Raw genomic sequence first — 55,390 nt, forward strand, 5'->3', positions numbered from 1 at the left:
GTTTGCGGCGAGCCGACCTGCTCGATGCGTCCGTCACGCAGCACGACGATCTTGTCAGCCAGCGTCATGGCTTCCACCTGATCGTGCGTGACGTAGATCATGGTCGTCTTCAATGCGTCGTGCAGGCGGGCGAACTCCAGGCGCATCTTCACGCGCAGTGCGGCATCGAGGTTGGAGAGCGGCTCGTCAAACAGGAAGACCTTCGGCTCGCGGGTGATGGCTCGGCCGATGGCCACGCGCTGGCGTTGGCCGCCCGAGAGCTGGCGCGGCTTGCGATCGAGCAACGCATCGATGTGCAGGACTGCGGCAGCGCGGCGTACGGCGGTGTCGATGGCTTCGCGCTTCATGCCCGAGAGCTTCAGACCGAAGGCCATGTTGTCGTACACGCTCATGTGCGGATACAGCGCGTACGACTGGAACACCATCGCAATGCCGCGCTTGGCAGGCACCACGTCGTTCACGCGCGTGTCGCCGATCAGCAGATCGCCCGCGTCGATGCCCTCCAGGCCCGCGATCGTGCGCAGCAATGTCGACTTGCCGCAGCCCGAAGGGCCGACGAAGACGACGAATTCGCCATCGGCAATGTCGAGGTTGATGTCATGCAGGACGGTGTTCTGCTCGTAACGCTTCTGCAGATTGCGCAGGGTCAGGCTGGCCATGGCGAGGTCTCCGTGGGCGTGTTCTGTGTGCGGATCAGGCGGGCGTGGCAAGGGTCGACGTCAGCGCGTCGGCCAGTGCCCGCATGTCGGTAAAGACGTGGCGTGCGCCGGCGGCCAGCAGGCGCTGCGTGGCAACTGCCGGTACATGTGCGACGCCGGCAAAGCCGAATACGGTCAGGCCGGCGGCTCGGGCGGCGCGCACGCCGGTGTCGCTGTCTTCAATGACCAGGCATTGCGTGGGGCTGGCGCCCAGGCCCGCACAGGCGGCGAGGTACACATCCGGTGCCGGCTTGGGCCGCGCTGTTTCGTAGGCGCTATAGATGTGCGGGCCAAATACGTCGAGCAGGCCTGCTCTGCGCAGGCTTGCTTCAATGCGCGGGCGGCTGCTGTTGCTGGCGACGGCCTTGGGCTGCGGCAGCGCGGCCAGCAGGTTGGCAATGCCGGGCACGGGCTGCGATTGCGTGGCGCAGTCGTGCTCGACATCGGCCAGCACGCCGGCCAGTTGCGCATCGGATAGATGAAATCCGATGGTGCTCTGCAGCTCATTCAGCAGCGCCATCGTATTCATGCCCAGGCGCGGCTCAAGCATCTCTTCCAGCGCGGCGGACGAAAGATGCGGCACGTGCGGACCGAGCGTGCGGATCAGCGCGCGCAGCGCCACCGATTCGCTGTCGATCAGCACGCCGTCGCAATCGCAGATCAGCACGCGGTCGCGCCGCAATTCGGGCAACTTCGTCGTCGCTCCCGTCATTTGACGGCTCCGAACGTCAGCCCTCGTACGAGCTGCTTCTGCGACACCCAGCCCACGAGCAAGATCGGGGCGACCGCCAGCAACGAGGCTGCCGAGAGCTTCGCCCAAAATAGGCCTTCGGGGCTCGAATACGACGCGATGAACACCGTCAGCGGGGCCGCGCCGGAGCTCGACAAGTTGATGCTCCAGAAGGCCTCGTTCCACGAGAGAATCACGAGCAGCAGCGCGGTCGATGCAAGCCCGGGCAATGCCATCGGCATCAGGAGATAGACGATCTCCTGCCAGGTCGCCGCGCCGTCGATGCGGCCCGCTTCGAGGATATCGCGCGGAATCTCGTTGAAGTACGTGAACGCCATCCATACGGCGATCGGCAGATTCATCAATGCGTAGACGATGACGAGCCCCGTGACCGTATCGAGCAAGCCGGCGTTTTTCCAGAGCAGGTATATCGGCACGAGCACGCCCACCGAGGGCATCATCTTCGTCGACAACATCCACAGCAAAAGCTTTTGCGTGCGGCGGGTCGGAAAGAAGGCCATCGTGTAGGCGGCGGGCACGGCGAGCAGAAGGCACAGCACCGTCACGCCGGCCGAAATCAAAATCGAATTGCGCGCGAACAGGAAGTAGTCGCTACGAGCGAACACCTCGCGGAAACTGTCGAGGGTCGGCGAGAAGATCAGCGACATCGAGTAGGCATCGCGCTCGGTCTTGAATGCCGTGATTGTCATCCAAAAGATGGGGAAGAACAGCGCAAGCGCGATGAGCCAAGCAAGCGCGCCGGGCAGCACGCGCTTGACGGCGTCGAGGCCGGGCACGCGCGGCGCCTGCGTGGCAGGTACGGTCGGATGGCTCATGCTTCGTACTCCCCTTTGAGGTTCTTCGAGAGCATGCGCACGAGGAAGAAGGCGACGACGTTCGCGAGCACCACGGCGAGAATGCCGCCCGCCGATGCGAGGCCGACGTCGAATTGCTGCAACCCGAGCGCATAGATCAAGTAGGACAGAATCGTCGTGGCGTTGCCTGGACCACCCGAGGTCGTCGTGTAGATCTCCGCGAAAATCGACAGCAGGAAGATCGTCTCCATCATGACGACGACGGCGATCGCGCGCCGCAAGTGCGGCAGCGTGATGTAAAAGAACATGGCGATCGGACCCGCGCCGTCGATGCGGGCGGCTTCCTTTTGCTCTTCATCGAGCGATTGGATCGCGGTGAACAGAATGAGGAACGCGAACGGCAGCCATTGCCAGGCGACGATCACGACGATCGCCGAGAGCGGATACGTGGCGAACCAATCGATGGGCTGCATGCCGAGCGCGCGCATGGCGGCGGCCACGACCCCGTAGACGGGGTGCAGCATCATGTTCTTCCAGATGAGGGCGCTCACGGTCGGCATGACGAAAAACGGGCCGATCGCCAACAGACGAGCGATGCCTTGCCCCGGAAACTTCCGATCGAACAAGATCGCCATGAAAATTCCGCCGACGACCGTGATGATGAGCACGAAGCCGATCAACTCGAGCGTGTGAACGATCGACGGCACGAACGCGGGATCGGTGATGAGGTAGCGGTAATTGTCGAATCCCGCGAAGCCTTTTTCGTCGGGGTTGAGCAGGTTGTAGCGGGAGAACGAATACCAGATCGTCATCGCGAGCGGTATCGTCATCCACAACACCAGGACGGCGACCGAAGGCGCGGCGAGCCAGCGCGTCGACCCGGCGCGCCGCTCGGGAGTCGGCAAGGCGTCTTGCTCCGCTGGGTGAGAGAGCGGCATGTGAAGATGTCCCATCGTTTCGGACTCCTGATCGATTCTCCGTCATCGCAAAGATGACGTCGAGCGCGGGCCGCGTGCGTTGCATGATGCCGGCGGCCCGCAAGGCGGCGATGCGCGATGCCCGCGCATCGCCCGCCGGCTTGCCCTTACTTCTGGTAGCCGGCCTGCTTCACGGCGCGATTGGCGGCCGCATTGCCCGCCTCGAGCGCCTGATCGACCGTCATCTGGCCGGCGAGCGCGCCGGAGATGCTTTGCCCGACCACGGTCCCGAACGATTGGAATTCGGGGATGCCGACGAATTGCACGCCCGTGTAGGGCACCGGTTTGGCCGTCGGGTGGTTCGGATCGGCCGTCTTGATCGCGTTTTCCACGAATTCGGAGAACGGCGCCGCCTGCTTGTACTCGGGGCGGTTGTAGGTCGATTCGCGCGTGCCCGGCGGCACCGACGCCCAGCCTTCATCCTTCGCGACGAGTTCGATATAAGGCTTGCCCGTGGCCCATTCGATGAATTTCTTCGCATCGTCCTGCTTCTTCGATGTCTTCGGGATTGCCAACGACCATGCCCAGAGCCAATGCGAACCGTTGGGCGTCACTTCGGTCGGCGCCGCGGCGAAGCCGATCTTGTCGGCCACTTGCGACTGATTCTTGTTGTAAAGCATGCCGGCCGCGACGGTGGCGTCGATCCACATGGCGCACTTGCCCGAGGACATCAGCGTGAGGTTTTCGTTGAAACCGTTCGAGCTCGCTCCGGGAGGGCCATCTTTCTTCATCAACTCGACGTAGGAGCTGACCGCCTTCTTCCATTCGGGCGAAGTCAGCTGCGCATTCCATTTCTCGTCGAACCAGCGGCCGCCGTACGTGTTCACGCGCGTCGTCAGGTAGGCCATGTTCTCGCCCCAGCCGGCCTTGCCGCGCAGGCAAATGCCGTAGACGCCGGCCGATTTGTCGGTCAGCTTGTCGGCGAATTGCGCGATCTGGTCGTAGGTCGGCTTCGGCGGCATCGTGAGCCCCTTCGCCGCGAAAAGGTCCTTACGATAGAACGTCATCGAGCTTTCGGCGTAGAACGGCAAGGCGAACAACGTGCCGTTGTACGAAAGGCTGTCGCGCACGGGCTTCATGACGTCGTTGACGTCGTAGTCGGCCGGCAGGTTCGTCATCGGCGCGAGCCAGCCGCGTTTGCCCCACTGCGGCGCCTCGTACGCCCCGATCATCATCACGTCGAACTGGCCGCTGCCCGTCGTGATGTCGGTCGTCGCCCGTTGGCGCAGCACGTTTTCCTCGAGCACGACCCAGTTCAGCTTGATATCGGGATTGCTCTTCTCGAAATCGGAAGAGAGCTTTTTCATCTCGATCATGTCCGGGTTGTTCACCACGGCGATCGTAATCGTCGCGGCGGACGCCGGCAGCGCGGCCGTCGCCGTCAACGCGAGGGCCGCGGCGGCGGTCGCGCGCCGCGTCAGTCGAACGGCAAAGGGGCAATTGCGTTGCATCGCTTGTCTCCTTGAGTCTTGTACGTTGTGGTGGGAATACACGAGCGCTTCGCAACGAAGCGCGGTTCGAACTCAGCTCATCCAGTTGCCGCCGTCGACGTTCAGCGTCTGCGCCGTGATGTAGTCGGCGTCGCTCGATGCAAGAAAAAGCGCAGCACCCGTCAGGTCGGCCGGCACGCCCATGCGGCCGAGCGGCACCGCCTCGCCGACGAGCCGCTTTTTCTCCCCCGGAGCGCGGCCTTCGTAGCGCGCGAACAGCGCATCGACTTGGCCCCACATCGGTGTGTCGATCACCCCTGGCGCGATGCCGTTCACGTTGATGCGATGGGGTGCGAGCGCGAGCGCGGCCGACTGCGTGTAGCTCAGCACGGCGGCCTTGGTGGCGCAGTAGTGCGAGACGAGCGCTTCCCCGCGGCGGCCGGCCTGGGACGACATGTTGATGATCTTGCCGCCGCGGCCTTGCTCGACCATGCGCCGCGCCACGGCCTGCATCAGGAAGAACATCCCTTTCACGTTCACCGCGAACAGGGTGTCGAATATGTCCCACGATTCGTCGAGCAGCGGCCGCATGTCGAAGATCGCCGCGTTGTTGAACAGGATGTCGACGCCGCCGAAACGTTCGACGGTTTGCGCGACGATGGCTTCGATGTCGTCGCGCCGGGTGACGTCGGCCCGCACGACGTGCACGCGATCGGCATGCTGCTTGGCGAGATCGGCGCACACGGCGTCGGTGGGCTTGACGTCGACGAGGACGCAGCGCGCGCCCTCCTCTAGATAGCGTGCGGCGACGGCCTCGCCGATCCCGCTCGCGGCCCCGGTCAGGACCGCGACTTTGTCGTGCAATCTCACGAACTTGTCTCCAAGGGTGTAACGGAACCCGTCTTTGTTTCTGGTCTTGCCGCGCGTCGGTGCGCTTCGAGAGCGAACGCTCAGCAATAGAGCAATTGCTCAATCAGTGATCGAATGATCGGATACACATCGCTCACTGTCAAGGCGGCGCGTCCATTTTCGATGGTGCGATGCGAAAGATTGCCGTTGGCCATTCGGTCTATTGAAAGTTTCGGCTAAACTAACAAAACTTAGTCCACCTCAACGAACGCCATGGAAATCGTGAACATCCACGAAGCGAAAACACATTTGTCGCGGCTCGTCGATCGCGCCGCGCTTGGGGAAGCCTTCATCATTGCCAAGGCCGGCAAACCGCTGGTGAAAGTCGTGCCGCTCGATGCGCCGGTCGCGGGCCAGCGCCGCCGGCTAGGGTTTCTCGCGGGCGAAATCCGCGTGCCCGACGATTTCGATCAGATGGGCGCGGACGAACTCCCGCATTTGTTCGGGGGGGCGGACACGTGAAGCTGCTGCTCGACACGCATCTGTTGTTGTGGGCGTCCGGGCAGCCGGAACGTTTATCGCAGGCCGCACGCGCTCTGCTGGAAGACGAAGAGAACGCGCTTCTTTTCAGCGCCGCGAGCTTGTGGGAAATCACGATCAAGAGCGACCTGGGGCGGCCGGACTTTCAGGTCGATCCGCGGCTCTTGCGCCGCGCGCTGGTCGACAACGGCTATGTCGAATTGCCGGTCACGAACCGGCACGTACTGGCGCTGAAAGGGCTTGCGGCCCTGCACAAAGATCCATTCGATCGCATGCTGGTCGCGCAATCGATCGCCGAGGGGATCTCCCTCGTGACGACCGATCCGATGGTTGCCCGCTATTCGGGGCCGATCAAACAGGTGTGAGTGCGATCCTCACGAACGCTGCCCGAGCATGTCGTCCATCAGCGGGACAGCGGCGAGCGCGACGAGCAGGGTCGCCAGCGGCACGGTCGAGACGAAGCCCATGTGCTTGAAGCCGAGCGCACCGGCCAGTCCGCCGCAAAAGAACGCCGCCAACAGCGAGGCGAGCAGCGCGAGCCGTTGACGGTCGGCCCGTACCGGGTGCTCGCGGCGCCTTGTTCGGTTCCAGTACACGAGCTTGCCGAGTTCGATACCGATGTCGGTCACGAGCCCGGTCACGTGCGTCGTGCGAATTTCGGCCTTCGAGATCTTCGTAATCATGGCGTTCTGCAGGCCCATGACGAAGCACAGCAGGGCAACCGTCGCCGGCACGAACAGCACGCGGTGGCCTTCCAGATTCGAACCGAGAAAACCGAATATCAGCAGCAGCACGGCCTCGAGCATCAGCGGCATGGCGTAGAGGCTGCGCAATGCGTGTCGGCGGCCCCAGTTGATCATGACGGCGGACGTGGCGGCCCCGCAGAGAAACGAGACCAGCGACGCGAGTCCGGCGCTCGCCAGCCCGATTTCGCCGAGCGCGAAGTTATCCGCCATCGACGACACCACCCCCGACATATGCGACGTGTATTGGCCCACGGCCAAAAATCCGCCCGCATTGGCGGCGCCGGCGACGAACGCCAGCGAACGCCCGAGGCGGCGATTGGCCTCGTCGGTGCGCTCTGGCGCGGTGAATCCGCGCAGGTAATGGATAGGCATGCTGACTCGTTCGCGGCGTTCCGGGGCAAGCGGCGGACTCGTCTCCCGGAAACGATCCGAAAGGAACAAGCGGCCGTTGCACTCTCAAATGCGAGCGTAGCACGGCCGCCGACGCAGTCCTTACCCTAAGTCAAAGCGCGCGCATGATGCGCGATGTGATCTTCGATGAACGTTTCGATGAAGAAATAGCCGTGGTCGTAGCCTTCGTGGCGACGCAGCGTCAGCGGCTGCCCCGCCTCGAGGCACGCCTGCTCGAACACATCGGGGTGCAGTTGCTCGATGCGGAACTTGTCCGCCAAGCCTTGATCGATGAGGATGCCCTGCTCGAAGCGGCGCTCGGCCCGAGCGACGAGCTGGCTGGCGTCGTATTGCCGCCATGCTTCGACGTCCTCGCCAAGATAGCCCGTAAATGCCTTCTTGCCCCAGGGGCACTGGATCGGCGCCGAAATAGGTGCAAACGCCGACACCGACCGATAGATGTCGGGGTTGCGCAGCGCGAGCACGAGCGCGCCATGTCCCCCCATCGAGTGTCCGAAAATGCCGAGGCGCGCGCCGTCGATCGGCAGTTCGGCCGTCACTGTTTCGCGCAGTTCGTCTCGCACGTAGGAATACATCCTGTAATGGCGCGACCAGGGTTCGCGCGTCGCATCGAGGTAGAAACCGGCGGCGACGCCGAAGTCCCAATCGTCGGTTTCTCCGGCGATCCCCGCGCCGCGCGGGCTCGTATCGGGCGAGATCAACGCGATGCCGTGCTGCGCCGCGAAGCGCTGCGCCCCCGCCTTGATCGGGAACGTCTCTTCGTTCGAGGTCAGCCCGGCCAGGTAAAAGAGCGCGGGCACGCGACCGTGCTGCGCTTGCGGCGGCAGATAGGCCGAAAAGCGCATCGGCAGGCCGATCGCCTTCGAATCGTGCCGATAAATGGATTGGGCGCCCCCGTGGCAGAGGTGCGTTTCGACCAGCTCCAGCATGTGTATCTCCGGTTCGGTGTCATTCGGCTTTCGCTAGCGCCATCGTATTCGGCATGGCGCCGCTGCGCGGCATACGCGCGGAGAAATACACATCATAGCGGCTGCCGGAAACGGCGATCGCTCGCGCGGCCAGGCACGGCCCGTCCGCACCGATGCGCCGACCTCGCGCACGCGTGGCCGGCCGCGCCCATATCGGCGCAGAAAAGGACGGAATAGGCGGCAGCGTCTTGTGCGTCGCGCACCGAACGCCTACCGTGGAGCCACCCCGATACAAAGACGAAAATGGAGCGAGACACATGCGTTCGACCACGGTTCATCCGTGCGACGAGCAGCTGCCGCTTGGCCGCCTGCTTACGCTCGGCATTCAGCACGTCCTAGTCATGTATGCCGGCGCGGTGGCCGTGCCGCTGATCGTCGGCGGCGCGCTGTCGCTACCCAAGGACCAGATCGCCTTTCTCATCAGCGCCGATCTCTTCTCATGCGGCATCGCCACGTTGATTCAGACCCTCGGGCTGTGGATTTTCGGCATCCGCCTGCCGGTCATCATGGGGTGCACCTTCGCGGCCGTCGGTCCCATGGTGGCGATCGGCGCCAATCCGCAGTTGGGCATCCTCGATATCTTCGGGTCGACGATCGCCGCAGGCGCCATCGGCATCGTTCTCGCGCCGGCCATCGGCAGGCTGCTGCGCTTCTTCCCCCCTGTCGTCGTCGGCACGGTCATTTCGGTCATCGGCTTGTCGCTGATGGAAGTCGGCATCAACTGGGCGGCCGGCGGCGTCGGCAACCCCGATTACGGCAAGCCGCTGTATTTAGGCCTGTCGCTGTTCGTCCTCGCGCTGATCCTGCTCATCAACAAGTTCTGCCGCGGCTTTCTCGCGAACATATCGGTGCTCGTCGGCATCGTCGCGGGATTCGTCGTCGCGGCCGTTACGGGCCACGTATCCTTCGACGGTGTGCGGCATGCGCCGTGGGTCGGCGTCGTCGCGCCCTTCCACTTCGGCTTGCCGCATTTCGATCCGCTCGCGATCGCGACGATGGTCACGGTCATGTTCGTCACGTTCATCGAATCGACGGGCATGTTCCTCGCCGTCGGCGACATGGTGGGCCGTCCCGTCGATCGGGCCACGCTCGTGCGCGGGCTGCGCGTCGACGGGCTCGGCACGCTCTTGGGCGGCATCTTCAATTCCTTCCCGCATACGTCCTTCTCGCAGAACGTCGGGCTCATCGGGGTGACGGGCGTGAAGAGCCGCTTCGTCTGCGCGACGGGCGGGCTGATCCTCGTCACGCTGGGCCTGTTTCCCAAAATGGCGCAGCTCGTCGCCTCCGTCCCGCCGTTCGTTCTCGGCGGCGCCGGCATCGTCATGTTCGGCATGGTTGCGGCGAGCGGCATCAAATCGCTCTCGCGCGTGGACTTCACGACCGAACCGCACAATCTGTTCATTGTCGCCGTCAGCATCGGGCTCGGCCTCGTGCCAGTCGTCTCGCCGAATTTCTTCGCCCAATTGCCCCATGCGCTCTCGCCGCTGCTTCACAGCGGCATCTTGCTCGCATCGGCGTCGGCCGTCGTGCTCAACGTCGTCTTCAACGGCGTGTCGCGCGAGCGCGCAGCCGCGTGCGACGAGGAGCACGATCGGTCCTCGGCCGCGCTCGAGGGGCGTGCGATCGACCTGCATTGATTCGGCGGCGCACCGCCGGCTAACGCGCGACGGCGGCCAGGCGAAAGGGCGTGCTTCGAGCTACGGCTTGGAGCACGCCCTTGTCGTTTCGCACACGGCCGATCTCGATCCTTTCGAAGCGGCGCCGGCACGATAGGGACAGGAACGCAAAAGCGTGAGGCCGATGCGGCCCGTAGATCCGCAGCCCACTGTAGATCATTAGGAGAACTGATCTATCGTTTACACCTAACTTCGTATTAGTCGGATCATTGTTGCCCTTCATCGGCGCCGACTGCGAACCACTTCCCGCAAGGCTTCGAGGCGCTGCGGCAATCATCGGTCGCGAAAAAGTACGATAGATAAGAACAATCGAAAATTAGGCCTCCTACGAAATCTCCTAAAGCCGCGCAAACGATTGCCGTAAACAAATTTGGGAGCAAACGCCTCCCTCCCCCTGTTGCGAAAGTGGTCCAGCGGTCCCCTTCGTCATTAATTAGGAGTCCTTATATGTTGCATTTCCTCCGATTCCTTTCGCGCGACGAGCGCGGCGTCAGCGCCCTCGAATATTCCGTCTTGGCCGGCATCGTGGTGGTCGCCGTCGCCGCAGCGGGAGCGATCTTCGGTGGTACCGACGGTCTGCCCGCGTTGTTCCAAAACATGATCACGCACGTCACGAGCGTTCAGACCAACGGTCATTGACCTGTCGCGGCCGTTCGGCAAACAACGCCGAACGGCTTGCCTTGCTCGGCGGCGTAGATCGATCGAGAGACTCATGATCATGCACGTGATAGACGCCCTCGCCAGCGCGTTTTTGTCGATGCTGGCGCTCTCCGACCTGCGCCGGCGACGCCTGCCCAATGCGATCGTCGCCGCATTCGCCGCGCTCTACGTCGCGCATGCTTGGCTGTCCGGCGCAACGCCCATCGCATTCGAACTGCATCTCGTCACGGGCGTCGCGGCGCTCGTGCTCGCAGCTGCGCTGTTCGGATTCGGGTGGCTCGGCGGCGGCGATGCCAAGCTGTTCGGGGCCGTGTTTCTGTGGAGCGGCCCGGCCCACGCGGCCACCGTTTTCTTCATCGTCTCTCTGTTCGGATTGATGCTGGCCCTGGCGCAGATCGCCGTCGGCCGCATGCAACGCGACGCCGCGCCCCCTGGCGCCCTCGCCTGGCTCGCGCCCTCTCACGGCGTGCCCTACGGCCTTGCCTTGGCGGTCGGCGCAATTGCCGCGGTTTGGCTGCCCGCTTCGTCGACGCCGGCGCACACGCTCGCTTTGCTGCCCCACCTCTCGGTGTGGCCGCTTTCGGTTCACGTACGGCTCACATAACGGAACGCCGTCGTCATGCAAAACATCCTAAAACTCGCCGGCTTGATCGTGGTCGCCGCCATCGGCGCATTCGTCTTGCGCGCACTCTACGTCGCGGCCTCGCGCCCCGGCCCCGCGAAGCCGACGCCGACCGTGCGCGTTCGCGCCGCCGCGGCCGACTTGCCCGACGGCCTCTTGCTGCGCGACAGCGACCTCGTCTGGAAAAGCGTAGCCCGCGGCGATGCTCCGGCGGGCGCGCTCGTGGAAGGCACGCCGCAGGCGGCCGACTTAAAAGGCGACCTGCTGCGCCACGGTGTCCATGCCGGCACCGCCCTCGGGCCTGCCGATGTCATCTCGCCGAGCTCGCCCGGCTTTCTGGCCGCCGCGCTCAAACCGGGTATGCGGGCCATCTCGGTCGCCATCGACGACGTGTCGGGCAACGCGGGTCTCATCGAACCGGGCGACTACGTCGATGTTCTGCTGACGCAGCAGATTGCAACAGCGCCCGGCGCCCCCAATGCGGCGGCGAGCACATCGGATCGAACCGTCGAAACCGAAACGATCGCCGAGCGCGTGCGCGTGCTCGCGGTCGGCACCGCGTTCAAGCGGCCCAAGGACGACGATACGAAGCCGAGCACCGCCAATACCCGCGCGCGCACCGTCACCTTCGAGGTGACGCCGCGCAGCGCCGAAGTCGTGACGGTGGCGGCGCACCTCGGCTCGCTCTCGTTGGCGTTGCGCAGCTTCGCGACACGCGATCGTCACGCCTCCCAAGCCGAGGATGTCATCGAGCCGCAAACGCCGCCCATTTGGGCACGCGATGTCTCGCGAGGCCTGCGCGCCGTGACGCCGGCGCAGCAAACCGCCGCGCGCGCGAGCGGCCTGCATGCGAGCGTCGCCGAGCGGCCCGTCGTCATCTATCGCGGCTCGAAGCAAACCGATTCGTTCGGCATGAATGCGTCAGGGCTGCCGAACGGGCCTGCCGGCCTGGCGCCGCCCTTGCCGCCCGGTGCGCCCCCCACCGCGCCGGCCGCGCCGAACACGACTGCAACCGCGAGCGCACACCCCGCTGCTTAGGATTCTCGATGATGCTTCGCCCTCTTCGCTCCCTTTTGCGCCTTGCCTTCGCGGCGCTGTCGCTTTCGCTCGTCGCAGCGAGCGCGCTCGCGGCGGGCGACGACACGGTGCTGACCGTCCCCGCCGGCGGCGGTGAAATGGTGCAATTGCCCGAGGCGGCCGTCGCCGTCTTCGTGGCCGATCCGGATGTCGCCGACGTCCACGTGCCGACGCCGCAAACCGTGTTCGTCCTCGGCAAGAAGGCCGGCACGACGACGCTGTTCGCGCTCGGCGCGCACAATCGCCCGATTCTGCGCAAGACGATTCTCGTCGCCCTGGACACCGCCTCGATTCAGCGGCTGCTCGACGCACGGTTTCCCCAATGGCGCCTAACCGTCGCCAGCGCGCCAGGGTCGCTGATGGTGAGCGGGCGCGTGCCGAGCCCGGCCGATGCCGACGCCGTCGTGCAAACGCTGAAGCCTTATCTGCGCGATCAGGAAGCGCTCGTCAATCGGCTCACGCTCGAACAGCCTATTCAAGTCCACCTTCGCGTACGCATCACCGAGGTAGACCGCAACGTCACGCAGCAGTTGGGCATCAACTGGGGCGCGCTCGGCGCGAGCGGCAATTTCATCGGTGGGCTCTTCAACGGCCGCGCGTTCCTCGATCCCACCTCCAAGCTGTTCAATCTGTCCTCCTCCGGCGCGTTTTCGGTGCTCGGCGGCTTCCACACCTCGCGTTATTCGATCGACGGCGTCTTGGATGCGCTCGATCAGGAAGGCCTGATCACAATGCTGGCCGAGCCCAACCTCACGGCGATGTCGGGACAGACGGCCAGCTTCCTCGCCGGCGGCGAATTCCCGATTCCCGTCGCGCAGGACACCACCGGGGCAATCACGATCGAATTCAAGCCCTACGGGGTCTCGCTCGACTTCACGCCGACCGTGCTCGCCAACAATCGCATCAGCCTGAAGGTGCGGCCGGAGGTGAGCGAAATCGATCCGACCAATAGCGTGACCACGGGCTCGATCAAGGTGCCGGCGCTGACGGTTCGCCGCGTCGAGACGACGGTGGAGCTCTCGAGCGGCCAAAGCTTCGCGATCGGGGGCCTGCTGCAAAGCAAGAGCAGCGACGTGCTGTCGCAACTGCCCGGCCTCGGCCGCCTGCCCGTCCTCGGCAAGCTGTTCTCGTCGAAGGACTATCTGAACAACAAATCGGAAGTCGTCGTCATCGTTACGCCCTACATCGTGCAGCCGGTCGGGCCCGGCCAAGCGCATGACGTGCTGGACAGCGTCACGCACCCGAGCAGCGACGTCGAGTATGCGTTGCAACGCGCGCTCGGAATCGACCCGCTCGCCGGCGACGCGCCGCGCCTCGTCGGCGCAGCCGGCTTCGTCTATTGATCTGGAGTCGCGCGATGAACCATCGATTCGCAGTCCTCACCCGCTCACTCTCCATGTTGCTGGCCGCCTCGGCGCTCGCCGGTTGTATGTCGACTCATCCGCCGCTCGGCATGCCGAACGATTCCGTGATCGGCTTCAGTTCGGAAGACGGCGGCCGCGCCCTGGCCCCGCAATGCGATCAGTTGAATCAGCCGTCGCACATGCTCGACGCGGGCCGCGCTCGCCCCGGCGTCGCATTCGGCTGCGCGACGTATTCGAACCTCGCGGCCATGCTCGCGCGGCCGGCCGACCTGGTCGCCCCCTTGCCGTATGCCGGGGCCGACGCGACGCTAGGCGCCGGGGCGGTCCGCGCTTACGAGGAAGGCCGCACGCAGGCGCTCAAACCGACGTCGACCACGACGTCGGTCTCCCACTGAGGACGGACACGCCATGGGTGCATTCGAATTGCGCTCCGCCAACCGCCGCGCGCAGCCGCTCGCGACCGATCGCATCATTGCGGTCGTCGCCGACGCGAGCAGCGAAGAGGTCGTCAAAAACCTGATGCTCGATCAAGGCATCGCGCACGCCTATGTCACGCGCGGCGCCATCGACGACGCGATCGAACTCATGCGTGGTTTGCCGCATTCGCCGCGCCATATGCTCGTCGATGTCTCCGGCTCCGCCATGCCCGTATCCGACCTGATTCGGCTCGCCGAAGTGGTCGACCCGTCGGTCAGCGTCGTCGTGATCGGCGATCGCAACGACGTGGGGCTGTTTCGCTCGTTGCTTCGCATGGGCGTACAGGACTATCTCGTCAAACCGCTCACGGTCGAGCTCGTACAGCGTGCGCTGGCCGCCGCCGATCCGTCGGCGTCGGCACGCGCCGGCAAGGCCATCGGCTTCATCGGCGCGCGCGGCGGCGTGGGCGTGACGACGATCGCCACCGCACTCGCGCGGCACCTGGCCGATAAGACGCGCAGGCGTATCGCCTACGTCGATCTCGATTTGCATGGCGGCGCCGCGGCGTCGATGCTCGGCATCGTCCCGAACAACGGCCTCGCCGAGCTGCTGCAAAACACGCAGCGTCTGGACCCGCAGCTCATTCATCAAACGGCCGTGGCGCAGAGCGATCGCCTTTTCGTGCTCGGGGCGGAACTCGCCTACGATCAGCCGCTCTCGCTGCGCCCGGGTACGGTCGGGGAGCTCGTCGCCGCGCTCAAACGTCATTTTCACTATGTCGTGCTCGACTTGCCGCAACGTGCGGGAGGGTTCGTCGATGAAACGCTGGATGCTTGCGAGACGATTCACGTCGTAGCCGACCGGTCGGTTCACGCCGCGCGTGAGACGGCCCGCCTGTGTCGCTTTGCCGAGGGGCGCCCCGCCGATGCGGCCGTCTCGGTTTTGCTGAACAACGCCCAGCAGCCGGTGCGCGGTCGCGTCGCGCAAAGCGATTTCGTCCACGCGCTCGGCCGCGCCTCGGTGCACGAATTTCCTTACGAACCGCACACGCTCGCCGTCGCCGAGAATCTCGGCGAGGCGATCGACGAGAACAAGCACTCGTCGTTCGCGCGCGCTGTCGCGGCGCTCGCCGATGCGATCACCGGGTCGGATGCACCGGCTGTGGCGAAGCGCGGGCCCTGGTACGCGCGCATGTTGGGCAAGCGGAGCGCGGCATGATGTTCGGCCGCCGCAGCCACGCCCCCTCGTTCGCACCGCAATCGAGCGCGGCAAACGAGGCTCGGCACGCCGACGCGCCCGCTCGGCCCGGAACGAACGACGCGGCGGCGCAGGGCAATGCGCGGCAAGCCGCGGCGGAACCCATCGAGGCGCCGGCCGCGTATCCATCGCCCAATGCAACGGAGGCCGAGCACCGTTCGCCGGGATCGAACGGCCCGAACGGTCAAAGCGCTTCGAACCACTCGGCGCCGCCGGCGCCCGACCGTCATGAGGCGCTGATTCGATCCGATACGTTCAAGACGATCCGCTCCGCGGTGTTTTCGTCGATGAACATGTCGGCCGCGCTGATGATGTCGCGCGCGCAGGTGCGCGAAGGCATCGAGCAGATCGCAGCCGAGACGATCGCGCGCGAACGCCTCACGATCGCGCTCACCGAGCAAGCGCTCATCGTCGACGAGATGCTCAACGACATGTTCGGCGTCGGTCCGATCGAGCCGTTGCTCGCCGACGAGAAAGTCACCGATATTCTCGTGAACGGCCCCGATCAGGTCTACGTCGAACGCAACGGGCGCTTGGAGCTCACCGCGCTCAAGTTCCGCGACAACGCGCACGTCGTCAACGTCGCGCAGCGGATCGCCGCGGCGGTCGGCCGGCGCGTCGACGAAAGCAGTCCGCTCGTCGACGCTCGCTTGGCCGACGGCAGCCGCGTCAACGTCGTGCTGCCTCCTATCGCCTTGCGCGGCGCGTCGATCTCGATCCGCAAATTCGCCAAACGCAACATCACGCTCTCGAAGATGGCGCAGCAGGGCAACCTCTCTCCCGCCATGGTCGAGGTGCTGCGCATCGCGAGCGCGTGCCGCCTGAACATCGTCATTTCGGGCGGCACGGGCTCGGGCAAGACGACGCTGCTCAACGCGCTGTCCAATTTCATCGACCCGCACGAGCGCATCGTGACGATCGAGGACGCAGCCGAGCTTCAACTTCAGCAGCCGCACGTCGTCAGCCTCGAGACGCGGCCCGAAAACAGCGAAGGGCTCGGCGGCATCTCGCAGCGCGACCTCGTGCGCAACGCACTGCGGATGCGGCCCGACCGCATCATCCTGGGCGAAACGCGCGGCACCGAGGCGTTCGATGTGCTGCAGGCGATGAACACGGGCCACGACGGTTCGATGACGACCATCCACGCCAACACGCCGCGCGATGCGATCACGCGGCTAGAGAGCATGGTGATGATGGCCAACGGCAATCTCCCGCTCGTGTCGATCCGCCGCCAAATCGCGAGCGCGGTTCATATGATCCTGCAGGTCGAACGCATGCGCGACGGCATGCGGCGTGTGACGCGCGTGACCGAAATTTCGGGCATGGAGGGCGACGTCGTCATCACGCAAGACCTGTTCGCCTTTCGCTTCAACGCCAGCGCCTATGAGGAACAAGTGCGCGGCGCTTTCGAATCGTCATCGCTGCGGCCGGCCTTCGCGCAGCGCGCGGCGTACTACGGCTTCGAAGAGCAATTGATCGGAGCGATGCAATCGTGACGCCCGCCGATGTCGTCGCTGTCGCCGCCTTCTTCGCGATCGTCATCGCGGGACTCATCGCGCGCTCGCTGCGCGAGATGGCCCGGCGTCGGCCTGCGCAGCGTATCGCCCTGCGCGTCCGGGCGGTGCGCGTTTCGCGCGAAGCGCGCCCAAAGGTGCGCAGCGACAAGCCGTCTCATCAGCTCGTGAGCCTTGAGCGGCGCAACGGCGATGAGCCTGCCTGGCAAGCGTGGCTCCATGCCAAGCGGCAGCGCATCGAGACGATCGCCGGTCGCGCGGGGGTGCGAGCCATCGTCGCGGTGGGCGTGGCCGTGGGCATCGCATCGTTTGTCGCCGCGTCGCTCGCCGGGCTGCCGCTTTGGATGCGCGCACTCGGAGCTGTCATCGACGCGCTGATCGCCGTGCGCGGCACGTACGCTTTCATCATCGCCCGCTTCAAGCAACGCTTTTTGGCCGTGTTTCCGGACACGCTCGATCTCATCATCCGCGCCGTGCGAGCGGGCATTCCGGCCGTGCAGGCCATCTGCACCGCCGGCGTGGAAAGCGAGGAGCCCGTGCGCTCGACGTTTCGCACGATGGGCGATGCGTTGCTCGTCGGCGCTGAAGTGAAGGATGTGCTCGAACAAGCCGCCGAACGCCTGCAGCTAGCCGATTTTTCGTTCTTCGCCGTCTGCCTGGTCCTGCAGCGCGAAACGGGCGGCAATCTTGCCGAGACGCTCGAGAACCTCGCCGCGATCGTCCGCACGCGCCGCGACATTCGCTCCAAGACGAAGGCGCTGACGGCCGAAGGGCGCATCTCGAGCAAGATCATCTCGGGCGTGCCCTTCTTCATCATGGGCTTTCTCTACGTCGTCAATCGCCCTTACGTGTCGCTGCTGTTCAATACGCGGGCAGGCCACAAGATGCTCGTGCTCGGGGCCGTGCTGTTGACGATCGGCCTCGCCATGATTCGCAAGATCGCCAATTTGGATACGTCGCGATGACCATGACCGCAACCGACCTCTGGATGAATCTCGCGCTCGTGGCGCTGCTTGCCTGCGCGACGCTTTGGCTCGTGCTGCGGGGCCGTGGCACGCGCTCGCGGATCGCACAGCGCGTGCGGCATGGCGTCGCGCAAGCGAGTGCGCCCGGACAAGCGCGCAACGTTCCGCAGCAGCTCGCCCGCAAAGTGGCGACGCTCGGCGAGCGCTTGCCGATCATCGACGCGGCCGAGCGCGGCAAGCTCGCCGCGCGGCTTGCGAGCGCGGGGTTCCGCGAGGCGCGGGCGGTCTCGATCCTCGCGGGGCTCAAGATCGTCTGCGGAGCCTGCTTGGCGCTGGGTGCGATTGCGCTCGCGCCGCATATTCCTCGGATCGGAGGCTATTTCGTCATGCGCCTGCTGGCGATGGCGGCCGCATTCGTCATCGGCATGATGCTGCCCGAGTACGCGCTCGGCTACGCCATCAAACGCCGTCAGCGGGCGATCGCGACCGCCCTGCCCGACGCCCTCGATCTGCTCGTGATCTGCACGAACGCGGGCAACAGCCTCGTCGTCGCCATCAAGCGCGTGGCCGCCGAGTTGCGCACGATCTGTCCACCGCTCGCCGACGAGTTTTCCGTGACGGCCGACGAGCTGCAGATCGGCGGCGACAGCGCGCGGGCGCTGAACGCCATGGCCGCGCGCATCGGCCTCACCTCGATGCGTGCGCTGGTGACGACGCTCGTGCAGTCTCAGCAGTACGGCACCCCCATCACGCAGTCGCTGCGCATGCTTTCCCGCACCGAGCGCGCCATGCAGCTCATCGCCCTCGAGGAGAAGGCCGCCAAGCTCGCGCCGAAGATGACCTTGCCGATGATGCTGTTCATCATGCCGACCGTTGCGCTGATCGCGGCCGGGCCGGCCGTCATTCGGCTCATCGCCGTGTTTCATCATTGAATCGACCGCCCGGTCGACCCTGGGAGGTTTTATGCACTCGATCCCTCTGCCGTCGCGAGAACGGCTTGCCGTCGTCATGGCGATCCCCGTGCTGGCCGCGTGTTTGCTGACCGGATGCGCCGGCGGCCCTCGCATCGAAACGCGGCCCGTGCTCGCACAGCGCGGCGCCGATACGAGCACCGACTTACGTATCGCCGAGAGCGCGCTGGAGAGCGGGGACAACCAACTTGCGTTGTCGCTGTTCGAGCGCGCGCTCAAGGCCGACCCGCAATCGCTGTCGGCCGAGCTTGGCATGGCCGACGCGGTTTATCAAACCGGCGACCTTGCACGGGCCGGGGTCCTGTACCGGCGAGCAGCCGCGGCGGCGCCCATCGATCCGCGCGCCCAGCTCGGGCTCGCGCGCGTCGCACTGCGCGAGCGGCGTCTGGACGAGGCGGTGGAACGCTATCGACGCCTCGTCGCCACCCATCCCGAGAACGCCGTAGCGGCCGAGGGCCTCGGCGCCGCGCTCGATCTGCAGGGCCGGCATGGGCAAGCGCAGGCGGTCTATCGCGCGGCGCTCGCGCGCCATCCGGAAGCGCAGGGCTTAAAGACCAACCTCGGCCTTTCTCTGATCCTCGAGCAGCGCGCGCGCGAAGGCGCCAACGTGCTGCTCGATGTCGCCGGACTGCCCGATGCGCCCCCGCAAGCGCGCGAAAACCTCGCCCTCGCATACGGCGTGCTCGGCAACGGCGACGCGGCCAAGCGCATTTTGACGGCGGATATGCCGGCCGCGTCGGCCGAGGACAACTTGCGCTTCTATCAGAACCTGCGCGCGCGTTGGTCATCGGCCCAAACGGGCGCCGGGGCCGATGAGGCCCCGCGCGTGCAGCCCGTACCGGCCGCGCAAACCGCGCACCCCGGAGCGGTCGATTGAATCGCCCCGCGCGCTTCGCCTCCGACGAGCGCGGCGTCGCCGCGCTCGAGTTCGTGCTCGTCTTTCCGTTCTTGATGACGGTCCTGTTCGGTATCGTCGACACGAGCCTGCTGCTGTGCGACAAGGCGGTCATTACGAACGCGAGCCGCGAGGCGGCGCGCGCCGGCGTCGTCGTGCGCGTGCCGCAGATGGCTGCGAGCGACATCGCCAACGTCGCGCTCGCCTACGCCCAGAACAATCTCGTCACGGGCGGCTCCGCCACGACGCCGACCGTCAACGTCGATCAGTCGTCGGGCACGTCGCCGGGCAGCCCGCTCGCGGTCACCGTCACGTACACCTACGAGGGGCTCGTGCTGGGCTCGGCGTTCAGCGCGTTGACGGGCCCCGTCACCGTCAGCGCGACGACGGTCATGAACTATGAATAAGCGCTTACGAACGTCGCTCGCGTCGCAACGCGGCTCGGTGCCGCTTTGGTTCTTGCTCACGATGCCGATCTTGCTGACGTTCGGCGCGTTCGCGGTCGATCTGCCGCGCGTCGCCACCGTGCGCAACGAACTGCAGAACGCGGCCGATGCGGCCGCCCTTGCCGGCGCCGCCAAGCTGCTGCCGAGCGGCAGCGGGCCAGATTGGCCCAGCGCCGCCAGCACGACGAGCACGGCCGTATCGCTCAATGCGTCGGACGGTGCGGCGCTCTCGGTCGCCGGCGTCCAAACGGGATTCTGGAATCTGACGGGGTCGCCTTCGACGCTCCAAGCACAGACAATCACGCCGGGCGCTTACGATGCGCCCGCCGTGCAAGTCACGGTCACTCGCAGCGCAAGTCTGAACGGCGGCGCGGTGTCGCTGCTGCTCGGCGGTTTCCTCGATTTGCTGAGCACGACCGCGAGCGCCACGGCCGTCGCGGTCGCGGCCGCGCCCTCCACGGTCGGCGCTGGCGGCCTGTTTCCGATGGTCGTCGATCAATGCGTGCTCAATCAGTACTGGGACGCGCAAACGAGCGAGCCCGCGATCGATCCGTCGACCGGGCAGCCCTACGAGTTCCAGGTCGGCAATGGGCACCTCTACGGCGCGAGCTGCGAAGCGGGGCAATGGACGTCGTTTCTCGTCAATGCCAACGACGTACCGACCGTGCGCGGCCTCATCGCCTCCGGCAACCCCTCGCCGCTTTCGATCGGCGACGACATCTGGATCGAACCGGGGGTGAAGACGACGATCTACAGCGACGTGCCCGTCGGCGTGACGATCGTCATTCCCGTGGCTGCGCAAATCGACACGCACAGCTACGTGCCGATCGTCGCGTTTGCCGCGTTCCACGTCGACGGTTCGTACGGCGGCAGCCAAAAGTACATCGAAGGCCATTTCGTCGGCGGCTACCGAATTCCCGTGCAGTCGTGGGGCATCGGTCCGCAGTACGGCGCCTACGTGGCGCCGCGCCTCGCGCTGTGATTTACCCCGCTGCCTTCGCGGGCGTCGCACTTGACGCAGCCGTGGGCGCCGACGGCGCGCCATCCATCGCGGGCGCATCGGCCGGCCGCGGCGTATCGCCTGTATTGGCGATCCAGCCGCCGCCGAGCGCCACGTAGAGATTCACGAGGTTCTCGAGCCGAGCCGCACGCGCGTTGATCAGCGATTGCTGCACCGTGTAGAGGTTCGTCTGCGCGGTCAAGACCTGCAGGTAGCTGTCGACGCCGTTCTTATATCGCAACTGCGACAAATCGAGCGTGCGCGATTGCGCGAAGGTCGTGCGCTCGAGCGCGCCGATCTGCCCATCGTAGGTTGCCCGAGCGGCGAGATCGTCGGCCACTTCGCGGAACGCCGATTGAATCGTCTTCTCGTACTGCGCCACCTCGATGCGCTTCTGCACGTTGGCGAGATCGAGGTTGGCGAGGTTCTGCCCGCCCTCGAAAATCGGCATCGTGATCTGCGGCGCAAACGTCCAAGCGGCCGAACCGGCCTTGAACAATCCGCCGAGCGTCGGGCTCGCGGTGCCGAACGAACTCGTCAGCGAGATCTTCGGGAAGAATGCCGCGCGCGCCGCGCCGATGTTCGCATTGGCCGCCCGCAATGTCGCCTCGGCCTGCATGATGTCGGGCCGGCGCGTCAGCAAGTCGGACGGCAAGCCCGCCGGGATGTCGGTCAAGAGCCGCTGATCGTCCAGCGAGCGCCCCGCCGGCAGATCGTCGGGAAGCGGCTCGCCGACGAGCAGCACGAGCGCATTCTCGGCCTGCGCCCGCGCACGCGCTTGCGCTTCGCGATTGGCGCGCGCCTGCTCGACGACTGTTTCCGCCTGGCGCAGATCGAGCTCCGACCCCGTGCCGTTGTCGAACTGCAGCTTCGTGAGCGAGTACGACGCTTCGGCGGTCTTCAGCGTGTCGTCGGTGATCTTGAGCAGATCGTCGACGGCCAGCATCTGCAGGTACTGATTGGCCACTTGAGCGACGAGCGAAATCTCGGCCGCCTTGCGCGCTTGCGCGGTCGACAAGTACTGCTCGAGCGCCTGATCCTTCAAGCTGCGGATACGCCCCCAGAAGTCGATCTCCCAGGAGGCGCTCAGGCCTACCTGGTATTCGCGCGAGATCGTTTGTCCGCTCGGCGACAAATCGAGCGGCAAGCGCTGTACCGAATTGCTGCCTTTCGCGTCGATCGCCGGGAACAATTGCGCGCGCGTGATGCGGTATTGCGCGCGCGCGGCATCGACGTTGAGCACGGCAACGCGCAAATCGCGGTTGTTGACGAGCGCGATGTCGATGAGCCGCTGCAGGCGCGGGTCGGCGAAGAATTCGCGCCAACCGATATCGACAGCCGCGCGGCCGTTCGCGCTATCGCCGGCCGCGGCGGCCGGCTGCGTCGCATAAACGCCCGAAGCGGGGAACGCAGCCGCCACGGGGGCGACAGGACGTTCGTAGTTCGGCTGGAACGTGCAGCCCGCCGCCAAGCACGCGACGGCGATCGCAATGAAAGAATGATTGATCTGCATCTTCAGTGTCCTTCGTCGCCGTTCGTGTTCTCGCCTTGGCCGGGCAGATGCGGCGCCGAATGATGCGCTTGCGCCTTGCGCTCCGCTTCGTCCGCGTCCTCCTTTTCGCCCGAGAATTTCGCCCGGATCACGACGAAGAACATCGGGATGAAGAAGATCGCGAGGAATGTGGCCGTCAACATCCCGCCGATTACGCCCGTGCCGATCGCGTGCTGGCTGGCCGAACCCGCGCCGTTGCTGATCGCGAGCGGCAGCACGCCGAGAATGAACGCCAGCGACGTCATCAAGATCGGGCGCAGCCGCAGCCGCGACGCTTCCATGGCGGCTTCGACCGGACCCATGCCCTGGCTTTGCTGCAATTCCCGCGCGAATTCGACGATCAGAATCGCGTTCTTGGCCGACAAGCCCACGGTCGTGAGCAGGCCGACTTGGAAGAACACGTCGTTCTCGAGCCCGCGCAGCGTCGCGGCCAAGAGCGCGCCGATCACGCCGAGCGGCACCACCATGATGACCGAGAACGGGATCGACCAGCTTTCATAAAGCGCGGCCAAGCACAGGAACACCACGAGGATCGATACGCCGTAGAGAATCGGCGCTTGCGAACCCGATTGGATTTCCTGGTACGACAGCCCCGTCCACGAATAGCCGATGCCCGCAGGCAGCTTCGCCGCGATTTTCTGCATCGCCTGCATGGCCTGCCCCGTACTCTTGCCTTGCGCCGCGGCGCCCTGAATTTCCATCGACGATACGCCGTTGTATCGCTCGAGCTTGGGCGACCCGAAGGTCCAGTGCCCCGAGGCGAACGACGTGAACGGCACCATCGTGCCCGACGCGTTGCGTACGTACCAGTCGCTCATGTCCTCCGGCTTCATGCGGAACGGCGCATCGGCCATGACGTAAACCTTCTTGATCCGGTTGTCCGTATCGAGAAAGTTGTTCACGTATTGCGACGCCCAGGCCACCGAGAACGTCTGATCGATCGCTTGCGGCGACACGCCGAGCGCCTGCGCCTTTTCGCGGTCGATATCGACCTTGAACTGCGGCGTATCGTTGAGCCCGTTGGGCCGGACCAGCGCGAGCGTCGGGTCCTTCGACGCCATCCCGAGCAGCTGATTGCGCGCGGCCATCAGCGTGTCGTGTCCGAGGCCCGCATTGTCGGTCAGCTCGAAGTCGAAGCCCGACGCCGTTCCGAGTTCGGGGATCGACGGCGGATTGAACGGAATGACCATCGCGTCCTTGTAACGCGCGTAGTGCATGAACATCCGCTGGATGATCGCCTGCACCTTCTGGTCGGAGCCCTGGCGCAGCCCGTAATCCTTCAACCGCACGAATACCAGGCCCGAATTCTGGCCGCGGCCCGCGAAACTGAAGCCGTTCACCGTGAACACCGATTCGACGAGCGACTTTTCTTGTGTCAGCAGGTAGTCGGAAATATTCGAGAGCGTGCGCTCCGTGGTTTCCTGCGTCGACCCAGTGGGCGTCTGCACGAGCACGAACATCAACCCTTGGTCTTCGTCGGGCAGGAACGACTTCGGCAACCGCACGAACAACAGACCCACCGCCACGATCACGGCAAGGTAGATCACGAGCCAGCGGCCCGAGCGTCGAATGACGTGATGCACGCCGCTGTGATACTTGTCGCGGCTCTTGTCGAAGGTTCGGTTGAACCAGCCGAAGAAACCCGTCGTCGCCGCATGCTCGCCCGGTGCGATCGGCTTGAGAATGGTCGCGCACAGCGCCGGCGTCAGCACCAGGGCGACGAGCACCGACAGCACCATGGCGGACACGATCGTCAGCGAGAACTGACGATAGATCGCGCCGACCGAACCGCCCGACAGCGCCACCGGCACGAACACGGCCGAGAGCACGAGCGCCACGCCGACGAGCGCGCCCGTGATCTGGTCCATGGCCTTGCGGGTCGCCTCTCGTGGCGAGAGACCCTCCTCGCTCATCACGCGCTCGACGTTTTCCACCACGACGATCGCATCGTCCACGAGCAGACCGATCGCGAGCACGAGCCCGAACATGGACAGCACGTTGATCGAGAAGCCCACCACGTTCATGATCGCGAACGTGCCGAGCAGCACCACCGGCACGGCGATCGTCGGAATCAACGTCGCGCGCAGGTTCTGCAGGAACAGATACATGACGAGGAAGACGAGCACGATGCCTTCGAGCAGCGTCTTGATCACTTCCTCGATCGACAGGCGAACGAACGGCGTCGTGTCGTACGGGTATTTCACGACGAGACCGTGCGGGAAATACTTCGACAGTTCGTCGATCTTCGCGCGCACTTCCTTCGCCGTCTGCAGCGCATTCGCCCCGGTCGCGAGCTGGATGCCCATACCGGCCGTCGGCGAACCGTTGTACTTCGTGTCGAAGTTGTAGGTTTCGCCGCCGAGTTCGATGCGCGCGATATCCTTGATTCGCACTTGCGAACCGTCGGGATTCACCTTGAGCAAGACGTTGCCGAAATCCTGCGTCGTGCGCAGCAGCGTCTGTTCGGTAATGGTCGCCTGGAGCATCTGCCCCGGCACGGCCGGCGTGCCGCCGAGCTGGCCGCCCGCGATCTGGACGTTCTGCTGCTGCAACGCGGTGACGACGTCGCTCGGCGTCAAGCTGTAGTTCGTCAGCTTGGTCGGGTCGAGCCAGATCCGCATCGCATACTGCGTACCGAACAGCGTGACGGTGCCGACGCCGTCTTGCCGGCTGATGGGATCCTGAATGTGCGAAGCGACGTAGTTGGCCAGGTCGTACCGGCTCATGCTGCCGTCTTCGGAAACGAAAGCGAGCACGAGCAAGAAGCTGCTGCTCGACTTCGTCACCTTCGTGCCGAGCTGCTGCACGGCGGTCGGCAGGAGCGGCGTCGCGAGCGACAGCTTGTTTTGCACCTGAACCTGCGCGATATCGGGGTTCGTGCCGGCCGCGAACGTCAGCGTAATGGTGGCGGTACCCGAATCGTCGCTCGTCGAGGAAAGGTAGAGCAGATGGTCGAGCCCGCTCATCTGCTGCTCGATGACCTGCGTGACCGTGTTTTCGACCGTCTTCGCCGACGCGCCCGGATAGCTCGCCGAAATCTGGATCGACGGCGGCGCGATCGTCGGGTATTGCGCGATCGGAAGATTGAAGATCGACGCGACCCCCGCGAGCATCAGGATGATGGCGATCACCCACGCGAAGATCGGTCGATCGATAAAGAACTTAGCCATGTAGCGGGCTCTCCGTGATCAACCTGCAGACGCGCCCGAGGCCGGCGCGGCCCCGCTGCCGGCGGCCGGCGCCGAGGCGCCGCCCGCGACCGCGGGCAATTGCGCCGGCACGGCCTTCACTTGCATGCCGGGGTGCGCCTTCTCCGTGCCCTGCACGATCACGCGATCGCCGGGCTGAAGGCCGGCATCGACGATCCAGTTCGGACCCTGCATGCCGGCCGTGGTCAGCGTGTGCGGCACGACTTTGCCGTCGGCCCCGACCACGAGCGCAATGGCGGCGCCCTTTTGATCGTGCGTCACGCCCACCTGGGGCACGAGCATCGCCCGCTCGTTCACGCCTTCCTCGATACGCGCGCGAACGAACATGCCGGGCAGCAAGACGCGGTTCGGGTTCGGGAACGTCGCGCGGATCGTCACCGAGCCGGTCGACTGATCGACCGTCACGTCGGAGAACTGCAGCTTGCCCGTGATCGGATAAGGGCGGCCGTCTTCGAGGATCAGCGTGACCTTCGCGGCGCCTGGGCCGTTCGTCTTCAGGCGGCCCTCTTGCACTTCGCGGCGCAGCTTCAGGCCGTCGAGGCTCGATTGCGTGAGATCGACGTACACGGTGTCGAGCTGCTGAATCGTATCCATCAGCGTCGCCTGGCTCGCCTGCACGTAGGCGCCCGGCGTCACTTGGGACACGCCCGTGCGGCCCGAGATGGGCGCGACGACGTCGGTATAGCCCAAATTGATTTGCGCCGTCTCGACACTGGCCTTGCCGGCGGCGACGTCGGCCTCGGCCTGGCCTTGCGCGGCCACGGCGTTGTCGTAGTCTTGCTTGCTGACCGCGTTCGCGGCCACCAGCACCTTGTAGCGGTTCGCCTGTGCAGTCGTGGTGGCGAGATTGGCCTGCGCCTTCGCGAGCGTCGCCTTCGCGCTATTGAGCGCGGCTTGGTACGGCGCCGGGTCGATCTTGTAGAGCCGCTGGCCCGCCTTCACTTCGCTGCCTTCCGTGAATTCGCGCCGCTGCACGATGCCGTCCACGCGCGCGCGCACCTGTGCGACGAGAAATGCGCTCGTGCGGCCGGGCAATTCGGTGACCACGGGCACGGCGCTCGGCTGCACGGTAATGACGCCGACTTCGGGTATCTGCTGCGGCGGCGCCGACTGTTTTTGTCCGCACGCCGCGAGCGCCACAGCCGCGGTCGCGGCGCAGATTAAGCGAAATGGAACCGGTTGGACACGCATGGAGCGACCTCTGGTCTATGACTGGGAGCAAAATGATCCTGCCGCGCCTCTTCCCACGCGAGGCGCGCAGCGCGACGTTCGTCGCGTAACGCGTGATGCTCGACGCTTCAGGTAGTGCGATGAATGCCGGCGCGGGCGCACGCCGCCCGCGAGTAGGCGCGGCACGAGAGGCGAGGCTGCGAGCGGCATGCAATGGCCCGGCTCGCGCGCAAACGACTGCCGATATTACCCGCGAATTCGCTTTGGGCACTTCAAACGTCGACGCGTATTGTATATACATACTCGGCTGTATGTAAAATGCGAACTGTTACACCGTATTCAGGCCCGCGCGCGCCTTGCCTTTATTGGCTGAATTCCCATTAATTGGGCAGGACGGCGGCTCGAAGTCCCCTCACTCGCTCGCTTCGCGGGCGGCACGAACATGGTCAGACGCACGAAGGAAGAAGCCCTGCAGACCCGCGACCGCATCCTCGATGCGGCCGAACAGGTGTTTTACGACAAGGGAGTGTCGCGCACGTCGTTGGCCGACATCGCCACCCAGGCCGGGGTGACGCGAGGCGCGATTTATTGGCACTTCGCGAACAAGGGGGACTTGTTTACGGCGATGTTCGACCGTGTTCTGCTGCCGCTCGACGAGCTGCGCGCCAGACCGGCCGACGAGAATGGGAACGGGGACGACGCGCTCGCGCGCCTGTCCGCGATGCTCAAATGGTGCCTGCACGCCGCCGCGAGCGACGCGCGCCGGCGACGCGTGTTCGACATTCTGTTTCTGAAATGCGAATTCGTCGACGAGATGGGTCCCGTCAAGGAGCGCCACCAGACGAGTATGAACGAGGGCGTCGGCAAAATCGAAGAAGATCTGATGCTCGCGGTTCAACAGGGCTCGTTGCCGGCCGATCTAGATACGCGCTGCGGCGCGCTCTACCTGCATGCAATGATCGGCGGCTGCTTGCGCGATGCGCTGCTGCTGCCCGAGCGCGAGCGCTTCGGCTCGCGCAGCGACGCGTTCGTCGATGCCAGCATCGATGCGCTGCGTACGAGCCCCGCCATGCGCAAACCGAAGCGGGCGAAGAGCGAGTGAAGGCCCACGCGCCCGAACCTCAAGCGGTCATGACCGCGCGGGCGCGCGCCTTCTTGTTCGATGCCCCGATCGAGCCGCCCTCGAGCGGCTTGCCCGCCTGAACCGCGGCGATCCATGCATCCGTGTCGACGACCGCCGCGAATCGCGAGTGCATGACGACGGTGAACACCCGATGGATCTCCTCGGCGCTCGCATAGCCGGCCGCGTTCTCGTACGGGACGGCGCCCGTCGCATCGCTCAGGTATTCGACCTTCATGCCGGCATGCGACGCATGTAGCACCGTCGACACGTTGCAGTTGTGCGTCATGTAGCCGACGACCGCCAGCGTATCGATCTCGTGCGCGGTCAGCCAATCGGCCAAATCAGTCCCGGCGAAGGAGCTGGGCAATTCCTTTTCGATGAAATGATCGTGCTCGCGCTCGGCCACGACCGGGTGCAGCGCCCCGCCATGCGAGCCGCGAGCAAACAGCGACGCATCCGCCGGCGACATGTGCTGGACCACGATGACGGGCACGGCCTGCGCGCGCGCCGCGTCCATCGCGCGGCCGATATTGGCGAGCGAGTCCTGCATGCTCGGGTATTCGATCGGTAAATCGCCGGTGACGTATTCGTTTTGGACGTCGATGACGATCAATGCGCGGCGAGGGGACGTGTTCATGGCAGGGCTCCTTTCGATGATGGTCGTGACCGACGTCGCAGGTGCCGAAGGGCATGGGCGTTTTTTGCTCTGCCGGCCGAAGCGACGACGGGATGAGTCGCATTCTTCCCTGATCGCGGCCGGCTCGACAGCGGCCCTAATGCCATATATCGATAGAATCGGGCCAATCGTTATGCCATCCTTTCTCTTTCACGCCGACATGACGCTCGCCATGCCATCGCCCGATCGTCCGCCCATCGTCGCCGTCGTCGCGTTCGACGGCATCAGCCCTTTTCATCTATCGGTGCCGTGCATCGTCTTCGGCGACGATTACAGCGCCGGCGGCCTGCCGCGCTTCGACCTGCGGGTATGCGCCACCGCACCGGGCATCCTGCGCACGACGGCCGGCTTCACCATGAACGCGCCGCACGGGCTCGAGGCGATCGAAGCGGCCGACATCGTGATCGTGCCCAGCTGGTGCGACGCGCTGCAATCGCCGACCGATCCGCTCATCGATGCCCTTCGCTCGGCTCACGCGCGCGGCGCGCAAATGGTCGGGCTATGTCTGGGCGCATTCATCCTGGCCGCGGCAGGCATCCTCGACGGGCGCCCGGCAACGACACACTGGGCATGGGCCGAGCGGTTCGCTCGCCGCTATCCGGCCATACGCGTCGACGCGGCCGTCCTCTACGTGGACGACGGCGACGTGCTGACCTCCGCGGGCACCGCGGCCAGCCTCGACTGCTGCCTGCATCTGCTGCGTCGCCGCTATGGCGCGCGCGCGGCCAACTACGTGGCCAGGCGTCTCGTCGTGCCGCCGCATCGTCAGGGAAGCCAGGCGCAATTCGTCGAGCAGCCGGTCGGCATCGACGCGCGAGACGAACGATTGTCAGCCCTGCTCTCGTGGGCCCAGCAGAACCTTGGCGAGCCGCATTCGCTCGATTCCCTGGCCGAACGCGCGCTGATGAGCCGGCGCACGTTCACGCGACGCTTCAAACAAGCGACGGGTACGACGGTTGGCGCGTGGTTGCTCGGGGCACGCCTAGCGCGCGCCCAGCACTTGCTGGAAACGACCGACGACAGCGTCGACAGCGTCGCCGAAACAGCCGGCTTCGGTTCGGCCGTTTCCCTTCGGCAACACTTCGCGCAGGCGTTCAAGACGTCGCCGACGGCCTATCGGCGCGAGTTCCGCGGCGTTTGAGCGAGCGTGGGAAGATGGCCGAGCGGCCGAGCGGCTCAGCCGAACCAGTGCGACGCGTAGAGCAGCGCGGCCACGACCAAGACGACGGCCACCCACGCCCAGGTGGGCATGGCCTGAGGAGACGATCCTCGATGCAGCCCATGGGCGCCGCGCAGCGACGCGAGCGTGCCCGCCGCCCGGCCGCCGAGCGCAGCCGCGGCATCGTGGTCCCATGATTTGCGGCCGAGTCCCGCGAGATTGATCGGCCTCAAGAACACGTGCTGGCGCCGCGAGCCGCCCTGAGCGCGGTTCGCACGCTTGCCGTGCTTGGCTTCGACGACGGCGCAAAACTCGGCGAAGAAATCGTCGGCGAGTTCGTGCAGCGCGTTTTCGATCTGTCGCGGCGGCAACTCGGCCAGCGGCCCCGTCAACGTCGCCCAGACCGAATAATCGATCCGCGTTTCGCTGGGCTCGCTCGGCGCTTCGGACGCTCCGTCCCGCGCGCTCTCGCCGCCGAGCATGATGTCGATCTGCCCGCGCAAGGAGCCGACGCCTGTCGCGCAGGCCTTGAAATTCAACGTGCGATGCAGTGCCGCCTCGGCTTCGCTTTTAGATTCCTCTTCGGCGAGCCGCGCCTGCGCGCTCGCCACATGCGCACGCACATCGTAGCGCGCGCGCAACGGCCCGAGCGGCACCGTCAGCGTGAGTGCGTATTCTCCGCTTGGCAGCCGGCTGAACGCCTCGCAGTTTTCAAGGCTCGCACGCAGCAGCGCGATGTCCTGCAGCGCGTCGCGAACCGACGACGGAGGGAGCGGGATACGCAGCGCATCGGTCAGTTCCATGGCGGTGTCCTCGATGCTCCTTTCGTCGCCCTACGAAGTCTGGTCGATGCGGTCGACGCGCGACGAATAGAAGGCGAGGCAATCCTTGATTGCCTCCGCGCCCGGCAACGGAGCCTCGTAGCTCCACGCGGCGTCGCGCACGGGGCCGTCTTCCTCGGTGAGCAAATGGAAGTAGGATGCGTCGCCCTTGTAAGGGCAGTGCGAGGAGGACTCGGACCGCTGGAGGCGCGTCATGTTCACGTCTTCGCGCGGAAAGTAGAAGACGTCCGGCAAGCCCGTTTCCTTCAGCGTCAACCCACGGCTCGTGTCGGCAATGGTGATGCCGCCGTGAATGACGCGCAAGCGATGGCGGTTGGGCTCGATCGCGATACGGTGTGTGGCATCGGCATTCGTCATGGCAAAGTCCTCTGGCAAGGCGTATGCCGGGTGCCCGTGTGCACCGCACAAAAAAAGCCACGAGCGGGCGCCCGTGGCTTCATTATCGACGAAAGTCGCGCTGCGTGCGCAAACCTGCCGTGCGCTACTGCGTATTCCAGTGAAAATCCGCGCGTGCGCCCGGCGACTTGGCGACATTCACTTCACGCGTCTGATCCTCGTCCTTGTAGCGGGCGTGCACCGTATAGCGGCCCGGGGGCAGCTTCACGAGCATGTACGGGCCGCGCGCATCGGCTTTCAGCACGTCGGCGTCGTGCGGACCGACGATGCGGACATGGACGTCCGCCAGGTTGTCGGCGCCCGGGCCCGTGAAGCGATTGGCGTGGGGCCATTGGCGTTCGGCGCTCTTGAGCGCCGCGGACTCGTCGCTGCCGACGCCGCCCGATACGTAGGCGATGTCGCCCTGATGCTGAATCTGCGGCATGCCGCCGCCGTTTTGATTGCCCGCGCTCGTCATGTCCGTCGTCGTGCCGCCCACCGTGCCCGAGGCCTGCGCAAAGGCGCCGGCCGTCATACCAAGCGTGAGCGCCGCAGCCGCCGCGGCGAGCATCGTTTTCTTCTTGCTGGTTCGCGTTTGCATGTTCATTGCATCGCTCCTTCAAGTTGCGCGCCCGCCGCATTGCGACCGCGGCGCCACGGGGAACAGGTGAGCAAAGGGCGTTCCCGCCCCGCCGGGCTGTACCCAGCGGGCGCTAGGCGCGCGTAAGACTACAGGCGTCAGCTCAGATCGACCGGTACGAAGATTTGCGCGTTGTCGCGCTGAATCAACAGCGCCACGCTGTTGCCCGACTTCGCGATGACCTCGCGGAACTGCTGCACCGAGGTCACCGCACGGCCGTTGACCGCCAAAATCACATCGCCCGGCTGAATGCCCGCGCTGGCGGCAGGACCGCTCGACTGCTGCACCAGCAGCCCGTGCGAGAGCGACGTACCGTTGCGCTCCTGCGGCGTGAGCGGCCGCACGGCCACGCCGAGACGCCCTTGCTCCGACGCTTGCGCGCCGTTGTCCGCCACCTTCGTGTCGGATAGCGCGCCGAGCGTCACCGTCACCTGCTTCTTGCCCTTGTCGCGCCACACGTCGAGGGTCGCCTTCGCGCCAGGCTTCATGCTCGCGATTTGCGAGGGCAGATCGGTGGAGTCGTTCACCGGCGTGCCGTTCACGGCCAAGATGACGTCGCCGGCCTGCAAACCGGCCTTCGCGGCGGGGCCGCCCGGATCGACCGAGCTCACGAGGGCGCCGGCGGGCTTTTGCAAACCGAACGAATCGGCAAGCGTCTGATTCACGCCCTGCACGGCCACGCCGAGGCGGCCGCGGCTCACATGGCCGGTTTTCACGAGCTCGTCCTTCACGCGCATCGCTTCGTCGATCGGGATCGCGAAGGACAAGCCTTGGAAACCGCCCGTCTGCGAGTAGATCATCGAGTTGATGCCGATCACCTGACCTTGCAGATTGAACAGCGGGCCGCCCGAGTTGCCGGGGTTCACCGGCACGTCGGTCTGAATGAACGGCGTGTAGTTCTCGTTCGGCAGCGAACGCGCCTTCGCGCTGATGATGCCCGACGTGACCGTGTTGTCGAACCCGTACGGCGAGCCGATCGCGACCACCCACTGGCCGACCTTGCTTTGGTTCGGATCGCCCACCTTCACCGTGGGCAGATTCGACGCGTTGATTTTCAGCACCGCGACGTCGGACTGCTTGTCGGTGCCGACGACCTTGGCCTTGAACTCGCGCTTGTCGGTCAGCTTCACGGTGACGACGTTCGCCCCGTCCACCACGTGGGCGTTCGTCAGGATGTAGCCGTCGTTGCTGATGATGAAGCCCGAACCGAGGCTCGCGCTGGGCACGTCTTCCTGTCCGCCGCCGCCTTCGTCGCCGCCGTTGAAGCCCGGGAATTGACCGTAAAAGCGCTTGAAGAACTGATAGAACGGATCGCTCGGATCGACAGGCAGCTGCTGCATCGAGCGCCGCGACGTTTGCTTCACGACGTGCTTCGCGCTGATGTTGACGACCGCCGGCCCGTAGGTTTCCACGAGCCCGGAGAAGTCGGGGACGCCCGTTTTCGCAGCGGCCTCGGCAGGCATCAACGCGGCCGCCTGAGCGGACGAAATGATCTGAGGATCGGTGTGACGCGTGCCGGCCACGTAGCCGGCCGAAAGCGCGGCGGCCACCGCAATGGCCACGGCGCTGCGGGAAAGCGTTCTTGCGTTCATGGGAAAGGGCCTCCTTGCTTGATGTCAGCCAGAGTAAAAGCGCTGACTTAAAAGAGACTTAACGGTGAAAGGGTCCGACTAGAGCGCCGCGACCGCATCGGACCGGCGCTCGCCCCGAAACCGCACCGTGACGAGCAAGCCGCCGAGCGGCGCATCGGCCAACTCGACGTCGGCGCCATGCTGCGCACACACGCGTTTGACGATCGCGAGCCCGAGCCCGCTGCCCGACACGTCGGTACGCGCGCGCGCGGATGCATCGCGGTAGAAGCGATCGAACACGCGGGCACGCTCGTCGGCGGGAATGCCGGGGCCGCTGTCGGCGATCTGCACGCATGCTCCGCCGTCGGCCTGAGCCGACAACATCACGTCGATCCGCCCGCCAGGCGGCGTGTACTTGACCGCGTTGTCGAGCAGATTGCCGAACATCACACGCAACGAATCGGCGTCGGCGGCCACCGTGGCCGGCTGCGCCTCCCCGAAGCCCAGATCGATCCCGCCGCGCGCGGCAAGCGGCGCATGGGCCGCGACGCAATCGGCGAGCAACGCACGGAGATCGACAGCCTCCTTGACGGCGCTCGCATCGGGTTCCGCCCTTGCGAGCGCGAGCAGCTGTTCGGCCAAGCGCGTCGCGCGCGTGATGCCGGATTGGAGGTCGGCCAGAGCCTCGCGCCGCGCATCGGCGTCTTGCGCGCGCGCGACGAGCTGCGATTGAATCTGCACGGCGGCCAAGGGCGTGCGCAGCTCATGCGCCGCATCGGCGACGAAGGCGCGCTGCGTGTCGAGCGCCGCGGACAGCCTCGCCAGCAAGCCATTGAGCGCGCGCACGAGCGGACGCACCTCGAGCGGCAGACGCGCGTCGGGCAGCGGATCGAGCGCATCGGGCCGGCGCGCGTCGAGCGCGCGCGTAACGCGCGCGAGCGGCGCGAGCCCGCGCCCGACGATGCCCCATACGGCCACGCCGAGCAGCGGCAATAAAACGATGAGCGGCCACAACGTACGCAACGCGACGTTGGCGGCCAGGCGGTTGCGCACGGACAGCGGCTGCGCGAGCTGCACGACGTTGTCGCCCACGATGGCGCCGTACACGCGCCAATCGCCGCGATCGGTGCGCTCGGTCGAAAACCCGAGCTCCGCGCGCGGCGCGAGCGGCGCCCGCGGGTGCGAGTAGTACATCAGCGCGCCCGTGCGGCTCCAGATTTGGATGACGATCCCCTCGTCGGCGTCGTTGTGCGCGCCGAAAATCTGGGCGAACGGCTCGGAAGGCAGCGCCGCGGCGATCTCTTGCAGCTGATAATCGAAAAGCTCGTTGGCTTCGGCCAGCGCCTGCCGGTAAATGAGCCAGCCGGCCATGCCGACGCCGGCGAGGACGATTCCGAGCAGCCAGAACAGCAGTTGACGACGAATGGATTGCATCGATGCGTAGGGTTCCTTGCTTCTAGCGCGGACGGGGCATGGATCGCGCGGATCGGCGCCTCCTGCCTTTCATGGCCTTATTCCTTGGCGATCATGTAGCCGAGGCCGCGCACGTTGCGGATCAAATCCGCGCCGAGCTTCTTGCGCAGCGCGTGAATATAAACCTCGACCGTGTTGCTGCCGATCTCCTCGCCCCAGCCGTACATCTTCTCCTCGAGCTGAGTCTTGGACAGCACCGCGCCCGGCCGCGCGAGCAATGCTTCGAGCAGGGCGAATTCGCGCGCCGACAAGGCCACCGGGGCACCGTCGAGCGTCACTTGATGCCCGGCCGGATCGAGCGTGAGCGGCCCATGGCGTATCATCGATTCGCAGCGGCCCGACTGGCGACGAATCAACGCGCGCATACGGGCGCCCAGTTCGTCGAGATCGAACGGCTTGACGAGATAGTCGTCGGCGCCCGCGTCGAGCCCTTTCACGCGGTCGGCCACGGCGTCTCGCGCCGTGACGATCAGCACCGGCAGAGTGTTGCCGCGCGAGCGCAACGCGCGCAGAACGTCGAGCCCGTCGCGCTTGGGCAGCCCCAAATCGAGCAGAACGAGATCGTACGTCTCGGCGCCCGCCGCCGTCAGCGCCGCTTCTCCGTCCTGCACCCAATCGACGGCGAAACCGTCCCCGCGCAGCGCCTTGCGCACGCCTTCCGCGATCATGCGGTCGTCTTCGACTAGCAGTATTCGCATCGCCTCACGCTCATTTCCATTGCGTCCATGGCGGACTCACACGCGCATTCTAGCGGGTCCGGTTTGCCAAGTTCGCGCGCAGCGCTCGCAAGGTGGGCTCTACAATGTGCGCTTGCCGCGCCCGTTGCCGCGCGCCACCGCTTTCGCCCTTGCTCCAACCTGCATTTTTTCATGACGATCCACCCGCTCTTTCCGTCGCTTCGGCGAAGTACGACTCACTGGCGCACGATCTGCGCGACGCTCGCGGCAGCCGCGCTCGTCGTCGCCGCGCCCGCGGACGCACGCAAACCGCGCCGTCACGCTCATCAGGTCGTCACCGCGCCGCTTCCCGCTTCGGTGATGCACGCGCTCAGGCGCGCCGACGTGCCGCTGTCTTCGGTCAGCGTCGTCGTCGAGCGCATCGGCGACCGGACGCCGATCGTCGCCCTCAACGCCCAAACCCCGATGCTGCCGGCCTCGACGATGAAGCTCGTCACGACCTACGCGGGGCTATCGATCCTCGGCCCCGACTACCGTTGGCGCACGAGCGCCTATGCCGACGGCGACGTGGACCGCAACGGCGTGCTGCACGGCAATCTCTACATCCAAGGCACCGGCGATCCGAAACTCGTGCCCGAGGAGTTGATCGACCTGGTCGACAAGATTCGCCAAGCCGGCATTACGGGCGTCGACGGCGCGCTCGTGCTCGATAAACGCTTCTTCGACCCGTCCACGCGCGATTTGCCCCCCTTCGACGACGATGCCGAGGCGCCCTACAACGTCGGCCCCGATCCGCTGCTCTACGCGTTCAAATCGCTCTCGTTCACGCTCACGCCGTCGCCCGACGGCAACGTCGCCGTCGAGGTCATTCCGGCCCTCGCGCAATTGCAGATCGACAACACGCTGCATGCGAGCGCCGGAGCCTGCGTGGGGGTCGACACCGCGCTGACGCCGAGCGTCACGCCGCAGCCCAACGGCACCGTGGAAGCGCTGTTCTCGGGCGAGTATCCGCTGCGATGCGGCCCGCGAACGATCAACCTCGCCGTGCTCGATCACACCGCATTCTTCGCGGGCGGCTTTCTCGCGCTGTGGCGCTCGGTGGGCGGGACGCTCAACGGAACGACGCACGAAGGCGCCGTCCCCGCCGGCGCGCGGCTTCTGGCCGTGCACCGCGGGCCCGTGCTGGCCGACGTGGTTCGCGACATCAACAAGTTCAGCAACAACGTGATGGCGCGCAACCTGTTCCTGACGATCGGCGCCGTCGCGGACAAGCCGCCGGGCACCCCGGCGAAATCGGTGGACGTCATCGAAAGGTTCTTGCGGACGCAGGCGCTTTCCATGCCCGAGCTCACGCTCGCCAACGGTTCGGGCCTCTCGCGCGCGGAGCACATCAGCGCGAATTCGCTCGCCGATCTGCTCCAAAACGCGAATGCGAGCCCCGTGGCGCAGGTTTTCGTGGCCTCGCTCCCCGTCGCGGGCGTGGACGGCACGATGCGTAACCGGCTGCGCACCGAGCCCGTGCTCGGCAACGCGCACATCAAGACCGGAACGCTGAACGACGTGCGAGCGATCGCGGGCTACGTCGCAGCGGCCAACGGAGAAAGCTACGTCGTGGTCAGCTTCATCAACGACCGGCACGCAGCCGGTGCGCGCGCGGCGCATGATGCGCTGCTCGAATGGGTCTATCGGGGATTGCGCTAAGCCCCCGGTCGCGCGCGTGCGTGCGGCCGGGTGTCACCGCGCGGGCGCCTGGGCCACGCCCCCGCGCGCCGCCCCCATCGAGTATTTCTTCTACGATCGGATGAGGCCGTAAAAGGCGCAAGCGTGTACGCTGTCGGGCAACGACCGGTGCATGAGCGGATGGATACGTTTATCCGCGCACCCGGCGCGACCGCCCAAGCGGCGCCCGCTTGCGCTCGCCGGTACGCGCAGTGCACTCGCGCTGCCGAGCGAATGTCCGCGCGCGACGCGACAAGGACCCATAACGACGAGACACGAAGGAGGAAGCCGCCATGCAATTCGACGCCGAATTGCTTCTGCTCGCCATGGCGCCCCTCTTTCTCGCGTGCATCGGCTGGGAGGCGTGGCATCTCACGCGGACACGCGGCGCCGATCGCCTCTACAGTTGGCCAGACACGCTGTGCAATGCCGCGCTCGCGCTCATGCATCAGGGCGCCGACAAGCTCGCCTGGCTCGCCGTCGTTCCCGTCTATGAGTACGTCTACGCGCATTGGCGACTTTTCACGTGGGACGGCGGGTGGCGCTCGTTCGCGGTCCTGTTCGTGGCCCAGGACCTGCTCTACTACGTGTTTCACCGTTGCAGCCACCGCATTCGCTGGTTTTGGGCGGCGCACGTCGTCCATCACTCTTCAGAACGCCTAAATTTGTCGACCGCGTTTCGGCAAAGTCTCATGTACCCGATCGTCGGCATGTGGGCGTTTTGGACGCCGCTCGCGCTGCTGGGTTTTCCGCCCAAGCAAGTCATCGCGATCGTCCTCATCAATCTCGCGTTTCAATTTTTCGTTCACACGCAGGCGGTCAAGCGCCTAGGCTGGCTCGAATATGTGTTCAACACGCCGTCGATCCATCGCTGCCATCATGCGCGCAACCCGCGGTACATCGATTGCAACTTCGCGGGCGTGCTCGTGATCTGGGATCGGCTGTTCGGCACCTATGTGCCCGAGGACGCGCTCGACGCGCCGCGCTATGGGATCGTCGAGCCGCTCGATACCTACAACCCTTTGACGGCGACGTTTCACGAGTGGCGCTCGATGCTCGCCGACGCCCTGCACGCGCCGCGCTTCAGCGATAAGCTGCGCGCGGTCTTCGGGCCGCCCGAGTGGGCGGCTGCCTATCATGCAAAACAAGCGGATTACACGTCACATCACGGCCATGCGGCATATACGAGGAGATGAAGTCGATGGAACACGGTAAGAAAACTCAAAAGAACACCTGGCTGCGCGTGGCGCAAGGCTCTATCGCAAGCGCGGCGTTCGCGTTGCTCGCAGCCTGCGGCGGCGGAGGCGGAGACTCGGCCCCGGCAAGTTCGACGCCCGCGGGCGGCGTGACCCTGCAGGCCGTCTCGTTCGGCGACAGCCTCTCCGATGTCGGCACCTACGCGTGGTACGCGAAGGCGAACTTCGGCGGCGGCGAGTTCACGACGAATCCGGGCAAGATTTGGACGGAAGACGTCGCGGCCTACTATGGCAGCTCCCTCACGCCCGCCTACTCCGGCGGCTTCACGATGGCGACGCCGACAGCGCTCGGCGGCTTCGGCTATGCCCAAGGCGGCGCGCGCGTCGCGCTGCAGCCCGGCATCAGCAACCCGACACTGAGCACGGTGCCGGTTACGACGCAAATTCAAAATTACCTTACCGCGCACGGCAGCTTCAATGCCAATCAGCTCGTGATGATTCAAGGCGGCGCCAACGACATCTTCACGGCTGCCACGATCATCGCCGCCAACCCCGCCAGCGCGGCGACGCAAGTCACGGCCATTCAAAACGCGGCGATCGCGCTTGCCGGCGCCGTCGGCACCTTGCTGCAAAACGGCGCGACGAAGGTCGTACTCGTGAACGTGCCCGACATCGGCAAGACGCCGCTCGGTTTGTCGTCCTCGGACGGCGGCGCGCTGCTCACGCAGTTGAGTCAAGCATTTAACCTCACCCTCACCACGGCCTTGACCCAAGGCGGCATCTTGAACAAAGTGATCTACGTCGACGCCTACACGTTTATCGACAACATGTCGGCCGCCGCGTCCGCCAACGGCTTCGCCGTAGGGAACACCGGTACGGCCTGCAACCTGACGCAGATGGCGACATCGGCCACGGCGTACGGCACGGCCAACCCGAGCGTGCTCAACGGCATGACGCCGCAGCAATTCGGCCAATCGCTGGCGTCGTCGCTGTTCTGCTCGCCGCAAATGTACACGACGGCCGGCGCGGATCAGAGCTACATGTTCGCCGACAGCGTGCACCCGACGACGCGCCTGCATGCGCTGTTCGCTCAACAAGTCGAGAAGCAAATCGCAGCGGCCGGCATCGGCAAGTAATGCGGCATGCCTGACCGAGGTGCGCGGCTCCTAGCGCCACGCACTTCAAAGCGAAACGCCCGGTTCGCTGGAGCGACACCGGGCGCTTTGTTCAAGCTCCACTCGAATCAGCCTTGCTTTAGTGCTTCTCGATGCCTCGCCGGCCCGACGGACGCGCTAAGCCTGCGCCTCGAATGCCGCGGCGGCTCTCCCGAGCCGGTCGTTGACGGCGACCCATTCGGGCGTATCGGGCAACCTTTCAACGAAGATACGGGACACATCGGCGCGGTCGAGCGCACGCAAAAATCCGTACAACTCGCGCGCGTAAACATGCGGATCTTCCGGCGCCGCCACGAAATGGACATTGCTCGCGTCGGCCCACGCGCCGGCGCTCGATGCGCGGGCAACCAAAGCGACACGCATGCCGTTAGCCGCCGCGACCGCCAACATCGGCTCGAGCGAATCGAACGGCAACAGAGCGAGCGGCGTACGCGGCGCGTAATGCGCCTTGAGCGTGCCCGACGCACGGGGCGCCGTCGCATCGCTGCCATCGGGCAGCCGAGGCGCGACGCCGAGCACATCGGCAATTTCGTGCGGCGTCACCCGCCCCGGCCGCAGCAGTGCCGGAAAACCGCGCGAAAGGTCGAGGATCGTCGACTCGATTCCCACTTCGCAGGCGCCGCCGTCGAGCACATGGATCGCGCCGCCAAATTCGTCGCGAACGTGCTGGGCCGTCGTCGGACTGACATGGCCGAAGCGGTTGGCCGATGGCGCCGCCACGCCGCCGTGCCCGCCGCGACGCGCGCTGAACGCCTCGAGCAGCCGCTGAGCAACCGGATGCGACGGACAACGAAGGCCGACGGACGTCTGCCCGCCGCTGACGGCATCGGGAATGCGCGCCGCGCGCTCGAGAATCAGCGTCAACGGCCCCGGCCAAAACGCGTCGATGAGCTTTTGCGCGTCGGCCGGCATGTGCGCGACCCAGTACTGCGGATCGCCATGCGGCGCCAAATGCACGATGACGGGATGGCTGGCCGGCCGGCCTTTCGCCGCGTAGATGCGCGCGACGGCCGCGGGGCTCTCGGCGTCGCCGCCGAGCCCGTAGACCGTTTCGGTCGGGAACGCAACGAGTTCGCCCGAATCCAGCAGCGCGGCGGCCTCGTCGATCTGCGCGTCGGACACCATCGGCATGCCGGACGTGGCGGGTGAAGTGGGACGTTCGGACATCGTCGTCGAGCCTTGAAACCTTGCCTCGCTTTTGACCTTGCCCGCTCAGGCGAGCGGGATATGCAGCAGCCGCGCGCAGTCGCGAGCGGCCGTGCGCGCTTCATCGAGCGTGGCGGCCGTAAAGTTCACGTGCCCCATCTTGCGCCCGGGCCGCGCCTCTTCCTTGCCGTACAGGTGCAAACGCGCGGCCGGCATGGCGGCCACTTCATGCCACGGCGGCGTGACGGGTGCGGCGCACGCCGAGCCGTTGGGGCTGCCCGGAAACCAGACGTCGCCGAGGATATTGAGCATCACTGCGGGCGAATGTTGGCGCGTGTCGCCGAGCGGCATGCCCGTCATCGCGCGCACTTGCTGCTCGAACTGGCTCGCCGCGCAGGCGTCGACGGTGTAATGCCCCGAATTGTGCGGCCGCGGCGCCATTTCGTTGGCAACGAGCGAACCATCCTCGAGCACGAAGAACTCGACGCACAGCACCCCCACGTAATCGAGCTTCTCGGCAATGCTGACCGCCGCCAACTGGGCCCGTTCGACGAGGGCCGGCGATGCGTCGGGCGCCGGCACGACCGTGAGCGCCAGCACGCCGCCGCGGTGCAGATTTTGCGCGAGCGGATAGACGGCGGCGGCGCCGTTGGTGCCGCGCGCAATGAGCGCCGAGACTTCGAACTTCAACGGCAGACGCTTTTCGAGCACGCACGGCACGCCGCCGAGCGCGCTGTAGGCGTCGCGCACTTCATCGGCGCTCGCGACACGCACCTGGCCCTTGCCGTCGTAGCCGAGCCGCGCCGTTTTAAGGATGCCGGGCAACACGGCCGCCAGCGCCTCGTCGTCGATCGCGGCAAGCGCATCGGACGATTCGATCACGACGTGCGGTGCGACGGGCACGCCGGCTTCGGCGATAAAGCGCTTCTCAGCGATGCGATCCTGCGCGATCGCCACGCAGCGCCCGGCCGGGCTCACGAACGTGGAGCGCGCCAAAAAATCGAGGCTTGCCGCCGGCACGTTCTCGAACTCCGTCGAAACGGCCGCGCATAGGCGCGCGAGTTCCGTCAGCGCGGCTTCATCGGTGTAGGCGGCGCGCAGATGCCGGTCGGCCACGCTGCCGGCGGGGCTCGACTCGTCGGGATCGAGCACGGCCACGCGATAGCCCATCGCCTGGGCAGCGAAGCAGAACATGCGGCCGAGCTGGCCGCCGCCGACCATCCCGAGCCAAGCGCCGGGCATGATCGGTGAAACGGGGGTGTTCTCTTGGTTCATCTTAGTGGTCGGTCACGGCAAACGGGCGGCAATGCCCGTGGAACCGGAAAACGGTCGCGAAAACGGGACCAGCGAAAAGGGCCGCCCGAGCATCGCGGCGGCCACCATTCTTACAGCGGCGGCAGCACCATCGCGTGAGCCGCCTCGTTTTGTCGGACGCGGAACGCAGCAAGCCTGTTCGCGTAGTCCGGCGAGGTACCCGCCAGCATCGATACGGCGAACAGCGCCGCATTGGCCGCGCCCGCCTCGCCGATCGCGAACGTCGCCACGGGCACGCCCTTCGGCATCTGTACGATCGAGTGCAGCGAATCGACGCCCTTCAGGTACTTGCTCGCAACCGGCACGCCCAGCACCGGCACCGTGGTCTTCGCGGCAAGCATGCCTGGAAGATGCGCCGCGCCGCCGGCGCCGGCGATGATCGCGCGCAGGCCGCGCTCGCGCGCGCGCTCGGCGTAGTCGAACATCTCGTCGGGCATGCGGTGCGCGGACACGACCTTCGCTTCGTACGGGACTTCGAACTCCTGCAGGATCGCCACCGCATGCTTCATGACGTCCCAATCGGAACTCGATCCCATCAACACGCCGATGAGCGGCGCGCTATGCGTGTGGGCGGATTGGACTACTTCGCTCATCGTGCGGATTCCCTTGTTCGCCGATTGAATCGCCCGCTTACGCGAGCTTTTGCCCAGTCAGCCGCTCGAGCGCTTCCTGGTACTTTTCGCTCGTCTTGGCGATGACGTCCTCGGGCAGCTTCGGCGCCGGCGGCGTCTTGCCCCAATTCTGGGCTTCGAGCCAGTCGCGCACGAACTGCTTGTCGAACGACGGCGGGTTCGTGCCGACTTGGTACTGATCGGCCGGCCAAAAACGCGACGAATCGGCCGTCAGCGCTTCGTCCATGAGGAACAGCTTGCCGTGGCTGTCGAGCCCGAATTCGAACTTGGTGTCGGCGATGATGATGCCGCGCGTGGCGGCATAGTCCGACGCTTCCTTGTACAGCTTGATCGAAATGTCGCGAATCGTCGCGGACAGCTCGGTGCCGATGCGGCGCTCGCACTCCTCGAACGTGATGTTTTCGTCGTGGTGCCCCATCTCGGCCTTAGCGGCCGGCGTAAAGATGGGCTCGGGCAGCTTCTGCGCGTTTTGCAGGCCGGGGGGCAACTGCACGCCGCAGACGGCGCCCGTCGCTTGATAGTCTTTCCAGCCGCTGCCGGCCAGATAGCCGCGCACGACCGCCTCGACGAGGATCGGCTCCAGCCGCTTGACGACGACTGCGCGCCCCTGCACTTGCTCGACTTCGTTCGGCGCGACGACGCTTTCGGGCGCCACATCCGTCATATGGTTCGGCACGATGTGCTGCAGGCGCTCGAACCAGAAATTGGCCATCTGGTTCAGCACTTGGCCCTTGCGCGGAATCGGCTCGCCCATGATGACGTCGAATGCCGACAGACGATCGGTCGTGACGATCAGCAACTTGTCGTTGCCGACGGCGTAGTTGTCGCGGACCTTGCCGCGGCCGAGCAGCGGCAGCGAGCGTAGCGAGGATTCGTAGAGGGTAGACATCGTCGTGAGCCGTCAGTCGAGAGTGATGAACGAATGAAACGAAAGGCGCTTCGTGACGCTTGAGCCACGAGCCGCCAAACCACAAATTCTACAAAACAACAAAAGGCAAACGCCGTTCCCATCGATAGATCGGAACGGCGATCGCCCTTCACACCGGCCGCGCAGCCCTCGCGCGGCCTTTCGTGCGGCCTAGCGGCGGGTTAGCGAACGACTTGCGCCAGCTCGCCCGCCTTGTACTTCTCGGCCATCTTGTCGAGCGAGATCGGCTTGATCTTGCCCGCCTGGCCTTCGCAGCCGAACGCGACATAGCGATCGACGCAAATCTTCTTGGCCGCTTCGCGCGCGGGCTTCAGGTAGTCGCGCGGGTCGAACTTGCTCGGATTTTCGAACAGGTAGCGGCGAATCGCACCCGTGATCGCCAGACGCAAATCGGTGTCGATGTTGATCTTGCGCACGCCGTGCTTGATCCCTTCCTGAATTTCCTCGACCGGCACGCCGTACGTTTCCTTCATGTCGCCGCCGAACTCGCGGATTTCGGCCAGCAGATCCTGCGGCACCGACGACGAGCCGTGCATCACGAGGTGCGTGTTCGGGATGCGCGCGTGAATTTCCTTGATGCGGTCGATCGCCAGGATGTCGCCCGTCGGCTTCTTCGTGAACTTGTAGGCGCCGTGCGACGTGCCGATGGCAATGGCCAACGCATCGCACTGCGTCTTCTTCACGAAATCGGCGGCCTGCTCGACGTCCGTCAGCAGCTGCTCGCGCGTCATCGTGCCTTCGGCGCCATGGCCGTCTTCCTTGTCGCCCTTCATCGTTTCGAGCGAGCCGAGCACGCCGAGCTCGGCCTCCACCGTCACGCCGATCGAATGCGCCATCTCAACCACCTTGCGCGACACCTCGACATTGTATTCGTACGACGCGACGCTCTTGCCGTCGGCCTCGAGCGAACCGTCCATCATGACGCTCGAGAAGCCGCTGCGAATCGCCGCCATGCAAACGGCCGGCGATTGGCCGTGATCCTGGTGCATGACGACCGGGATATGCGGATACGACTCGATCGCCGCCTCGATTAGGTGGCGCAGGAACGCTTCACCCGCGTATTTGCGGGCGCCGGCCGACGCTTGCATGATGACGGGCGCGCCGACCTGATCCGCCGCGGCCATGATGGCTTGCACTTGCTCGAGATTGTTCACGTTGAACGCCGGCAGGCCGTAGCCGTGCTCGGCTGCGTGGTCCAGCAGTTGACGCATTGATACGAGAGGCATGCTGTACTCCTTGGATTGAAATCTGGGGTGCTCGGTCGGCACTTTTCTGTGCGAATGCACGATTTTATCGCGAAGCGGGGGCGCAACCCTCGCTTTGGGGGCGCCCATGCCCCGCGGCGAGCGCCAAACATACGGCGATGAGCGCCGGCCGAGGCCGGCGCGCCGCGTTCAATCCGGCGGTGCCGGAAGCCTTCCGGCATCGCTCCGAGCCTCGACAGCGATCAATAAGGATCGCCGACGCGCACGATCTTGAGCGTGTTCGTGCCGCCCGCCTGCCCCATCGGCTCACCGACCGTGAGCACGACCATGTCGCCGCGCGAGGCGAAGCCCTTCGAGACGACGACTTCGACTGCTTGCTTGAGCGCCTGGTCCCGATCGCTGTTCGACTCGACCGCGAGCGGCGTGACGTTGCGGTACAGCGCCATGCCGCGCTCGCTCGTCACGCGCGAGGTGAGCGCGAAAATCGGCACGTGCGACCAGTGGCGCGAGAGCCAAAGCGCCGTGGCGCCCGACTCAGTCAGCGCCACGATCGCCTTCGCGCCGAGGTGATAGGCCGTAAACAGTGCGCCCATCGCGATCGATTGGTCGATGCGCGTGAACGTGCGGTTGAGGAAATCCTTGTCGAGTTCGACGTGTTCCGATTTTTCCGCCTCGATACAGATGGCGGCCATCGCCTCGATCGTCTGTACCGGATACTTGCCGGCGGCCGTTTCGGCCGACAGCATGACCGCATCGGTGCCGTCGAGCACGGCGTTCGCGACGTCGGACACTTCCGCGCGCGTCGGCACGGGCGCGTGGATCATCGACTCCATCATCTGCGTGGCGGTGATGACGAGCTTGTTCGACTCGCGGGCCATGCGGATCATGCGCTTTTGCAGCGCCGGCACGGCCGCGTTGCCGACTTCGACGGCCAAGTCGCCCCGGGCGACCATGATGCCGTCCGATGCGTCGAGAATGCCTTGCAGCGCGGGAATCGCCTCCGCGCGCTCGATCTTGGCGATCATCTTGGGCTTGTTGCCGTACGGCATGCCGGCGATGTTCGCGAGCTGACGCGCCATCTCCATGTCGGTGGCGTTCTTAGGGAACGACACGGCAATGTAGTCGACGCCGATCGACATGGCCGTGCGGATGTCTTCCATGTCCTTGGCCGTCAACGCGGGCGCCGTCAGGCCGCCGCCTTGGCGGTTGATGCCCTTGTTGTTGGACAGATCGCCGCCCACTTTGACGATCGTATGGATTTCCTCGCCGATGACGCGCGACACTGTCAGCACGATGAGGCCGTCGTTGAGCAGCAGCACGTCGCCCGGCTTCAAGTCGCGCGGCAAGTCGCGATAGTCGAGGCCGACGCGCTCGTCGTTGCCGAGTTCGCAGTTCGCATCGAGAATGAACGGCTGTCCGGGCTCGAGCGTCGTCTTGCCGTTTTCGAACCTGCCGACGCGAATTTTCGGCCCTTGCAAATCGGCCATGATGGCGACTTCGCGTCCCGTTCGACGCGCCGCCTCGCGCACGTGTTCGGCGCGTTGGCGATGATCGTCGGCCGTGCCGTGCGAAAAATTCAGGCGGACCACGTCGAGTCCCGCTTGCATCATCTGCAAGAGGATTTCGGGCGAACTCGATGCCGGTCCGATCGTGGCGACAATCTTGGTGGCGCGATGCATGTATCTCCTCGTCTGAGTAGTGTCGCTGGGGTGCGGGCTGCGAGACGATGCGTCGGGCGCCTGGGGCTGGGGCAAAGCGCTCGTGCTGGACTGCGCGCCGGATCGTGCCGGCGTCGTTTTGTTGAGAACTGCTGGGTTGAGAACGGCTGGGTTCGAAACCGCTAACACTTCGGCAGCCGCGCCGGTGAGCGAGGCGGCCTCGGGCTCGAGAACCCCTGCCGGTGCGGCAGGCTCACCGAGCGCCGTCGGCCCGAGGTCGCGGGCCCGCGCTTCTCCGGCGCCCTCGGCCGCGGCTCGGCGCGCCGAGCGCGCCGACCGAGCCGGGCGCTTGTCGGACTTCGGAGCGCGCGCGCCCACGATCAGGCCCGCGATTCGAGCACTTCGACCGCCGGCAGCTTCTTGCCCTCGAGGAACTCGAGGAACGCGCCGCCGCCTGTCGAAATGTAGCTGACTTTGTCGTGAATCCCATACTTGGCGATGGCCGCGAGCGTATCGCCGCCGCCCGCGATCGAAAACGCCGACGAACTGGCGATCGCCTGGGCGAGCGTTTTCGTGCCGTTGCCGAACTGATCGAACTCGAACACGCCGACGGGGCCGTTCCAGACGATCGTGCCGGCGCTCGACAGCTGCGAGGCGAGCGCCTTCGCCGTTTGCGGGCCGATGTCGAGAATCATGTCGTCAGGTTCGATGTCGGCCACCGCTTTCGTGACCGCCGCGGCCGTGGCCGAGAACTCCTTCGCGACGACGACATCGGTCGGAATCGGCACCGACGCGCCGCGGGCGCGGGCGCTGTCGATGATCGCCTTGGCTTCGTTCACGAGATCCGCTTCGGCCAGCGACTTGCCGATGTTCAGACCCGCCGCCAGCATGAACGTGTTGGCAATGCCGCCGCCGACGATCAGCTGATCGACCTTTTCGGCCAGCGACTTCAAAATAGTGAGCTTGGTCGACACCTTCGAGCCGGCGACGATCGCCACGAGCGGGCGCTTCGGATTGCCGAGCGCCTTGCCGAGCGCGTCGAGTTCGGCCGCGAGCAGCGGACCCGCGCACGCGATCTTGGCGTATTTGGCGATGCCGTGCGTCGTGGCCTCGGCGCGGTGCGCCGTGCCGAATGCGTCGTTCACATACACGTCGCACAGTTGCGCCATCTTCTGCGCGAGCTCGTCGCTGTTCTTCTTCTCACCCTTGTTGACGCGGCAGTTCTCGAGCAGGACGACCTGCCCCGGCGCGACGTTCACGCCGTTCTCGACCCAATTGGCGACGAGCGGCACTTCGCGGCCGAGCAGTTCGGCCAGGCGCTTGGCGACGGGCGCGAGCGAATCCTCCGGCTTGAACTCCCCTTCGGTCGGGCGGCCGAGGTGCGACGTCACCATGACCGCCGCGCCGGCCCCGAGTGCGGCCTCGATGGCCGGCACCGAGGCGCGCACGCGCGTGTCTTCGGTGATATTGCCTTGCTCGTCCTGCGGCACGTTGAGATCGGCACGGATGAAGACGCGCTTGCCGGACAGCAAGCCCTTTGCGATCAGATCGGAGAGACGCAACACTTGGCTCATGGGAATGTACGCATGCAGGTTGATTGGCGGGCGAGTGCGCGCGCAGCGAGCGGGTCTGCCCGGCTCGCGGCACGGCGGCAATCGTGCATTTTAGCCGATCGCACCCGGGACCAAGCCGTTGCGCGGACGAATGTCGCGTATTCGGGGAACGTATGTCGCAATTCGGTGAATTCCGCGGCCCTTGCCTGCATTCGTCAGGCCAAGAAGCGAAGCAGCGTGTACGCGATCATGCCGACGATGATCGTGCCGAGCATGCTGCGGCGCCATAGGAACCAGGCGAGGCCGGCCAGCGTGCCGTAGAACGCGTGGTTCGACAGCGCGAACGAAATGCCTTGCGGCGTTTGCAGCACGTCCGGCAGCACCACGGCGACGAGCGCGGCGGCCGGCGCATAGCGCAGCGCCCGTTGCACCCGCTCGGGCAAGACGGCCCGCTCGCCGCCGAGCAGGAAGAACGCGCGCGTCGCGGCGGTGACGAGCGTCATACCGAAGATCGCGAACCAAATTTGCATGGCCGACATCGTTTAGGGCTCCTGACTGAGATCGGCCGGCCGGGACTCGTGGGGGTCTGCGGCGTGCGGAGTGTCTTGCTTGCTGCCGGTTTTGCCGGCCTTGCCTGCCGCGCGGATGCGGCGCAGATCGGCGCGCTCGACGAGTACGTCGGCGAAGCTGCCGGCCGCGATCGCCGCGAACACGGCAAGCGGCAACGCCAGCCGGTACGGCAAGTCGATTGCCGCAAGCGCCACCACGCCCGCCACCGACACCGAGGCGAGCGCCGACCGGCTGACGACCGCGCTCACGATCAGCGGCAAGAGCACGAGCGTACCGGCCAAGGCGAGCCCCCAATCGTCGGGAAAGACGCTGGCGAGCAAGATGCCGGCGATCGACGACACTTGCCAGGACACCCAGCTGAGCACCGACATCCCCCAGAAATAGGCTTCCTTCCCGGGCACATAGCCGTGCGCGAACGATTTCTTCTGAAACAGCAGGTAGATGATGTCGCCGTTGAAATACCCCAGCAGCAGCCGACGCCAACCCGGCAAATACGAAAAATGCGGCGTCAGCCCGGCGCTGAAGATCACGAAGCGGGTATTGACCATCGCGGCAGTGAGCAGCACGGTCCAGATCGGCAGCTTGGCTGCCATAAGCGGCAGGACGGCGAGCTGCGCCGAGCCGGCGTAGACGAGCAGCGACATCCCGATGGCTTGCGGCACGGTCAAGACCGACTTGCTCATCGCGATGCCCGTGACGAGCCCCCACGAAAACATCGCCATCAGCATGGGCGAATAGTCGCGCACGCCGCTCGTAAAGGCGGCGCGGTCAGCGGAGCTGAGGCGAGAGAGCATGTGGGCGGCGCGCGGCGGCGCTTTGCGGGCGCTCGACCGCTTTTTCTAATCGGAAGGTGTCCGATTATAGAGGCCGATCGACCCAAAACGGGTAGACCGTGCCCGGGTTGAGGGCAAAAGACGTTAAAATGGCGAACTCAACGGGAACCGGGGCAAACCCCGCCGCACCCACCGCACCGCTAGGAGATACGTATGTCAATGGCCGATCGTGACGGCAAGATCTGGATGGACGGCGAGCTGATCGACTGGCGCGACGCCAAGATCCACGTTCTCACGCACACGCTGCACTATGGCATGGGCGTCTTCGAGGGCGTGCGCGCCTACAAGACGGTCGATGGCGGCAGCGCGATCTTCCGCCTGAAGGAACACACCAAGCGCCTTTTGAACTCGGCGAAGATCTTCCAGATGAACGTGCCGTTCGATCATGAGACGCTCGCTCGCGCGCAATGCGAAGTCGTGCGCGAGAACAAGCTCGAGACGGCCTATCTGCGCCCGATCATCTGGGTGGGTTCGGAGAAACTCGGCGTGTCGGCGCGCGGCAACACGATTCATGTGGCGATCGCCGCTTGGCCGTGGGGCGCGTATCTCGGCGAAGAAGGCATGACGAAGGGCATTCGCGTGAAGACGTCCTCGTTCACGCGCCATCACGTGAACGTGTCGATGGTGCGCGCCAAGGCGTCGGGCTGGTACGTCAACTCGATCCTCGCGAACCAGGAAGCCACGGCCGACGGCTATGACGAAGCGCTGCTGCTCGACGTCGACGGCTACGTGTCCGAAGGCTCGGGCGAGAACTTCTTCCTCGTGAACAACGGCAAGCTCTACACGCCCGATCTGGCCTCGTGCCTGGACGGCATCACGCGCGACACCGTGATCACGCTCGCGCGCGACGCCGGCATCGAAGTCATCGAAAAGCGCATCACCCGCGACGAAGTCTATACGGCCGACGAAGCGTTCTTCACGGGCACGGCGGCGGAAGTCACGCCGATCCGCGAACTCGACAATCGCACCATCGGCGCCGGTTCGCGCGGCCCCATCACAGAAAAACTGCAAGCGGCGTTCTTCGACGTCATTGCGGGCAAGAACGCGAAGTACGCGCACTGGCTCGCGAAGATCTAAGCGCCGCACGCCATACCGCCAATAACGAGAATCCGTCTCATGAGCGAAACGAAGGAAATGCCGGTGGTCGAATTGTCGGCCAAGGATTTGCCCGCCTACTGCCCGAATCCGTCGATGCCTCGTTGGAGCACGCATCCGCGCGTGTTCATCGACGTCACGCACGGCGAGGCGCGCTGCCCGTATTGCGGCACGCGCTACAAGCTGCGCGACGGCGAAGTCGTCAAGCACCACTGAATCGTCCCGTCCCCGACGCGCCGCCCGGCGCGGGCGTCCGGCTCGACCGGGCGTCCGGCCGTGCGGCGCGTGCGCGTCCGAGCGCCGTCGGCAGACGGACCGGACGCTTGCGGGCGACGGCCATGGCCTCACCGTCGGATGCGGCGCGCCTCACGCGCTGCATTCGCGACCCTCTCGGATACTCACACTGATGCGTCGCGCGTTGGTTATCGCACCGAATTGGATCGGTGACGCATTGATGGCGCAGCCGCTGTTCACGCTGCTCAAGCAAGTCCATCCGCGCATCGTCATCGACGCGGTCGCCCCCACGTGGGTCGCCCCCGTGCTCGAACGCATGCCCGAGATCGGAACGGTACACGCGACCGATCTCGCGCACGGCAAGCTGCAGCTCGTGCGGCGCTGGCAACTTTCCAGCGATCTGCGCGAGAACGGCTACGACGCCGCCTACGTCCTGCCCAATTCGCTGAAATCGGCGCTGATTCCCTGGCTGGCAGGCATTCGCCTGCGCATCGGCTATACGGGCGAAGGGCGCGTGGGGCTGCTCAACGTCCGCCATCCGAATCCGAGCAAGGACAAACGCGGCCCGATGGCGCTGCACTACGCGGCGCTCGCCTATGCGCCCGGCGCGAACGTGCCCGACCTCGAGGCGCGCCTGCCGATGCCGCGCCTCGAAGCCGATCCGAACGAATCGATACGCGTGTGCGCGCGCTTTCACCTCGATACGCGGGTGCCGCTGCTCGTGTTCTGCCCCGGCGCCGAATACGGCGTCGCCAAGCGCTGGCCGGTGGAGCATTTCGCGGCGCTTGCGCGGATGGTGGGTCAATCGTTCCCTTACACGCAAATCGTCGCGCTCGGGTCGAACAAAGACGCGCCGCTCGCCCAAGCCATTGCCGAACAGGCGCCGAACGTCCGCAACCTGTGCGGGCAGACCTCGCTCGGCGAGGCCTGCGCCCTGATCGCGCGTGCGGGCGCCGTCGTCAGCAACGACTCGGGGCTCATGCATGTCGCGGCGGCGCTGCGCCGTCCGCTCGTCGCGATCTACGGATCGAGCGATCCGCGCCACACGCCGCCGTTATCGGACGTAGCGAAGGTACAATGGCTGCATCTCGAGTGCAGTCCTTGCTTCGCGCGCGAGTGTCCGCTCGGCCATTTGCGCTGCTTGCGCGAGCTGTCGCCCGAGCAGGTGTTCGGCGATCTGCGCACGATGCTGCTCGGCGAGCGCTGACGCACGGAAGGCCTTGCGCCTTTATGCGTTCATTGTTCGTGGACGCCGCTCGCCGAGCCTGAACGACCGAACGTCGGCGCACCGCCCGGATGCCGTGCGGCGCGCCGAGTATGCCTGACCGTGAATTTTTCAGCGCTACCTACGAGCCCAAAGAACCATGCCACGTTTCGCCCGCTTGTTCGAAGCCGCAGCCGACACGCTCAACGCGTTCTATCAGACCGTCTCCGACGGCAGCATCGACGCGCTGATGGCGCTTTGGATCGACGAGGAGTTCGCAAGCTACGTCAACGCGGGAGGCGCGCATTGGCATGGCGTGGATCAGATCCGCGCGGGCCTCGTGGCGCTCGCGGACGCGCATGCGTTGCCGGCGGCGATCGAGCCGCTCGACGTGCGTGTCTACGACAGCCTCGGCACAGTCGTCTATACGGTCGCGGAGGCGCATCGGTCTAAAGAGCCGCTCGCGCCGCCGCGGATGATCTATGCAACCTACGTGATGGTTCACGAGCGCGGCGAATGGCGGATTGCGCACATTCACGCGAGCCCCATGCCGGAAGCAACGGCCAGCGAGTTCGCCGCCAAGATTCGACACGGACAAGGCGCATTGCACTAAGGTCTGCCAAGCGGGCACACGATGCCGGCTACGGCCAGATCGGTTCTTGGGGACGGTCATGAGCACGACACATGACAAACCGGCTTCGTCACCGGCCGCGGGCTCCGCGGCTTCCGACAGGCTCGTCGAGCTGCTGTACAACCCGCCCCGATGGCTGCCCACCAGCCACGCCCAAACGATCGTTCCGGCCCTTTTCGCGCGACGCCCGACCGTCGAGTATCGGCGCGAGCGCTGGGACACCCCCGACGGCGATTTCATCGAACTCGACTGGCTCGCGTACGCGGGCGGGCCTGGCGGCGCGCCGGCGCTCGACGCCCCGCTCTTCGTGTTGTTTCACGGGCTCGAAGGCAGCTCCGATTCGCACTACGCGCGCGTGCTCATGGCGTCGGCGCGCGCGCTCGGCTGGTACGGCGTCGTCCCGCACTTTCGCAGTTGCAGCGGGCCGCTCAATCTCGCGCCGCGTTTTTATCATCTGGCGGACAGCGCGGAAGTCGATTGGGTGCTGCACCGCCTCCATGCCATGCACCCCGGGCCGATCGTGGTCGCGGGCGTGTCGCTGGGCGGCAACGTTCTCTTGCGCTGGCTAGGCGAGCGCGGCGCGGACGCATCGTTCGTCGCGGCGGCCGCCGCCATTTCGACGCCGCTCGACGTCCACGCCGGCGGCCGGGCGCTGTCGCAGGGTTTCGCGCTCGTCTACACGATGAGCTTCCTGAAAACGCTCAAGCGCAAGGCTCTATATAAACTCGAACAGTATCCGGGGCTGTTCGATCGCGAAGCCGTGCTGGCGTGCCGGACGATGTACGAGTACGACAACGTCGTCACGGCGCCGATCCACGGCTTCCGGAACACGGAAGAGTATTGGACGCGCGCGACGACCCGGCCCCTGCTGCCAGACGTCGTCGTGCCGACGCTCGTGCTGAACGCGCGCAACGACCCCTTCTTGCCGAGCGCCGCGCTGCCCACGCGCGCCGAAGTGTCGGCCGCGATCGAGCTCGATCAGCCCGAGGCGGGCGGTCACGTCGGCTTCATGACGGGGCCGTTCCCCGGCCGCATCGACTGGCTGCCGCGGCGCATCTTTAATTTTCTGGAACCGCACGCGCGCAATGGATGACATCGTCAAAGCCGCACTCGCAAAATGGCCGAACGTGCCGCATTGCACGGGCTGGCTGCTGCTCGACCGGCGCGGCCAGTGGCGCATGCGTGACGAGGGTGCGCAGGCGCGGGGCGAACTCGGCACACCGATCCGCCATGCCGCACTCATCGGCTTCATCGAACGCAATTACGAACGCGACGAGAACGGCCGCTGGTTTTTTCAGAATGGTCCGCAACGCGTGTTCGTCGAATTGGCCTATACGCCGTGGGTCGTGAGGCTTGCAGTCGATGCGGGTGGGGAAGCGACGTTGACGGACCATACCGGCGCGCCGTTCGAGCCCGCCGCTGCGTTCATCGACGATGAAGGAGGCGTGCTGTTCGCGGATGCGTCGCAGCCGCCCCGCGTGGCCGTGCTGCACGATCACGACCTGGATCTTTTTGCGGAACTCGCGACGCTCGATGCGGACGGGACCGCCGGCAGCCTCGCTTGGCGGCCCGGAAGGCCGCTGCAGATCGGCACTGTGCGGCATGCCGACGTGCCGGGGCGCTTCCAATACATCGCTAGCCCGGCGGGCGCGGACGCTCACGAGCGTTGAGTTCCTTTCGTTGATGTGCAACCCAGACGCCTTGGCGTCGCGCTGGCGATCGATACCCCTATCACATCGATATTAGGCGGCGCATCAGCATGGGCACCGCGGCGAAGGCCTGCGCTGCGACGGCGTGCAGGCAGTGACTGTTAAGATAAGCGCCCCTCGAAGGAGCACGACATGCCTGAATTGACCCATTTCGATGCGGCCGGCCAAGCACACATGGTTGACGTCGGCGGTAAAGACGAAACGAAACGCATCGCCGTGGCGCGCGGTTCGATTCGGATGAAGCCCGAAACGCTTGCCCTGATTCGCGACGGCAACGCCAAGAAGGGCGACGTGCTCGGTGTCGCTCGGATCGCCGCCATTCAAGGCGCGAAGCGCACGGCCGATCTCATTCCGCTGTGCCATCCTCTCGCACTCACGCGCGTAGCGGTCGAATTCGCGCTGGACGAAACGCTGCCAGGCGTGCACTGCACGGCCCAAGTCGAGACGCTAGGACGCACCGGTGTGGAAATGGAAGCGCTGACGGCCGTGCAGGTGGGCCTGCTGACCATTTACGACATGTGCAAGGCGGTGGATCGGGGGATGGTCATCGCCGATGTGAAGGTGATGGAAAAGCATGGCGGGAAGTCGGGGGATTGGGTGGCCAAAGGCTGAGTCATTGTTTTTCAATGATTTTCATCACTTATCCCACCGTCTGCTTGCCGATCGGTGATGCCATCCTTAGGTAAATGGCCATTGGCATGATCTCCGGCACACGGCCATCACTCGCCTTTGTTGGAATGTTCTGCTTTCCACCTCGCGCAGCCAGCGGGAGGACTGCCGGAGGCCCTTCGTCGGATAAAATACCAAGACAAAAATATCCGAGGACCAATATGCCAATAGCTTGCCCAAGCTTCAAAGCGGCGTTTCAGAAAAACATGGCCGCGCTCAACCTCCCTGCGCCTGACAGCCTGTTCTCGACGTACACAACGGCGATGACGAATCTTTCCGCAATGCTCGGTGCACTGTCGAAGCTCGGCGCGGACGCCACGGTCGCCGAGATGATGGGGGCAACCACTGGATTGGAAATGCTCGCGGCAATAGCTGGAATTAGCGCCGCGGCGTATACCGGCGCTGTTATCGGAAGCCTCATGGT

54 protein-coding genes and 1 pseudogene (1 of these 55 cut by a window edge) are annotated in these 55,390 nt (G+C 65.6%); 28 read left to right on the plus strand and 27 right to left on the minus strand.

What is annotated here, in order from left to right; all coding sequences use genetic code 11:
- The 6 genes from ACTHNR_RS01035 to ACTHNR_RS01060 all read right to left on the minus strand — a co-directional run.
- The coding region (locus ACTHNR_RS01035; protein ID WP_440545545.1) for an ABC transporter ATP-binding protein at positions 1 to 659 on the minus strand (659 nt) is incomplete at its 3' end.
- 34 nt (positions 660 to 693) lie between these two features.
- Positions 694 to 1,410, minus strand: a complete 717-nt coding sequence (locus tag ACTHNR_RS01040; RefSeq protein ID WP_440545546.1) for an HAD family hydrolase — start codon at positions 1,408 to 1,410, stop codon at positions 694 to 696.
- Positions 1,407 to 2,264: a carbohydrate ABC transporter permease gene (locus tag ACTHNR_RS01045; RefSeq protein WP_440545547.1), complete on the minus strand. Its 858-nt coding sequence runs from the start codon at positions 2,262 to 2,264 to the stop codon at positions 1,407 to 1,409. Before ACTHNR_RS01045 ends, ACTHNR_RS01040 begins: the two co-directional genes overlap by 4 nt.
- Positions 2,261 to 3,196 carry a carbohydrate ABC transporter permease gene (locus ACTHNR_RS01050; RefSeq protein ID WP_440545548.1) on the minus strand — a complete coding sequence of 312 codons (936 nt, stop codon included), beginning with the start codon at positions 3,194 to 3,196 and terminating at the stop codon, positions 2,261 to 2,263. The genes ACTHNR_RS01045 and ACTHNR_RS01050 overlap by 4 nt, the downstream gene beginning before the upstream one ends.
- Positions 3,197 to 3,327: 131 nt before the next feature.
- Complete coding sequence (locus ACTHNR_RS01055) at positions 3,328 to 4,671, minus strand: ABC transporter substrate-binding protein (protein ID WP_440545549.1); 1,344 nt, start codon at positions 4,669 to 4,671, stop codon at positions 3,328 to 3,330.
- A gap of 72 nt (positions 4,672 to 4,743) precedes the next feature.
- Positions 4,744 to 5,520 (minus strand): L-iditol 2-dehydrogenase, encoded by a 777-nt coding sequence (locus ACTHNR_RS01060; protein ID WP_440545550.1) that lies wholly within the window; start codon positions 5,518 to 5,520, stop codon positions 4,744 to 4,746.
- Between the two features lie 252 nt (positions 5,521 to 5,772).
- On the opposite strand from ACTHNR_RS01060, the gene ACTHNR_RS01065 reads away from it, so the two are divergent.
- Both ACTHNR_RS01065 and ACTHNR_RS01070 read left to right on the plus strand, forming a co-directional pair.
- The gene (locus tag ACTHNR_RS01065) at positions 5,773 to 6,021 is read left to right on the plus strand and encodes a type II toxin-antitoxin system Phd/YefM family antitoxin (RefSeq protein WP_440545551.1); all 249 of its coding nucleotides are present in this window, start codon (positions 5,773 to 5,775) and stop codon (positions 6,019 to 6,021) included.
- A complete protein-coding gene (locus ACTHNR_RS01070) occupies positions 6,018 to 6,404 on the plus strand; it encodes a type II toxin-antitoxin system VapC family toxin (RefSeq protein ID WP_440545552.1) in 387 nt (128 codons plus the stop codon). Before ACTHNR_RS01065 ends, ACTHNR_RS01070 begins: the two co-directional genes overlap by 4 nt.
- Before the next feature lie 9 nt (positions 6,405 to 6,413).
- On the opposite strand, the gene ACTHNR_RS01075 is transcribed toward ACTHNR_RS01070, so the two are convergent.
- Both ACTHNR_RS01075 and fghA read right to left on the minus strand, forming a co-directional pair.
- Positions 6,414 to 7,157, minus strand: coding sequence for a YoaK family protein (locus ACTHNR_RS01075; protein WP_440545553.1), 744 nt, complete (start codon positions 7,155 to 7,157; stop codon positions 6,414 to 6,416).
- 125 nt (positions 7,158 to 7,282) lie between these two features.
- Positions 7,283 to 8,125, minus strand: a complete 843-nt coding sequence (gene fghA, locus ACTHNR_RS01080) for an S-formylglutathione hydrolase (protein ID WP_440545554.1) — start codon at positions 8,123 to 8,125, stop codon at positions 7,283 to 7,285.
- Positions 8,126 to 8,421: 296 nt separating this feature from the next.
- Between fghA and ACTHNR_RS01085 the strand changes: the two genes are divergently transcribed.
- From ACTHNR_RS01085 to ACTHNR_RS01145, 13 genes and pseudogenes are all read left to right on the plus strand, one after another.
- Complete coding sequence (locus ACTHNR_RS01085; protein WP_440545555.1) at positions 8,422 to 9,801, plus strand: nucleobase:cation symporter-2 family protein; 1,380 nt, start codon at positions 8,422 to 8,424, stop codon at positions 9,799 to 9,801.
- A gap of 486 nt (positions 9,802 to 10,287) precedes the next feature.
- Positions 10,288 to 10,479: a Flp family type IVb pilin gene (locus ACTHNR_RS01090; RefSeq protein WP_440545556.1), complete on the plus strand. Its 192-nt coding sequence runs from the start codon at positions 10,288 to 10,290 to the stop codon at positions 10,477 to 10,479.
- Between the two features lie 73 nt (positions 10,480 to 10,552).
- Positions 10,553 to 11,104 carry a prepilin peptidase gene (locus tag ACTHNR_RS01095; RefSeq protein ID WP_440545557.1) on the plus strand — a complete coding sequence of 184 codons (552 nt, stop codon included), beginning with the start codon at positions 10,553 to 10,555 and terminating at the stop codon, positions 11,102 to 11,104.
- 15 nt (positions 11,105 to 11,119) lie between these two features.
- Positions 11,120 to 12,160 carry a Flp pilus assembly protein CpaB gene (gene cpaB / locus ACTHNR_RS01100; protein ID WP_440545558.1) on the plus strand — a complete coding sequence of 347 codons (1,041 nt, stop codon included), beginning with the start codon at positions 11,120 to 11,122 and terminating at the stop codon, positions 12,158 to 12,160.
- Between the two features lie 8 nt (positions 12,161 to 12,168).
- Positions 12,169 to 13,542, plus strand: a complete 1,374-nt coding sequence (locus tag ACTHNR_RS01105) for a type II and III secretion system protein family protein (RefSeq protein WP_440545559.1) — start codon at positions 12,169 to 12,171, stop codon at positions 13,540 to 13,542.
- A 14-nt stretch (positions 13,543 to 13,556) separates the two neighbouring features.
- The gene (locus ACTHNR_RS01110) at positions 13,557 to 13,958 is read left to right on the plus strand and encodes a CpaD family pilus assembly lipoprotein (protein ID WP_440545560.1); all 402 of its coding nucleotides are present in this window, start codon (positions 13,557 to 13,559) and stop codon (positions 13,956 to 13,958) included.
- Positions 13,959 to 13,971: 13 nt separating this feature from the next.
- A complete protein-coding gene (locus ACTHNR_RS01115; RefSeq protein ID WP_440545561.1) occupies positions 13,972 to 15,198 on the plus strand; it encodes an AAA family ATPase in 1,227 nt (408 codons plus the stop codon).
- A complete protein-coding gene (locus tag ACTHNR_RS01120; RefSeq protein ID WP_440545605.1) occupies positions 15,198 to 16,733 on the plus strand; it encodes a CpaF family protein in 1,536 nt (511 codons plus the stop codon). Before ACTHNR_RS01115 ends, ACTHNR_RS01120 begins: the two co-directional genes overlap by 1 nt.
- Positions 16,730 to 17,716, plus strand: coding sequence for a type II secretion system F family protein (locus ACTHNR_RS01125; RefSeq protein WP_440545563.1), 987 nt, complete (start codon positions 16,730 to 16,732; stop codon positions 17,714 to 17,716). Before ACTHNR_RS01120 ends, ACTHNR_RS01125 begins: the two co-directional genes overlap by 4 nt.
- On the plus strand, positions 17,713 to 18,648 hold the full coding sequence (locus tag ACTHNR_RS01130; protein ID WP_440545565.1) for a type II secretion system F family protein: 936 nt from the start codon (positions 17,713 to 17,715) through the stop codon (positions 18,646 to 18,648). Before ACTHNR_RS01125 ends, ACTHNR_RS01130 begins: the two co-directional genes overlap by 4 nt.
- A 76-nt stretch (positions 18,649 to 18,724) precedes the next feature.
- Positions 18,725 to 19,545: pseudogene (locus tag ACTHNR_RS01135) on the plus strand (tetratricopeptide repeat protein); the annotation flags it as partial.
- Positions 19,546 to 19,638: 93 nt separating this feature from the next.
- A complete protein-coding gene (locus tag ACTHNR_RS01140; protein ID WP_440545606.1) occupies positions 19,639 to 19,989 on the plus strand; it encodes a TadE/TadG family type IV pilus assembly protein in 351 nt (116 codons plus the stop codon).
- Positions 19,982 to 21,010: a TadG family pilus assembly protein gene (locus ACTHNR_RS01145; RefSeq protein WP_440545567.1), complete on the plus strand. Its 1,029-nt coding sequence runs from the start codon at positions 19,982 to 19,984 to the stop codon at positions 21,008 to 21,010. The genes ACTHNR_RS01140 and ACTHNR_RS01145 overlap by 8 nt, the downstream gene beginning before the upstream one ends.
- 1 nt (position 21,011) lies before the next feature.
- On the opposite strand, the gene ACTHNR_RS01150 is transcribed toward ACTHNR_RS01145, so the two are convergent.
- Genes ACTHNR_RS01150 through ACTHNR_RS01160 form a run of 3 tightly spaced genes read right to left on the minus strand, consistent with a single transcriptional unit; the run spans position 21,012 to position 26,980 of the window.
- Positions 21,012 to 22,541 carry an efflux transporter outer membrane subunit gene (locus ACTHNR_RS01150; RefSeq protein ID WP_440545568.1) on the minus strand — a complete coding sequence of 510 codons (1,530 nt, stop codon included), beginning with the start codon at positions 22,539 to 22,541 and terminating at the stop codon, positions 21,012 to 21,014.
- A gap of 2 nt (positions 22,542 to 22,543) precedes the next feature.
- Positions 22,544 to 25,750 (minus strand): efflux RND transporter permease subunit, encoded by a 3,207-nt coding sequence (locus tag ACTHNR_RS01155; RefSeq protein ID WP_440545569.1) that lies wholly within the window; start codon positions 25,748 to 25,750, stop codon positions 22,544 to 22,546.
- Positions 25,751 to 25,768: 18 nt separating this feature from the next.
- The gene (locus tag ACTHNR_RS01160; RefSeq protein ID WP_440545570.1) at positions 25,769 to 26,980 is read right to left on the minus strand and encodes an efflux RND transporter periplasmic adaptor subunit; all 1,212 of its coding nucleotides are present in this window, start codon (positions 26,978 to 26,980) and stop codon (positions 25,769 to 25,771) included.
- A gap of 421 nt (positions 26,981 to 27,401) precedes the next feature.
- Here ACTHNR_RS01160 and ACTHNR_RS01165 point away from each other — a divergent pair, with 421 nt between their 5' ends.
- Positions 27,402 to 28,061 carry a TetR family transcriptional regulator gene (locus ACTHNR_RS01165; protein WP_440545571.1) on the plus strand — a complete coding sequence of 220 codons (660 nt, stop codon included), beginning with the start codon at positions 27,402 to 27,404 and terminating at the stop codon, positions 28,059 to 28,061.
- A gap of 19 nt (positions 28,062 to 28,080) precedes the next feature.
- Here the strand turns inward: ACTHNR_RS01165 and ACTHNR_RS01170 are convergent, their stop codons facing one another.
- Positions 28,081 to 28,719: a cysteine hydrolase family protein gene (locus ACTHNR_RS01170; protein WP_440545572.1), complete on the minus strand. Its 639-nt coding sequence runs from the start codon at positions 28,717 to 28,719 to the stop codon at positions 28,081 to 28,083.
- A 199-nt stretch (positions 28,720 to 28,918) separates the two neighbouring features.
- Here ACTHNR_RS01170 and ACTHNR_RS01175 point away from each other — a divergent pair, with 199 nt between their 5' ends.
- Positions 28,919 to 29,899 carry a GlxA family transcriptional regulator gene (locus ACTHNR_RS01175; protein WP_440545607.1) on the plus strand — a complete coding sequence of 327 codons (981 nt, stop codon included), beginning with the start codon at positions 28,919 to 28,921 and terminating at the stop codon, positions 29,897 to 29,899.
- Positions 29,900 to 29,934: 35 nt separating this feature from the next.
- On the opposite strand, the gene ACTHNR_RS01180 is transcribed toward ACTHNR_RS01175, so the two are convergent.
- The 6 genes from ACTHNR_RS01180 to ACTHNR_RS01205 all read right to left on the minus strand — a co-directional run bounded on the left by ACTHNR_RS01180 (position 29,935) and on the right by ACTHNR_RS01205 (position 35,516).
- Positions 29,935 to 30,720, minus strand: a complete 786-nt coding sequence (locus tag ACTHNR_RS01180) for a CoxG family protein (protein WP_440545573.1) — start codon at positions 30,718 to 30,720, stop codon at positions 29,935 to 29,937.
- A 30-nt stretch (positions 30,721 to 30,750) separates the two neighbouring features.
- Positions 30,751 to 31,116, minus strand: a complete 366-nt coding sequence (locus ACTHNR_RS01185) for a DUF427 domain-containing protein (protein WP_440545574.1) — start codon at positions 31,114 to 31,116, stop codon at positions 30,751 to 30,753.
- A gap of 124 nt (positions 31,117 to 31,240) precedes the next feature.
- A complete protein-coding gene (locus tag ACTHNR_RS01190; protein ID WP_440545608.1) occupies positions 31,241 to 31,735 on the minus strand; it encodes a carboxypeptidase regulatory-like domain-containing protein in 495 nt (164 codons plus the stop codon).
- Positions 31,736 to 31,872: 137 nt separating this feature from the next.
- Complete coding sequence (locus ACTHNR_RS01195) at positions 31,873 to 33,366, minus strand: DegQ family serine endoprotease (protein WP_440545575.1); 1,494 nt, start codon at positions 33,364 to 33,366, stop codon at positions 31,873 to 31,875.
- 78 nt (positions 33,367 to 33,444) lie between these two features.
- Positions 33,445 to 34,779, minus strand: a complete 1,335-nt coding sequence (locus ACTHNR_RS01200; protein WP_440545576.1) for an ATP-binding protein — start codon at positions 34,777 to 34,779, stop codon at positions 33,445 to 33,447.
- Positions 34,780 to 34,856: 77 nt separating this feature from the next.
- Positions 34,857 to 35,516: a response regulator gene (locus ACTHNR_RS01205; RefSeq protein ID WP_440545577.1), complete on the minus strand. Its 660-nt coding sequence runs from the start codon at positions 35,514 to 35,516 to the stop codon at positions 34,857 to 34,859.
- A gap of 171 nt (positions 35,517 to 35,687) precedes the next feature.
- On the opposite strand from ACTHNR_RS01205, the gene dacB reads away from it, so the two are divergent.
- From dacB to ACTHNR_RS01220, 3 genes are all read left to right on the plus strand, one after another.
- Positions 35,688 to 37,196: a D-alanyl-D-alanine carboxypeptidase/D-alanyl-D-alanine endopeptidase gene (gene dacB / locus ACTHNR_RS01210; protein WP_440545578.1), complete on the plus strand. Its 1,509-nt coding sequence runs from the start codon at positions 35,688 to 35,690 to the stop codon at positions 37,194 to 37,196.
- A 311-nt stretch (positions 37,197 to 37,507) separates the two neighbouring features.
- Positions 37,508 to 38,410 (plus strand): sterol desaturase family protein, encoded by a 903-nt coding sequence (locus tag ACTHNR_RS01215; protein ID WP_440545579.1) that lies wholly within the window; start codon positions 37,508 to 37,510, stop codon positions 38,408 to 38,410.
- 5 nt (positions 38,411 to 38,415) lie between these two features.
- Positions 38,416 to 39,546, plus strand: coding sequence for an SGNH/GDSL hydrolase family protein (locus tag ACTHNR_RS01220; protein ID WP_440545580.1), 1,131 nt, complete (start codon positions 38,416 to 38,418; stop codon positions 39,544 to 39,546).
- 156 nt (positions 39,547 to 39,702) lie between these two features.
- Here the strand turns inward: ACTHNR_RS01220 and ACTHNR_RS01225 are convergent, their stop codons facing one another.
- From ACTHNR_RS01225 to ACTHNR_RS01265, 9 genes are all read right to left on the minus strand, one after another.
- Complete coding sequence (locus ACTHNR_RS01225; protein ID WP_440545581.1) at positions 39,703 to 40,752, minus strand: L-threonylcarbamoyladenylate synthase; 1,050 nt, start codon at positions 40,750 to 40,752, stop codon at positions 39,703 to 39,705.
- A 45-nt stretch (positions 40,753 to 40,797) separates the two neighbouring features.
- Positions 40,798 to 42,006 carry a 5-(carboxyamino)imidazole ribonucleotide synthase gene (locus ACTHNR_RS01230; RefSeq protein ID WP_440545582.1) on the minus strand — a complete coding sequence of 403 codons (1,209 nt, stop codon included), beginning with the start codon at positions 42,004 to 42,006 and terminating at the stop codon, positions 40,798 to 40,800.
- A gap of 110 nt (positions 42,007 to 42,116) precedes the next feature.
- Positions 42,117 to 42,638: a 5-(carboxyamino)imidazole ribonucleotide mutase gene (gene purE / locus ACTHNR_RS01235; RefSeq protein ID WP_440545583.1), complete on the minus strand. Its 522-nt coding sequence runs from the start codon at positions 42,636 to 42,638 to the stop codon at positions 42,117 to 42,119.
- Between the two features lie 37 nt (positions 42,639 to 42,675).
- Positions 42,676 to 43,566 (minus strand): phosphoribosylaminoimidazolesuccinocarboxamide synthase, encoded by an 891-nt coding sequence (locus ACTHNR_RS01240; protein ID WP_440545584.1) that lies wholly within the window; start codon positions 43,564 to 43,566, stop codon positions 42,676 to 42,678.
- A 200-nt stretch (positions 43,567 to 43,766) separates the two neighbouring features.
- On the minus strand, positions 43,767 to 44,831 hold the full coding sequence (gene fba / locus ACTHNR_RS01245) for a class II fructose-bisphosphate aldolase (RefSeq protein WP_440545586.1): 1,065 nt from the start codon (positions 44,829 to 44,831) through the stop codon (positions 43,767 to 43,769).
- 221 nt (positions 44,832 to 45,052) lie between these two features.
- Positions 45,053 to 46,489, minus strand: a complete 1,437-nt coding sequence (gene pyk / locus ACTHNR_RS01250; protein ID WP_440545587.1) for a pyruvate kinase — start codon at positions 46,487 to 46,489, stop codon at positions 45,053 to 45,055.
- A gap of 359 nt (positions 46,490 to 46,848) precedes the next feature.
- Positions 46,849 to 48,042, minus strand: coding sequence for a phosphoglycerate kinase (locus tag ACTHNR_RS01255; RefSeq protein ID WP_440545588.1), 1,194 nt, complete (start codon positions 48,040 to 48,042; stop codon positions 46,849 to 46,851).
- 194 nt (positions 48,043 to 48,236) lie between these two features.
- The gene (locus ACTHNR_RS01260; protein WP_440545589.1) at positions 48,237 to 48,560 is read right to left on the minus strand and encodes an AzlD domain-containing protein; all 324 of its coding nucleotides are present in this window, start codon (positions 48,558 to 48,560) and stop codon (positions 48,237 to 48,239) included.
- A 3-nt stretch (positions 48,561 to 48,563) separates the two neighbouring features.
- A complete protein-coding gene (locus ACTHNR_RS01265) occupies positions 48,564 to 49,385 on the minus strand; it encodes an AzlC family ABC transporter permease (protein ID WP_440545591.1) in 822 nt (273 codons plus the stop codon).
- 192 nt (positions 49,386 to 49,577) lie between these two features.
- On the opposite strand from ACTHNR_RS01265, the gene ACTHNR_RS01270 reads away from it, so the two are divergent.
- The 8 genes from ACTHNR_RS01270 to ACTHNR_RS01305 all read left to right on the plus strand — a co-directional run.
- The gene (locus ACTHNR_RS01270; protein ID WP_440545592.1) at positions 49,578 to 50,501 is read left to right on the plus strand and encodes a branched-chain amino acid transaminase; all 924 of its coding nucleotides are present in this window, start codon (positions 49,578 to 49,580) and stop codon (positions 50,499 to 50,501) included.
- A gap of 39 nt (positions 50,502 to 50,540) precedes the next feature.
- Positions 50,541 to 50,735 carry a zinc-finger domain-containing protein gene (locus tag ACTHNR_RS01275; protein ID WP_440545594.1) on the plus strand — a complete coding sequence of 65 codons (195 nt, stop codon included), beginning with the start codon at positions 50,541 to 50,543 and terminating at the stop codon, positions 50,733 to 50,735.
- 190 nt (positions 50,736 to 50,925) lie between these two features.
- Positions 50,926 to 51,960: a lipopolysaccharide heptosyltransferase II gene (gene waaF / locus ACTHNR_RS01280; protein WP_440545595.1), complete on the plus strand. Its 1,035-nt coding sequence runs from the start codon at positions 50,926 to 50,928 to the stop codon at positions 51,958 to 51,960.
- Between the two features lie 157 nt (positions 51,961 to 52,117).
- Entirely contained in the window at positions 52,118 to 52,570 is a 453-nt protein-coding gene (locus tag ACTHNR_RS01285; protein WP_440545596.1) for a nuclear transport factor 2 family protein, read from the plus strand.
- 58 nt (positions 52,571 to 52,628) lie between these two features.
- Positions 52,629 to 53,681 carry a YheT family hydrolase gene (locus ACTHNR_RS01290; protein ID WP_440545597.1) on the plus strand — a complete coding sequence of 351 codons (1,053 nt, stop codon included), beginning with the start codon at positions 52,629 to 52,631 and terminating at the stop codon, positions 53,679 to 53,681.
- Positions 53,674 to 54,258, plus strand: coding sequence for a DUF2946 family protein (locus ACTHNR_RS01295; RefSeq protein WP_440545598.1), 585 nt, complete (start codon positions 53,674 to 53,676; stop codon positions 54,256 to 54,258). Before ACTHNR_RS01290 ends, ACTHNR_RS01295 begins: the two co-directional genes overlap by 8 nt.
- A 171-nt stretch (positions 54,259 to 54,429) precedes the next feature.
- Positions 54,430 to 54,909, plus strand: a complete 480-nt coding sequence (moaC, locus tag ACTHNR_RS01300; protein WP_440545599.1) for a cyclic pyranopterin monophosphate synthase MoaC — start codon at positions 54,430 to 54,432, stop codon at positions 54,907 to 54,909.
- Positions 54,910 to 55,172: 263 nt separating this feature from the next.
- A protein-coding gene (locus ACTHNR_RS01305; RefSeq protein WP_440545600.1) for a hypothetical protein crosses the window boundary here: on the plus strand, positions 55,173 to 55,390 show its 5' portion. It continues 211 nt past the right edge of the window; only the first 218 of its 429 coding nucleotides appear in the window; it begins with the start codon at positions 55,173 to 55,175; its stop codon lies beyond the right edge, outside the window.

The sequence above is a fragment of the Trinickia sp. genome (assembly GCF_051954495.1).
Taxonomy (GTDB): domain Bacteria; phylum Pseudomonadota; class Gammaproteobacteria; order Burkholderiales; family Burkholderiaceae; genus Trinickia.

Excerpts from the sequence above, each read along its gene's own strand:
- ACTHNR_RS01040 (WP_440545546.1), bottom strand. The coding sequence starts at position 1,410 with ATGACGGGAGCGACGACGAAGTTGCCCGAATTGCGGCGCGACCGCGTG.
- ACTHNR_RS01045 (WP_440545547.1), bottom strand. The coding sequence starts at position 2,264 with ATGAGCCATCCGACCGTACCTGCCACGCAGGCGCCGCGCGTGCCCGGC.
- ACTHNR_RS01050 (WP_440545548.1), bottom strand. The coding sequence starts at position 3,196 with ATGGGACATCTTCACATGCCGCTCTCTCACCCAGCGGAGCAAGACGCC.
- ACTHNR_RS01055 (WP_440545549.1), bottom strand. The coding sequence starts at position 4,671 with ATGCAACGCAATTGCCCCTTTGCCGTTCGACTGACGCGGCGCGCGACC.
- ACTHNR_RS01065 (WP_440545551.1), top strand. The coding sequence starts at position 5,773 with ATGGAAATCGTGAACATCCACGAAGCGAAAACACATTTGTCGCGGCTC.
- ACTHNR_RS01075 (WP_440545553.1), bottom strand. The coding sequence starts at position 7,157 with ATGCCTATCCATTACCTGCGCGGATTCACCGCGCCAGAGCGCACCGAC.
- fghA (WP_440545554.1), bottom strand. The coding sequence starts at position 8,125 with ATGCTGGAGCTGGTCGAAACGCACCTCTGCCACGGGGGCGCCCAATCC.
- ACTHNR_RS01085 (WP_440545555.1), top strand. The coding sequence starts at position 8,422 with ATGCGTTCGACCACGGTTCATCCGTGCGACGAGCAGCTGCCGCTTGGC.
- ACTHNR_RS01090 (WP_440545556.1), top strand. The coding sequence starts at position 10,288 with ATGTTGCATTTCCTCCGATTCCTTTCGCGCGACGAGCGCGGCGTCAGC.
- ACTHNR_RS01095 (WP_440545557.1), top strand. The coding sequence starts at position 10,553 with ATGATCATGCACGTGATAGACGCCCTCGCCAGCGCGTTTTTGTCGATG.
- cpaB (WP_440545558.1), top strand. The coding sequence starts at position 11,120 with ATGCAAAACATCCTAAAACTCGCCGGCTTGATCGTGGTCGCCGCCATC.
- ACTHNR_RS01105 (WP_440545559.1), top strand. The coding sequence starts at position 12,169 with ATGATGCTTCGCCCTCTTCGCTCCCTTTTGCGCCTTGCCTTCGCGGCG.
- ACTHNR_RS01110 (WP_440545560.1), top strand. The coding sequence starts at position 13,557 with ATGAACCATCGATTCGCAGTCCTCACCCGCTCACTCTCCATGTTGCTG.
- ACTHNR_RS01115 (WP_440545561.1), top strand. The coding sequence starts at position 13,972 with ATGGGTGCATTCGAATTGCGCTCCGCCAACCGCCGCGCGCAGCCGCTC.
- ACTHNR_RS01120 (WP_440545605.1), top strand. The coding sequence starts at position 15,198 with ATGTTCGGCCGCCGCAGCCACGCCCCCTCGTTCGCACCGCAATCGAGC.
- ACTHNR_RS01130 (WP_440545565.1), top strand. The coding sequence starts at position 17,713 with ATGACCATGACCGCAACCGACCTCTGGATGAATCTCGCGCTCGTGGCG.
- ACTHNR_RS01140 (WP_440545606.1), top strand. The coding sequence starts at position 19,639 with ATGACGGTCCTGTTCGGTATCGTCGACACGAGCCTGCTGCTGTGCGAC.
- ACTHNR_RS01145 (WP_440545567.1), top strand. The coding sequence starts at position 19,982 with ATGAATAAGCGCTTACGAACGTCGCTCGCGTCGCAACGCGGCTCGGTG.
- ACTHNR_RS01150 (WP_440545568.1), bottom strand. The coding sequence starts at position 22,541 with ATGCAGATCAATCATTCTTTCATTGCGATCGCCGTCGCGTGCTTGGCG.
- ACTHNR_RS01155 (WP_440545569.1), bottom strand. The coding sequence starts at position 25,750 with ATGGCTAAGTTCTTTATCGATCGACCGATCTTCGCGTGGGTGATCGCC.
- ACTHNR_RS01160 (WP_440545570.1), bottom strand. The coding sequence starts at position 26,980 with ATGCGTGTCCAACCGGTTCCATTTCGCTTAATCTGCGCCGCGACCGCG.
- ACTHNR_RS01165 (WP_440545571.1), top strand. The coding sequence starts at position 27,402 with ATGGTCAGACGCACGAAGGAAGAAGCCCTGCAGACCCGCGACCGCATC.
- ACTHNR_RS01170 (WP_440545572.1), bottom strand. The coding sequence starts at position 28,719 with ATGAACACGTCCCCTCGCCGCGCATTGATCGTCATCGACGTCCAAAAC.
- ACTHNR_RS01175 (WP_440545607.1), top strand. The coding sequence starts at position 28,919 with ATGACGCTCGCCATGCCATCGCCCGATCGTCCGCCCATCGTCGCCGTC.
- ACTHNR_RS01180 (WP_440545573.1), bottom strand. The coding sequence starts at position 30,720 with ATGGAACTGACCGATGCGCTGCGTATCCCGCTCCCTCCGTCGTCGGTT.
- ACTHNR_RS01185 (WP_440545574.1), bottom strand. The coding sequence starts at position 31,116 with ATGACGAATGCCGATGCCACACACCGTATCGCGATCGAGCCCAACCGC.
- ACTHNR_RS01190 (WP_440545608.1), bottom strand. The coding sequence starts at position 31,735 with ATGCAAACGCGAACCAGCAAGAAGAAAACGATGCTCGCCGCGGCGGCT.
- ACTHNR_RS01195 (WP_440545575.1), bottom strand. The coding sequence starts at position 33,366 with ATGAACGCAAGAACGCTTTCCCGCAGCGCCGTGGCCATTGCGGTGGCC.
- ACTHNR_RS01200 (WP_440545576.1), bottom strand. The coding sequence starts at position 34,779 with ATGCAATCCATTCGTCGTCAACTGCTGTTCTGGCTGCTCGGAATCGTC.
- ACTHNR_RS01205 (WP_440545577.1), bottom strand. The coding sequence starts at position 35,516 with ATGCGAATACTGCTAGTCGAAGACGACCGCATGATCGCGGAAGGCGTG.
- dacB (WP_440545578.1), top strand. The coding sequence starts at position 35,688 with ATGACGATCCACCCGCTCTTTCCGTCGCTTCGGCGAAGTACGACTCAC.
- ACTHNR_RS01215 (WP_440545579.1), top strand. The coding sequence starts at position 37,508 with ATGCAATTCGACGCCGAATTGCTTCTGCTCGCCATGGCGCCCCTCTTT.
- ACTHNR_RS01220 (WP_440545580.1), top strand. The coding sequence starts at position 38,416 with ATGGAACACGGTAAGAAAACTCAAAAGAACACCTGGCTGCGCGTGGCG.
- ACTHNR_RS01225 (WP_440545581.1), bottom strand. The coding sequence starts at position 40,752 with ATGTCCGAACGTCCCACTTCACCCGCCACGTCCGGCATGCCGATGGTG.
- ACTHNR_RS01230 (WP_440545582.1), bottom strand. The coding sequence starts at position 42,006 with ATGAACCAAGAGAACACCCCCGTTTCACCGATCATGCCCGGCGCTTGG.
- purE (WP_440545583.1), bottom strand. The coding sequence starts at position 42,638 with ATGAGCGAAGTAGTCCAATCCGCCCACACGCATAGCGCGCCGCTCATC.
- ACTHNR_RS01240 (WP_440545584.1), bottom strand. The coding sequence starts at position 43,566 with ATGTCTACCCTCTACGAATCCTCGCTACGCTCGCTGCCGCTGCTCGGC.
- fba (WP_440545586.1), bottom strand. The coding sequence starts at position 44,831 with ATGCCTCTCGTATCAATGCGTCAACTGCTGGACCACGCAGCCGAGCAC.
- pyk (WP_440545587.1), bottom strand. The coding sequence starts at position 46,489 with ATGCATCGCGCCACCAAGATTGTCGCCACGATCGGACCGGCATCGAGT.
- ACTHNR_RS01255 (WP_440545588.1), bottom strand. The coding sequence starts at position 48,042 with ATGAGCCAAGTGTTGCGTCTCTCCGATCTGATCGCAAAGGGCTTGCTG.
- ACTHNR_RS01260 (WP_440545589.1), bottom strand. The coding sequence starts at position 48,560 with ATGTCGGCCATGCAAATTTGGTTCGCGATCTTCGGTATGACGCTCGTC.
- ACTHNR_RS01265 (WP_440545591.1), bottom strand. The coding sequence starts at position 49,385 with ATGCTCTCTCGCCTCAGCTCCGCTGACCGCGCCGCCTTTACGAGCGGC.
- ACTHNR_RS01270 (WP_440545592.1), top strand. The coding sequence starts at position 49,578 with ATGTCAATGGCCGATCGTGACGGCAAGATCTGGATGGACGGCGAGCTG.
- ACTHNR_RS01275 (WP_440545594.1), top strand. The coding sequence starts at position 50,541 with ATGAGCGAAACGAAGGAAATGCCGGTGGTCGAATTGTCGGCCAAGGAT.
- waaF (WP_440545595.1), top strand. The coding sequence starts at position 50,926 with ATGCGTCGCGCGTTGGTTATCGCACCGAATTGGATCGGTGACGCATTG.
- ACTHNR_RS01285 (WP_440545596.1), top strand. The coding sequence starts at position 52,118 with ATGCCACGTTTCGCCCGCTTGTTCGAAGCCGCAGCCGACACGCTCAAC.
- ACTHNR_RS01290 (WP_440545597.1), top strand. The coding sequence starts at position 52,629 with ATGAGCACGACACATGACAAACCGGCTTCGTCACCGGCCGCGGGCTCC.
- ACTHNR_RS01295 (WP_440545598.1), top strand. The coding sequence starts at position 53,674 with ATGGATGACATCGTCAAAGCCGCACTCGCAAAATGGCCGAACGTGCCG.
- moaC (WP_440545599.1), top strand. The coding sequence starts at position 54,430 with ATGCCTGAATTGACCCATTTCGATGCGGCCGGCCAAGCACACATGGTT.